Here is a 54,966-nt window from a genome sequence, read left to right as displayed (position 1 = left end):
AGCGACAGGAACCGGTACTCGTAGACCGGGTGCGGGCAGCGTGCCACGTCCCCGGCGACGAAGACGTCGTCGGTGACCAGGCCGTTGACGTCGAACGCCCGGCAGCCCGAGTCGCAGGCCACGCCCCAGACGCCGGCGGCCAGCCCCGAGTCCCGCAGCCACTCGGTGTTGCGCACCCCGCCGAGCGCGACCACCACCACGTCGGCGTCGACCGTGCCGCCGTCGGAGAAGTGGGCGCGGCGCACCCGCCCCCGCTCGTCCCCCTCCAGCCGCGTGACCTTGATGCCGCAGCGCAGATCGACGCCGTGGGCACGCTGGAGGTTCGCGGCGATCGAGCCGATCATGCTTCCGAGCGCTCCCACCAGCGGGGCCTCGGCGACCTCGGCGACGGTCACCGGTATGTCGCGCTCGCGGCACACGGAGGCGATCTCGGAGCCGGCGAAACCGGCCCCGATGACGAGCACTCGGCCGGGTCCGGCGGCCAGCCGCTCCCACAGGCGGCCGGAGTCGTCGCACGTGCGTACCACGAACACGCCGTCCAGGGTGGCCTCGGCCTCGTCGGCCCAAAGTCTGGCGCGCACACCGGTGGCGATCAGCAACTTGTCGAAGGGGATCTCCCGCCCGTCCGCGAGCTCCACTCGCTTGCCCGCGAGGTCCAGCGCGGAGGCGGGCACGCCGAGCAGCCACTCCGCGCCGATCTCGCGACGCCGGGGCAGCGCGGTGCCGTTCGCGGGCACCCAGCCGGTCAGGACCTGCTTGGACAGCGGGGGCCGGTCATAGGGTTCGCACGCCTCGTCCCCGACGAGGGTCAGTGAGCCGGTGAAGCCCTCGTCACGGAGCGCCTCCGCGGCCCGCAGCCCCGCGAGTGAGGCGCCGACGATGACGATGCGGCCGTCGCGCCTGAACGTCTCCTCGCTTCGCTCGCTGGTCACGCCGTCGCCGTTCCGGTCGCGACCGTCGTCCCCGTGCCGGGCGCCGCGGTCGCGGCCGTCGCCGTTCCGGTGGTCATCGCGGGCGGGATCGCGGTCGCGTCCAGCCAGTCGACGAGGATCGCCTGGACCGGGCAGGCCGCCGCCGCGCGCAGGACCCGGTCCCGTTGCGCCTCATCCGGACTGGAGTGGAACATGAGCGCCTCCTCCCCCCGCATCCGGAACGTGTCCGGAGCCAGGAAGGCACACTGCGCATATCCCTGGCATCGCGCCAGGTCGACGACGACCCTCATACGGACCATCCCTTCCGAACCTTCGTACGGCTGAGTGAGACGGAGAGAACCGGGACGGCGAGGTCGATTCCGGCGGGCGGCGGCCCTGGCGTCTGTCCCGGCGGGCGGCTCCGCGTGCGGTCAGGGACGTTTGTGGGGTTCGAAGGGTCCCGAAGCCCTCGAAAGGGCGGGAGACGCGGCGGATACGAAGGACTGGGCGTGCGGTTCCGGGGTGGGCCGATGTCCCCGGCCGATTCCGGAGAACATCAGACACCTCCCCGTGACACCACCTGGTAAGGCGCTGACCTGCCTAAATAAGGCTAACCCGGACATTTGGCCGGTACATCGCCCTTGCGCCAGAGGACGGTCAAGGATTGCGTACGGAGAGAGGGCCGGGCCGTCAAAACCCCCGGGACTTCCCGGGACCTTTCAGAACGAAACCTGGAGCTCGCCCTGGCCGGGATCGTCCCGTACGGAATCGGTGGTGCTCCGCAGGGGAGCGGGTGTGCCGGGTGTGTTGAGGTCGTCGAGATCGTCCTGCGCGGAGTCGGCCGAACCGTCGGCCCCGCTCCGGGCCGCCGGAAGGCCGAGTCGCATGCGCAGGCGGACGCGCGATCCCTCCTCCATCCGCTCGATGGTGAACTCGTCGCACAGTTGGTTCATCAGCCACAGGCCGAACCCTCGTACGGTGCCCGTGGGGCGTTCGCTGGGGACGTGCCAGCGGCTCAGGAGCCCCAGGGTGTCGGTGACGTCGACGGTCAGATAGGTCTCGTCCTGCCAGATGGCCAGCGTGCCCTTGCCCCCGCCGTGCTCCAGGATGTTGATGACCGCCTCGTTCGTGACGAGAAGGAGGTCGTCCAGCCGTTCGCCCCGCATGCCGGCTCGAACGGCATGATATTGGAGACGATCCCGCAGAGCGCTGAGATCCTCGTCGATCGGCCACTGCTGGCCGTGGTCGCCGGTCACGACACCCCCTTGAGGTCGCCTTGTCTGGCAGTCACCGGGGGGCGAGCCGACTTGCTCCAGAATCAGGGCGTTGCTGACGAGTTACACGATGCTAGACACCTGCCCGCTCATTGCCAACTTACGACCGCCCGAGCCAACAGATGTTCGCTCGGTCGTATCCCGGGAAGCGACGGCCGATCGGGGTCCGGGATCCGCTACGACGGCCGGCTCGGCCGCAGCACCTTGAGGGCGTCGGCCACGGTGGGCTGGACTCCGAAGGCCTGGGCGAGACCGGTCAGATGGAAGAGTCTTTCGAGGCGAGGGTGCAGATTGACCAGGATGATGCTGCCACCGCGGTCCTGGACGGTCTGGCGGGTGGTCAGGAAGCTCTGGATTCCCGTGGAGTCGCAGAAGGTCAGATCGGTCAGGTCGATGACGAGATCGCGCCTGCCCTGGCCGATGGCCTCCTGCAGGTCGTGGTAGAACCGCTCGGCGTTGCTGTAGTCGAGCTCGCCGGCCAAGGCCAGAAGAAGCGTCTCCTCCACGGCGGGGTCGGACACGTCGGTCACGCGGACGGCAGCGCTCACGGATATACCTCTGCAGACAGTCGGTGGGAGGAAGACTCGGCCGGGGGGCAGCCGCCGGGCGTGGCGCCCGAACCGGAACCGGAGGGCGGTGACCCGATCACGATCCCCTCGGGACCGAAAGCCGTTCTGGTTACTCTCAGCGTACGATCCCCCCGAATTCCTCTAGAGAACCCTTACGGTACAACTGAGGAGCAATCAGTCGTTATCCCACTGTGGTTACGGTGCCCGGACCCACGCTGAACACCTCTGTCCAGCCGCACAGCTCGACGATCCGCCGCGTGTGCGGACGAAGACCGTCGACGATCAACCTCCGGCCGCCCGCCATCCCGAACGCCGTCTCCGCCAGCACTCTCAGGCCGCCGACGTCGACGAAGCCGACGCGGTGGAGGTCGGCGTACAGATCGCCATCGGTCCGTTCCACCGCCATGGCGAGCGCCCGTACCAGGACGCGCCGCGTGCAGAGGTCGATGTCTCCCTCGCAGTACACACCGGCGGGTCGGTCGGTGAAGAGAATGCGCAGTGAACCGTGGTCGACGTCACCTGTCATCGCGATCACCTTCTGGGTGCGCATGAAGGTCAGTCAACATCTGTCGTGTCGGCACAGATGGGTCGGCTGATCGCCATGGGGCGCCGGCCATGCCGGGCACCTGTTCCCATCATCCTTCAATCGGACGGTTACCGGTACAGTTCACGGCCTGCGAGTTTCGGGCCTCGAGAGCCGGCTACCCAGCGTGTCCGATCGGATGCCTTCTCGCGGCCGAGACCTCCGCTGCCCGCTCCCCGGCGAGGGTTTCCGGCTCGCCGCCCGGTGGGGACACCTGGTGCGGAGCGGGTAGGGGGCCGGGAATGAACGCCGCGCGGGATCGGCTGACCAAGGAACCGCCGTGCGACCGTACGGCGGCCTGGCGAAGGAGGACCTCCATGCAGGCGGACGTCAAGCTCTCCCCCGGCGGTGATTCCTACGTGGCGGAGGTGGACGGCAGGCAGGCGGGGAAACTGGAGCTCATCCGGCGTGACGGGGTCATCGTCTACCCGCACACCAAGGTCCAGCCGGAGTACGAGGGCAGGGGGGTGGGGTCCGCCCTCGTCCGTACGGCACTGGACGCGGCCCGCGCGGAGAACGCGAAGGTCGTCCCGCTCTGCTGGTTCGTGCGGGAGTGGATCGACCGTCATCCTGACTATGCCGATCTCGTCGAGAGCGCCTGACCGCTCCGAGTCTTGAGGCTCCACCCTCCCTGCAGGCTCCACCGGCCCGGCCTGCCGGCCCGGCAGGCCCGGCAGGTTCCAAAAGCTTCATACCGAGCGGGTTTGTGTCATTCGCGCTCCGCGTAATCAAGCCGGAGCCGGCGAATGCGCTGGTCGTGGTCATGGCGGGCGGCACCATTCCCGGCCGGGCGGGGACCGGAACTTCCCGAAGGGTAAAGCGGGAGCGTCACGGGGGTTATCGTGAGAACCAGGACGGTTTCGCGATAAGACTCACGGCGGATTGTGATCGTCGGAACGCGTGCCGTGCGGCATGATACTGAAAATCACCCGGTTGGTGTGGATCGGCCCTGGTGGCTTGTCGTGCAGACCGGATCATGGCCCGATCCCTTGCTAGGCTGCAGGGAACCGTTCGAACCGGGCGTTGTCTCACCCCGGCAGGTGAGACTTCTCAAGAAGTGGGGTCACACCGTGAAGAAGTTGCTCGTTCTGGCGCTTGTCGCCCTCGGGGGGCTGCTGGTCTGGCGCAAGGTGCAGGCCGACCGCGCCGAGCTTGACCTGTGGACCGAAGCCACCGGCAGCGAGAACTGACAGACGCGGCTACCGATTCGGGTGCTTTCATGGTCCTTGCCCAAGATGGAATAACACCCATCAGGCTTGTCTGCCTGGATCTGGCAGGCACCACGATCGGCGATGTCGCCATGGTCGAGCGGGCGTTCGCCGAGGCGATCGCCACGCAGGGCATCGTGCCCGGGACCGGTGCGTACGCTCGCGCCATGGTGCACGTGCACCGGTCCCGGGGATGTTCCACGATCGATGTCTTCCGGGGCATCTTCCCGGACAACGAGGCCCAGGCCCAGGCGGCCAATCTGACCTTCGAGCGCTCCTACGAGGGCGCCATCGCACGCGCGGGCCTGATCCCGCTGCCCGGGGTCGTCGAGGCACTCGACAAGCTCCGCGGTGCCGACATCAAGGTCTGCCTCACCACCGGCTTCAGCCGCACCACGTTCAGCCGCGTGCTGAGCACCCTGAGCTGGTCCGAAAAGATCGATCTCGCCCTGTGCCCCGAAGACGCCGGACATGGTCGCCCCCTGCCCAACATGGTCCTCACCGCGGTCATGCGCCTCGGCGTCGAGGACGTCCGCCAGGTCGCGGTCGCCGGTGACTCCGAGAACGACATGCTCTGCGGCCGCCGCGCGGGCGCCTCGGTGGTGGCCGGCATCCTGACCGGCGTCCACAGCAAGGAGCGTCTCCTCAACGGCGGAGCCACCCACCTTCTCGACTCCGTCACGGACCTCCCCGAACTCCTCCTCGGTGTCACGCCGGTCGCACCCCCCGTCGTTGCCGCCGTCCACTGAAGCCCGCCCCGCCGCGCGGATCCAAGTGGCGTAGGAGCGGTTCCTGTTGCTACCGTGTACGACTGAAGCAGGTCGTGTGCGAGGGTGTCTCCCCAGGCCACCGGCTTGAATCTCGGGGCCTTAGCTCAGTTGGCAGAGCGCCTGCTTTGCAAGCAGGATGTCAGGAGTTCGAATCTCCTAGGCTCCACCTGCGGGAATGCTCAGTCTGTGATCATGAAAATCGGGCTTGAGTGACTAACTGGGTGACTAAGCTCCCCGAGCGCCTCCGAAGAGATCGTCCATCGCCGTCGCGCCCTCCTGCATGACGGGCCGGATCTGGAGCCGGTAGACCGTCTCGGTGACCACGGTGTTGGCGTGGCCGACCAGGCGAGAGATGTGCTCGATGGGGACGCCGGAGTCCGAGAGCAGCGAGACGAAGCTGTGTCGCATCTCCCGAGGCGTCCACTCCGTGTCGACCAGCCCGGCCTCCTTGAGGATCTTCCGGAAGTCCCGCCGGACGTTGCCAGCGCTCAGCGCGGTCCCGTTCTTCGTGCAGAACACCAGCCTGCCCGTTCCGTCATGATCGGTGGTTCCGTCGCTGAGCCCCTCGTGTTTCCAGAGATCCCGCAGCGCTTCGACACACCGTTGTGGCAGCTTGAGGGTCCGGCGGGACTTGACGGTCTTGGTGTCGCCGCTCTGCCGGACCGACCGCCACACGTAGACGGCGTACTCGGTGTGCCCCCACCCCGCCTCCGTGACGGGGACCCATGCCCTGCGCTCGTCGACGAACGCCACCACGTGAGTCCAGGACAGTCCGCGCAGCTCCTCGGTACGAGCTCCCGTGAGCAGCGAGAGGACGACGTACCCGCGCATGCGCGCGTTGGCCTGTTCCGCAGCCGTCATCACAGCTGTGGCCTGGGCCAGCGTGAGCGCCTTGGACTTACGCCCCTGGCGTCCCTCGGGGATCTCGCACAAATCCACGACGTTGCGCTTCACCTTGTCGCGGACCATGGCGTTCTTCGATCTCGCGATCATCCTCGGCGTCCGCACCGGACACCCGGTCATCCACCGCCGCAGCATGTGGCACCGAGGACACACCGCCACCATCTACGGCGCCTCAGCCCGCCTGGAGATCAACTCCTACACCAACGCCGACATGCTCCCCGACTGGGAGACTCCCAAGCGCTTCGACCAGTACCGCAAGCGGCCCGGCTTCTTCTACCAGTCCCTCATCCGCGAGCACGGCCCCATCCGGTGGATGACCCTGACCACCTCCCGCATCGCCTACGAAGACGAACGCACCCGCCTGGGCATGGACTACGCCGAGGCGATCCTGATCATCCGCCGCACCATGGCCCACGCCAACGGCCACCCCATCGAGGTCACCGAGGTCAAAGCCCCCGCCAACCGCTACGAGATCGGCTACAGCGCCGAACTCGCCGACGACACCAGCGCGGTATTCACCCCACAAGAACTCGCTGACGGCATCGCCCTCATGATCTAGAAGTCCTCTGATGATCTACGTACATGTTGATCGTTAAGCTTTTTCATCCTGTCATCGCAGTTGATCGAAGGCGGTTTTGGTTCGGGGGATGCGAGATGCTGTGTGGACAGACCTGATCGTGCAGAACCTTCACATCCTCTCCTCGGTTTCAGCACACCTCCATGCTTGGCTCCGCCCATGAGACAGGAACGGGACATGGGGCGGCGTCTTGAGCCGGTTCCGGTCCGAACAGATACAACGACGGAGGGCAGGGCGGGTTGCATCGCCTTCTTCGTGGTGATGTCGCTACCGGTGCTCGCGTTCGTGAACTGGGCCGTCGCAACCGCTGTCATCCGTGCCATCCAGTGTGAGCAGTATGAGCGGGGAGGGGTCCTGGACTGCGGTGGCTCACCCGCGATGGAGGAAGCCTTCACCACCGGGGTGCTGTCGGCGGTTCCGATGCTGGCCGTGCAGATGTGGCTGATCGGTTTCGCGATGCGGCGGGTTCGAAACGGGTCGCGCCCGCTCGCTCAGAGAAGACGCTCGCACCATGGAAGCCGTTAGCGTGAATGACGGTCTCTGAAGAGGTGCGGAAATACAGGACGAAAAGACTCGTTGGGTGGCTCAGAGTTTCTTTACTGGTTCCAGCGCTTCGCGCCGCCGCACGGCGGGACACGCCCCGCCGTCCCGGCACGGCCAGCGGGCCGGGCGTGCGGCCCTGGCGGCCGGTCCCGGCCCGCGCCAGCCGGGACGGCACGGCGTAAGCCCGCCGCCCACCGCACCGAGCACTCACCGCACCGAACGCACCCGCCGCCCCTGGTACGCGCTGCCGCCTGCCGCTCCGACCGCCGGCCCAACCGCTTCGCGGCCCCTACGGGGTGCCATGCGGCATTGCGCCGGCCGTCTCCACTCGGTGATCATCAGCAACGTCTTCATCGAGATGATCAAGGACTCTGCCGCCCTGCTTTCGGTGCGCGGGCCTGGCGGCCCTGTGCTCCGGGTCAGGTTGCCACCGAATGACACGGTCACCTGCTCATGGCCATTGCCAGCCGGGTGCGGCAACATGACCACGGGAGGTCTGTTGCCGCACTCGACCGGTGATTATTTGATGTCATCGGTTTGCAGCGTGTGTTTTCCGTGACTTCCCTGAGGGCGGTGGTGGCCCTGGAGGCGGGCCATCGCGGCATCGACCAGGCGACCGAGGTTGCCCAGTTCGTACAGCATCCGGTGGCGCTCAGCGTCCTCCCACGCCCTGATGGCCGACCCGATGTCGCCCGACTTGCCGACTGTGACGATGACCTCCTGGCCGTTGGCTCTCTTGGTGGCCGCATCGCCCAAGATGACCCAGCCGTGCACGGTCACGTCCCCCGAGCAGCCACGATCAGGGCAACCACCTGTTCGGGATGCTCGCTTCGCACCGCCTGGAGGTTGGAGCTGTCGCGCAGGGAGACCAGGTAGCTGCCCGAGCGCGGACCCATGGTCACCGTGGCCATGCGCCAGCCCTGCGGACCCTTCACGGTCAGCTCCGGCGGGTGCCGCTCCATCCACGACCGAAGCGGCGGCTGATCGGGCCATGCAGCCGCACTGTTGGCGAACAGCCCCAGGCTGATCGTGTGGTGGCGGTGAGCGCAGATTCCCCGCTCGATGAGAAGCCGCTGAACCACCGCCAGCGCCTTGTCGTGGCTCTCCACCGTCGCCTCGTCGACGACGGGCGGGACGGCTCTACAGTTGTCCATGGGTCGCACCTCCACGTGCGATCAAGGGACCCGTACGGCGTTACCGCGCCTGCGGGTCCCGTTTTTCCTGGTGCTCCCATGACATCGCCGGGTATCCCGCGCCGACAGTGCGAGTAGGGGAGACTGAGGGAGACAGGAGGACCCCAGTCCCCCGAGGTGCACACAATGAATAACGTTCCGGCCTGGGCCGTACGGTTACGCGCCGCGAGGCGTGGCAAGTTGTGGACGCAGCGAGACATGGCCAGGCAGCTTGCCGAAGCCGCCGATCCCCGCACTCGTGCCCGCCTGCCCGAGCGGGATTCCCTGATCCGCATGATCAAGGATTGGGAGGCGGGCAAGCACCAGCCCAAGGATCCGTACCGGCTGCTCTACTGCCGGGTGTTCGGTGCGGAAGAAGCTGAGCTGTTCAGCGAGGAGCCGGAGAGCACGACGCCGGACAGCCCCCACTTCGCCGAGGAGATCGAGGCGTTGGAGCTGGCCCGTCGTGTCGCCGCCAGCGACGTGGGCACCGAAACGCTTGACCGGCTGGAACTGGCCGTCGACGACCTCGCGATGGCCTACCAGGCGACACCACCGGCCGAGCTGCTGGAACGGGTGCGTCAGCACCTGTCGTACGTCTCGCACCTGGTCGACGCCAAGAAGACGTTCGACGAGCACCGTCGCCTTCTCACGGCCGGTGGTTGGTTGTCGCTGCTGGCCTCCACCTGCCACATCGACCTTCGCCAGTTCGAGGCCGCCGGAACATGGCTTCGGACGACCGCCCAGCTGGCCAGGCACGCCGAGCATCCCGAGATCGCCGCGTGGTGTCTGGAGACGGAGGCATGGCAGGCGGTCACCACCGGCGACTACCGCCGCGCCCTGACCTTGACCCAAGGAGCGCAGGCGATCGCACCGCGCACTAGTTCGGCCTACATCCAGGCGACTGCGCAGGAAGGCCGGATCTGGGCTCGGCTCGGGTCCGGTCCGGAGACGCGTGACGCCCTGAACCGCGTTGCCCGGCTGGTCTCGCCGCTGTCGGTGCCCGAGCATCCCGAGCATCACTACCGCTACGACCCTTCCAAGAGCGAGGCGTACGTGGCGACCACGCTGTCATGGCTGGGAGATCCGGCCGCCGAGCCATACGCCCGGCAGGTTCTCGCCCGCCTGGAGTCGGCCGCGGACGGGATGGTTCGTCCGCGTAGGGCAGCCTCCGCGCGCCTTGACCTTGCTCTGGCACTGCTCGCCACCGATCAACCCGACGAGGCCGGTCAGCTTGCCCTCACGACCATGACGAGTGGCGTGCTGGTGCCGTCCAACTACTGGAGGGCCCGCGAGGTGATCGGCGCCATCGAGACGCGCCGCATGCCGGAAGCCGCAGAACTACGCGAGGCGTATCGAGAGCTGAGCGGCCCCGGGTGAGAACCGGGGGAGGCGCGCTCTACCGGCTCGGACAGGCGAATCACTGAGTGACCAACTGGGTGACAACGACCACGGACGAGGCCGGACGTCGATGGATCACCAGGGACCGTAAGCCCAGGTGGGAGCGGGTATCGCCCATGGTCCCGCCCCACCTGGGTTGCTTTGCAAGCAGGATGTCAGGAGTTCGAATCTCCTAGGCTCCACTCCCTCTCGGACAGACAAAAGCCCAGGTCAGGCATGTTGCCCCAACCTGGGCTTTGATCTTCATTCGGCCTTCTTCCGCTCCCGTGCCCGTTGCGTGCCCGATCCCTTCGCCAGTGCCCCACGGGCGAGGCCGTCGAGCTTCCGTGCCACCTCCCGCTGCCGCTCGTCGGTCGAGTGCTGATAGACCATCGCGGCCCTCGTGCTGGAGTGGCCCATGCGCTCCATCAGCTCCCGGATCGACGCCCCGGCGTTCGCGGCGAGGGTGTTACCGGTGTGCCGCAGGTCGTGAAAGTGGATCTTCGGAAGGCCCGCGTTCACGAGTGCCTGAGCCTCGACGCGGCGGTTGAGGTTGGTGTTCCGGAGCGGACCGTCATCCGGTCCCGCGAAGATCAGCCCGTTGTCGCCGTCCTGGGTGAAGTCCTTCACGTGCGCCCGCAGGTCCTCGATGATCAACTCGGGGATCACCGCCGTCCGCTTGCCCGCCGCCGACTTGGGTTCGGTGAAGACGAGACCCTTGCCGGTGAGCTGCATCAACTGACGTTCCACGCGTACGGTCCCGGCGTCCAGGTCGAGGTCTCGGCGCTGAAGGCCGGCCAGCTCACCCCAACGCAAACTGCCGAAAGTCCCCAGCAGCACCAGCGCCCGATAACGCGGCTCGATGGTGTCGGCGAGTTCGTAGACCTGGGCCACCGTGAGCACCGGCCGTTCCGGCGACTTCTCCTGACCGGCGCCCTTGATCCGGCAGGGGTTCCGCTTGATGAGCTGGTCATCCACGGCTGTGGTGAGAATCGCCTTCAGGAGCCGGTACGCCTTCGCCACGGTGACCTCACTGGCCCCCGCGTCCAGCAGCTTCTTCCGCCACCGCCGGACGTGCAGGTCCTTGATCTCGCTCAGCGCCTTCTCTCCGAAGGTGGGGGCGAGGTGGGCGCGGAGGAGATAGCCGTACAGCTCGACCGTACGCAGGCGGAGATTCGGCCGCTCGTCGATCCAGGCCCGCCCGTACTCCCCCAACGTGATCTTTCCTGCGTCAGGATCGATCCACTCGTCGTCGAGGATCTCCGCTTCTTTCCTGGTCAGCCAGACCTCGGCGTCGATCTCGGCGCGGATGGCCTGGACGGGCGGTGGTGTGCGTGCCACGAGCGTAGGTCCTTGCGTAGTGCGAACTTTGGACGGTTCAGCACGGCCACCTACGCTCGTTCCCTTTTACACCGCACCTCGGACGCGACCTCTCCCCACGATTTTGGTGATCTACCGGGCAGGCCGCTTCCGCCGTCTCGGAGGGGCGCGATGTACTCCCGAAACATAAAATCGTCAAGCCGATTGTTTCAGACACATTGCCGTAAGAATATTGACGCTCAGGTCAATGGAGACCTAATGTCCTGGAGCAATGACCGGCATGACGTTCCGAAAGTTTCACTTCAAGAGTGCTGTCAGAAGTCTCCGTAGGTGAAACACCAGGTCGGCATGGCGGTGCTGAACCTGTCCGGCGCTCGCGATCCGGAGCCTGAAGTGGCACGGCACCGTCGCCGTCCTACGCGCGGAGGAGGTGCCCGGCGAGCGCAGCGCATCCTCTCGTCGCCGGGCCGCACATCACATCCCTGATCACAGCAAGCGAAAAGAGGTCGCCGTGAAGTTCCGCAACGTCTCAGCGGTCGTGTTCGCCGCTACCGCGGCCCTCAGCATGGCAGCGTGTTCAGGCTCGTCGTCCGGGACTTCCTCCGGCGGGTCGGACGGCTCGTCGTTCGAGTTCTGGTCGTTCACCGGGATCAACCAGAAGGCGTCCGTCACCGAGTACCAGAAGAAGAAGCCGAACGTGCAGGTGAAGCTGACCGAGGTGGGAAACGCGCAGGAGACGGCGCAGGCGCTCACCACCGCGCTCGCCGGCGGCAAGGTGCCCGACCTGGTGCTGATTCAGGGCGACGACCTGCCCAAGTTCGTCCAGCAACCGCAGAACTTCGTCGACCTGCGCACGATGGGCGCCGACAAGGTCAAGGGTGACTACCTGGACTGGGTGATCAGCCAGCCCACGGCCAAGGACGGCGCGATCATCGGCATCCCGACCGACGTCGGCGGCATGGCCATCGCCTACCGGACCGATCTGTTCAAGGACGCCGGGCTGCCGACGGACCGTGAGGAGGTGGGCAAGCTCTGGCCCACCTGGGACGCCTTCATCGAGACCGGCAAGAAGTACAAGGCGGCCACCGGCAAGGCGTTCATCGACAACGCCGGCGGGAGCGTCTACTCGCAGGTGGTCAACCAGGGGCAGGAGAAGTACTACGACCCCGCGGGCAATCTGGTGTACGAACGGAGCCCTCAGGTCAGGGCCGCCTTCGACCAGGCGCTCAAGGCCGTGGCCGCCGGGATCACCGCCAAACAGAGCTCGTTCACCGAGGGGTGGAGCGCCGCGATGAAGCGGGGGGACTTCGCCGTCGCCGCCGCACCGGTCTGGTTCCTCGGCCAGATCCGCGACAACGCCCCGGACACCAAGGGCAAGTGGGACATTGCCAAGATCCCCGGCGGCTCGGGCAACTGGGGCGGCAGTTTCCTCGCGATCCCCAAGGGCGCCAAGAACCCACAGGCCGCCTGGGACTACATCGCCACCACGCAGTCGCCGCAGGGCCAGCTCGACCACTTCTCCGAGGCCAGGTCGCTGCCCGCGACCCCGTCGGTCTACAAGGACCCGAAGCTCACCTCCGCCAAGGACGAGTTCTTCTCCGGCGCACCGATCGGCACGATCTACACCGACTCGCTGCTCGGCCTCAAGCCGTTCCTCATCGGGCCGGACAGCACCACGATCGGCACGGAGTTCACGAACGCCATCACCAACGTCGAGCAGGGCAAGGGTGATCCCGCGAAGGCGTGGGACGCGGCGGTGACCAACATCAAGACCGCGATCGGCGGCTAGGACCCTTCACGAGCGCCGCCGACGCGGGCCGTTTCGACGGGCCCGCGCCGGCGGCGGGGAAGCGAGCAGACCGTGACGACGAGCATCAGCCCCACCAAGGCGGGCCTGCCCCCCGCCCCGCCGGTGGAGGCGGCGCGGCGCGGTTTCGCCGAGATCGTTGCCCCCTACGCCTACATCACCCCGTTCTTCGTGCTCTTCGCGGTTTTCGGCCTCATCCCGCTGCTGTTCACCTTCTACGTGGCGCTGTTCGACTGGAACCCGATCGGCGAGCACGTGTTCGTCGGCCTGGGCAACTTCGACCGGCTGCTCGGGGACGTGCGGTTCTGGAACGCGGCGCGCAACACCGTGAGCATCTGGCTGCTGTCCACCGTGCCGCAGTTGCTGGTCGCGCTGCTGCTCGCGCACCTGCTCAACCACGCACGGCTGCGCTTCGCCGTGTTCTTCCGCATGACGATGCTCGTGCCGTACATCACCTCGGTGGCCGCCACCGCCATCGTGTTCGTCCAGATGTTCGACCGCGACTACGGGTTGCTGAACTGGCTGCTCAGCCTGGTGGGCGTCGAGCACATCGACTTCACCCAGTCGGTGGCGGGCAGCCATGTGATGATCGCCGTCATGGTGGCCTGGCGGTGGTTCGGCTACACGACACTGCTCTACCTGGCTTCCTTGCAGGCCGTTCCCCGAGCGATCTACGAGGCGGCCGCCGTCGACGGAGCCGGAGGTGTGCGGCAGTTCCTGCACATCTCCCTCCCCGCGTTACGGCCGGTCATCGTGTTCACGATCGTGACCTCGACGATCGGCGGGCTGCAGATCTTCACCGAGCCCCTGCTCGTGAACCGCGGCGCGTCCAGTACCTGCGGGCCGATTCGCCAGTGCCAGACGCTCACTCTCTTCCTGTTCGAGCAGGGGTTCACCCAGTTCAAGTTCGGCTACGCCGCGTCGGTCGGTGTGGCGCTGTTCGTGATGGTCGTCGTGCTCGCCGGCCTCAACTACTTCCTGTCCACCCGGATCCGCCCGGTCAAGGGCTGAGGGGGCGATCATGAGCACGACGAGACCACGCTCCGGCGATCGTGTCCGATGGTGGACCTACGCGCTGCTCGCGCTCGCCGCCTTCTTCTGCTTGTTCCCCCTGTACTGGATGTTCGTCGTCGCCACCACCGACACCGCGACGGCGACAAATCTGCCGCCCGAGATCGTGCCGGGCGACAACTTCTTCCACCTCGCCGGCCTGGTGTTCTCGACCGTGCCGTTCGTCCGGTCGATCGTCAACAGCCTGGTCGTGGCCGGGACGATCGGCGTGGGTCAGGCGGTGCTGTGCGCGCTGGCGGGCTTCGCGTTCGCCAAACTGCGCTTTCGTGGACGCGACGCGCTGTTCCTGGTCGTCGTTCTGACGATGACCGTGCCGACCCAGCTCGCCATCGTCCCCCAATACATGATCATCTCGTCGCTGGGCTGGGTGGACACGCTTCAGGCGCTGATCGTCCCCGGCCTGGCCAACGCCTTCGGTATCTTCTGGATGCGCCAGCACATATCGTCCGCCATCAGCGACGAGATTCTCCAGGCGGCCCGCATCGATGGGGCGTCGACCTGGCAGATCTTCTGGCGCGTCGCGTTCCCGCTGGTACGTCCCGCCGCCTTCGTGCTCGGCCTGCTGGGCTTCGTCACCGCGTGGAACGACTTCCTGTGGCCGTTCGTGGTGCTGAAGTCGCCGGAGATGTACACCGTCCAGATCGCGATCAAGGCGCTGCAGAACAGCTTCAGCATCGACCTCGGACTCGCCATGTCCGGCTCCTTTCTCGCCACCCTCCCGCTGCTCGTCCTGTTCGTCTTCGTCGGACGGCGCATGGTGGCCGGGATCATGAACGGCGCCTTCAAGGGCTGAGGCCACCATCAGGAGCCTGTGGAATGTGAACCCGGGCACAATGACCTTTGAGGGCTAATTGTTCTTAGAGATTGTCGATCCCTTTCTCAGCGCCGGCAGTGTCCCAGTACGTGACCTGACGACCAAGATCCTTCATGGAGTCACAGCACAGAGCACTTCTCGATCGCCCCCGTGGGTGTCGATCCGAGTGCCGGCGCGCACCGGCCGTGTTCAGCGCCCACCGGCGAGCGTGATCGGGCCGTCCTCCGCCGCACCGGGTCCGATGGCCGGAACCGGGTCCGATGGCCGGACGGGAAGCCGGTCGGCTGTCCGGGCCGGAGCGGTGTGGTGGGTCGTCGGCGTTCACACCGATCCGCCGGGGACCGCGAGACCGGTCTCGTAGGCGGCGACCACCGCCTGTACCCGATCGCGCAGCCCGAGTTTGGTGAGCACGTTGCTGACGTGCGTTTTCACCGTGTGCTCGCTGAGCACCATGGCTGCGGCGATCTCCGCGTTGGACAGTCCGCGCGCGATCATCCGAAGTGTCTCCTGCTCGCGAGCCGTGAGTACGGCGAGTCGCTCAGCAGGTGGGGTGACCGGACGGGTGACCGTTCTGGAGGTGAAGTCGGCGATCAGCTTCCTCGTGACGGAAGGCGCGAGCAGTGACTCCCCGGCCGCGACCACCCGTACCGCGTGGACGAGGTCGTCGCGGCGGACGTCCTTGAGCAGGAACCCGCTCGCGCCCGCTCGCAGCGCGTCGTAAACGTAGTCGTCCAGGTCGAACGTGGTCAGCATGAGCACCCGGCAGTCGGTCTCGGCGCACACGATCCTGGCTGCTTCGATGCCGTTCATCGTGGGCATGCGGATGTCGAGGAGGAGCACGTCCGGCTGATGCTCACGGACCGTCGCGACGGCCTCGGCACCGTCGTTCGCCTCGGCGACGACCTCGATGTCGGGCTGGGCGTCGAGGATCATGCTGAACCCGGCGCGCACCAGCTCCTGGTCGTCGGCCACCACGATTCTCAGGGTCATGCCGTCACCGCCTGTGCCAGCGGCAGCCGTACGAGCACCTGGAAACCCGGTCCGTCCGGGCGAGGGCCCATGGTGGCGGAGCCGCCGAAGGCGGCGGCGCGCTCGCGGATGCCGATGAGACCGTTTCCGCCGGCGGGGAAGGACGGCCCGGAGCCGCGGCCGTCGTCGGTGATGATGATCATGAGTGTGTCGTCCTGCCAGAGGAGCCGAATATCGGCACGGGTGGCGCCCGCGTGCTTGACGATGTTGGTGAGGGCTTCCTGGGTCACCCGGTAGGCGGCGACCTCGATGTCGGGAAGCAGCGGCCCGGGCTCACCCGAGGTGGAGTAGGTCACGTCGAGCCCGGCGTCGGAGACCTGGTCGGCCAGCCCGGCAAGGTCGTCGATGGTCGGTCGCGGCGCGCGCGACCCCGTGTCCTCCTTGAGCGCGGTCAGCATGCGGCGGAGCTGGACCATGGCGTCGCGTCCCGCGGAGGCGATCGCGTCGAAGGCGGCCTCGGCGCGGGCCGGGTCGCTTCTGACCACGACGGGACCGGCCTCGGCCTGTACCACCATGAGGCTGACCGCGTGGGCGAGGATGTCGTGCATGTCGCGGGCGATCCGGGCTCGCTCGCGCTCGGCGGCCCGTTCGATCTCGGCCTGACGCTCGTACTTCAGCCGGGATGCTTGCTCCTCCAGGGCGGCGGCGTATGCGCGGGAGGCGGCGGAGGCGCGGCCGATCGCGTACGCGGCGACGAACAGCACGACGCCGCGCAGCGCGGTCTCCGAGGAGCCGACCAGGAGCAGGCCCCCGCCGACCGAGAAGATGAACATGATCACGCGGGGCAGGCGCGAGGAGTAGGCGGCGACCGTGTACATGGCGATGAGCCCGCCGTACCAGATCGGCTGTGAGGGGACCTCGTCCGCGAGGTCGTAGAGGGAGGTCGCGACGAGGGTGCATGTCAGCGCGACCACCGGCGCCCGCCGCCGCCACACCAGCGGCACGGCGGCGACGACCACGACCGCGTATCCCCACCAGTGCCATGGCACGGCATACGGGTTCTCGCGGGAGAGGAACGGCCACAACTGCACGCCCATCACCAGTACGGCGAGCGCTGTGTCCAGCCACGGGGGTGGAAGAGATCTCAACCAGCTGCGAGCTCGGACAAAAAACGGCAAGGCGGACACAGCGTCCAATCTTGCCTCCTCTTTCCGGCCTTCCGGCACAGCGACCATGGGGAACGCGAGGAACGCGAAACGACGGACCGGACGGCCCGCCGGTTGGCGTCCTGTCACGCGACGGCGGGGACGGGCTTGGCGGTACGGGAGACCTGACCGGCGAGAGGGGCGAAGGAGACGAGCAGAAGGATGGCCCCGAGCGGGATGAGGTCCTTGTCGACGAACGGGAGGAGGAGGTCGAGCAGGACCAGGAAGGGCGTCCAGAGCTTGACGCGGCGGACGACGGCGAGCTGGACGACGAGCGCGAGCTGGCCGATGTAGAAGAGGAACGGGCCGCCGTCGTAGACGACGATGGAGACACCGGGGACGGCCTGGATCCGATCGAAGAGGACGCCCATACCGGCGCGGTCGGCGGACAGGAGACCGACCACTATGTCGATGAGGAACTGCGCGGAAAGCGCCAGGGTGCCGACGATTCCGATCGTGGCGCTCACATTGGCGAGGGCATTTCGTCCCGCCATCCGGCGCATCTGCAGGAAGGTGGAGACGAACATGGCCAGGGCCGCGAGGAAGGCGAGGTGGCCGGTGGTCCAGGCGAGGCCGGGACCTCGGCTGCCGTCGAGTCCGTCGAGGATCCGGATCACTCCATAGGCCATGACGAGCAGGGGGGCTGCGACGAATGCGATGCGGGGGTTCATCCGGGAGACTCCTCAGTGGTTTGCCTACGCCTCGATCCTGGATTTCTCCGGCCGGAAAGTAATCGCCGAGGAGAGCGATCCCGGCGCTCCCTCTCGCGAGGGAGTCGTCTCCCTCGTATCGGCGACATCCCGGCCACCAGAGGCAGGTCTCAGGCGCCGTACGGGGGGCTCGCCACTGAATGCCCAGGTGGAGGCGGAGCCCTGTGCGGCAGCGAGGTACGGCGGCAGGGCCGCACAGCACCGCGCGCCGACGGCCGCCATCCCACGCCTGAGCAGGGCGGGGAGCCTCTCAGGTGGTGACCGGCTCCCGTTCGCAAGCAGGATGTCAGGAGTTCGAAATCGCGTCGATTTCGAAATACTCGAAAGCGTCGGACGAATTTACTCATTTCTGCAAATGGTATGTTCCATTACCGGATCGGCCTTGCGTGCCGGTACGGCGTCGACCTCGACCGTCGCGCTGGGAAGCAAGTTCTACGGCGGCTACCCCGACTCGGGTAACTGCAATTACTGGAGGTCCGCGGTCGAGGCGACAGGGGTCAACGTGTCGTCCTGCACGTATTCGACGGCCAACAAGTGGCACTTCACGGCGTGGTGGTAGCAGCCGCGACGGACCCGGCGTAATCGCCGGGCCCCAGATGCGACAGCGGGCCCGGCCCTTGAGAGGTCGGGCCAGAACGAGCGTTTTCGCGTAACGCTGGTGACTCCCGATCGATTCGACTTCAGCCCGTGCTCAAGCCGGTACGTGACCGCATCGGCCACGGTATGGCCGCCCGACGCGATGGCAGGCCGTCTTCGTCGTCGCGGATGATCTCCTTGAGCTCGGCCTTGGCTTCGAGGTGTAAGGATTGCGCTGCAGCCCTTCACCGTGTGGGGCACGAGCGAGAGGACGTTCTCGGATGAGGCGATGGGTCGCCGCGTCGGCCGTAATGCTGGTCATCCCGATGGTGGTCACCGGTCTCGGTTCCACCGCGAACGCCCAGGGCGCTCCGGCCGACCCGATCGACGCGCTCAAGCGCCGGCTCGTCGAGAACCGGGGCGTGAAGATGTCGAAGGTCCTCACCTCCACATACATAACGGATGGGGAGAAGGAACACTTCTGGACCGAGGCCGTCGCCGAGTTCGGCAGGGGCAAGATCACGGCCATCGATATGACCTATGACTCCGACCGGAGAAACTGGACGGACCCCATACGGCAGGTCGTCGTCGAGGGCCGCCAGTACATCCAGGACGACCACTTGCCCAACGGCAAAAGCTGGATCCTCCGGGAGGACAATGAGATCCGGCCGGTATTGGACGCCGGCTGGATCAAGCTCGCCGACCCGGTCATGCTGAAGGCGGTGCTGGCCACCACCAGGGTCAAGCGTCCCGCAGGCGTCTACGACGGCACTCCTACCACGCTCTACCAGGGCACGATCACCGTCGGTCAGCTTTCCAAGGCCTCTCCCGGACTTCCCTTCGGACTCGTGGTGAAGCCCACCGGAGAGGAAATGAAGGCCAAGGTGTCCTGGCGGCTCTGGCTCGGTGAGGACCAGCTGGTGCGCAGGGCCTGGGGTTCGTGGAGCGAACCGTTCTCCAAGAACGGTGATGTCCCCGTCTCGTATGTTGTTGACGCTCGCTTGACCGGCTGGGGCGCCGAAACCGACATCGCCGCTCCTTCCGCCGATGATGTGGTGACGCCCTCGGACTGGTCGATGCCTGAGCCCTCCGTCCCCCTGAATCCTGCCGCCGGATGACGACCGCCGCTCCAAGCGATCAAGCGGTCGTCCCGATATCCGGTGCGCACGAAGGCGCTCCAGCCGGAGGGCCACGATCCACGGCTGGGATGTTGACCTCGCGATCAGCAGGACGCCGATCATGAGGTGACTCGGAGTTTCTTCAACGGTTCAAGATGCCGGCGCTCCGCGCCGCCGCGGGGGCCCTGCGCCTGCCCGCCGGTCGGCGCTCGTACCGGTGAGGTGCCGAGGTCGAGTGCCGGGATCTTCACCCTGTTTCCCGATGAACGGGATCTTCACCCCTGTATCCCGATGAACTCGCGCAGCCAGTGGAAGCTCGCCTTCTCGGTACGGACCTGCGTCTCGTAGTCGACGTGGACGAGCCCGAACCGGGCGGCGTACCCGCGGGCCCACTCGAAGTTGTCCAGCAGCGACCAGCAGAAGTAGCCACGCACGTCCACACCGTCGGTCATCGCGGTGCGGATGGCGGCCAGGTGGTCGCGCAGGAAGTCGACGCGACCGGTGTCGTCGAGGGTCCCGTCGTCGCCGTAGCCGTTCTCGGTGATGAAGATCGGCGGCAGCGCGGGGTAGCGCCGGGTCAGGCCGAGGAGAGTCTGGTGGAGCCCTTGCGGCTCCATCGGCCAGCCCAGCCCGCTGGTCGCCGCGCCGTCCGGGGTGACGCTGCGCACCCCGAGGTCGAAGGCGGAGCGCAGCGCGGGGTCCGCCTGCTCGTACGGCGCCGCGGCGGCGTGGATGCGGTAGTAGTAGTTGACGCCCAGGAAGTCCAGCGGAGCGCCGATGACCTCCAGGTCGCCCTCGCGGCGGAAGGAGAAGTCGCTGATGGCGCCGAAGGTCTCCGCCATGTCGGACGCGTAGGCACCGAGCAGCAGCGGGTCGGTGAACTGCCGGTTGACCAGCAGATCCATCTTGCGCGCCGCGTCGGCGTCGGCCGCCGAACCGGTCGCGGGCACCGTGGGCGACATGTTGAGCGTGATGCCGACCTGCTGCCCCGCCCGCGCCCGCGCACGCAGCCTGGCCACCGCGAGGCCGTGGCCCAGCAGCAGGTGGTGGGCGGCGGCGAGCGCGCCGTGACCCTCGCGTGCGCCGGGTGCGTGGCGGCCTTCCGCGTAGCCGACGATGGAGGAGCAGTACGGCTCGTTCAGCGTGATCCAATGTGACACCGTGTCGCCCAGCGCCTCGTGCGCGATCTCGGCGTAGTCGGCGAAGCGCTCGGCGGTGTCGCGGTCGCGCCAGCCGCCGCGGTCTTCCAGCGCCTGGGGCAGGTCCCAGTGGTAAAGGGTGACGTACGGCTCGATGCCGCGCTCGCGCAGGGTGTCGGCGAGCCGCCGGTAGAAGTCGAGGCCGCGCTGGTTCACCCGGCCGTCGCCGTCGGGCACGATCCTGGGCCAGGCCAGCGAGAAACGGTAGGCGCCGGTGCCGAGCTTGTCCATCAGTTCCACGTCCTCCCGCCAACGGTGGTAGTGGTCGCAGGCGTGCTCGCCGCTCTCGCCCCTGGCCACCGCGCCGGGGACGCGGCAGAACGTGTCCCAGATCGAGGGCCCGCGCCCGTCGGCGTCCACGGCGCCCTCGATCTGGTAGGCGGCGGTGGCCGTCCCCCACACGAATCCGGCGGGAAAGGCGATACGTTCCTGGGTCATCCCTTGATCGCTCCTGACATGATTCCCCCAATGATCTGACGGCCCAGCGCGGCGAAGACCGCCACGATCGGCACGATCGCGAGCACGGTGCCGGTGAGCACGAGTGCGTAGTCGGTGGTGTAGCCGCTGGCCAGGCTGGAGAGCGCGACCTGGACGGTCGGGTTCTCCGGCGTGAGGACGACCAGCGGCCAGAAGAAGTCGTTCCAGGCCTGCATGAAGGTGAACAGGCCGAGCACGGCGGCGGCCGGCCGGGCGGCGGGCAGCACGACGTGCCAGAACAGCCGCAGCGTGCTGCACCCGTCGATGCGACCGGCCTCCAGCAGTTCGTCGGGGATGGCGCTGGAGAGGTACTGGGTCATCAGGAACACGCCGAACGCGGTGACCAGGCCGGGCACGATCACCGCCTCGAGCCTGCCGGTCCAGCCGAGCTCCGCCATGAGGATGTACAGCGGGATGATGCCGAGCTGCTGCGGCACGGTGGTGGTGGCGATGGCCATGACGAGCAGCACGTTGCGCCCGCGGAAGCGCAGCTTGGCGAAGGCGAAGCCGGCCAGCGTGGAGAACAGCACGACCGAGACGGTGACCGAGCCGGACACGAGGAAGGAGTTGAGCATCGCCTGGCCGAACGCGGTGGTGTCGAAGACCCGGGCGATGTTCTCGAACAGGTGGCCGCCGGGGGTGAGGACCGGCGGGACGCTGGCGATGGCGTCGTTGTCGTGGGAGGCCACGATCAGCGACCAGTAGATGGGGAAGAGCGAGCCGAGCAGCACGGCGACGAGCGCGGCGTAGGTCCAGAATCCCGCACCCAGGGGATTCAGGCCGCGCCGGACGGCCCGGCGGTTCAAGCCGCGTCGGACGGCGGTGGCGGTTGCCATGTCAGCTGCTCCTGATCCTGCGCGTGATGGCGAAGTTGACGAGCGCCATGACCACGATGATCATGCAGAGCGTCCAGGCGATCGCCGAGGCGTAGCCGAACTCGTACATGCTGAAGCCCTGCTCGTAGAGGTAGAGGCCGACGGTCTGGAACTGGCGGTCCGAGCCGCCGGTCGGGTTGCCGGTGCCGGCCTGGAACAGCAGCGGCTCGGCGATGATCTGGAAGCCGCCGATGGTCGACACGACGGCGGTGAAGATGATCGTGGGGCGGAGCATCGGCACGGTGATCTTCCGGAACTGGGTGAACTGGCTCGCGCCGTCCAGCCTGGCCGCCTCGTACAGGTCCTCGGGGATGGTCTGCATGGCGGCCAGGTAGATGAGGGCGTTGTAGCCGGTCCACCGCCAGATGACGATCATCGAGATCGCGACGTGCGAGGAGAGCGTGCCTGCCTGCCAGTCGATCGGATCCAGGCCCACCAGGCCGAGGGCCCAGTTGACCATGCCGAAGTCGCGGCCGAAGAGCTGGGCGAAGATGATCGTGACCGCGACGATCGAGGTCACGTTGGGCAGCAGCACGCCCATCCGGAACAGCGTGCGGGCGCGCAGCCTGCGGTTGAGCATGTGCGCGATGAACAGCGCGGCCAGCAGCTGCGGCACGGTGGACAGCAGCCAGATGCTGACGGTGTTGAACAGCGCGTTCCAGAAGTAGTCGTCGGCCAGCAACTCGGCGTAGTTGGCCAGCCCCACCCACTCGCGGGCCGGATCCAGCAGGTTCCAGTCGGTGAGGGAGACGTAGGCGGTGTACAGCAGCGGGAACATGCCCACCAGGCCGAACAGCAGGAAGAACGGGGCGATGTAGAGGTACGGCGAGCCCTTGACGTCGAGCTGGTAGGCCCAGCGGCGCCGGGGCCCTGATCTGACGGAGGTCACGGTCGGGGCTCCTCGGGGGATCCGCAGGTCACGGTCGGCTCCTCGGGGAAGACGGAGGTCACGGTCGGCTCCTCGGGGGAAGGAAGGCGACGGCGGGCCCTGACCGCCCGCCGTCGCCGGCTCTCACGGATCGACGCGCGTCACTTGCTGATGCGCTCGACGTCCTCGAGCATCTGCGTCCACGCCTCGGCGCCGTCCTGCTTGCCCTCCTCCACGCGGTTGATCGAGTCGCGGATGGCGGTCTGGATGTCGCCGGCCCTCGGGCCCTGGTACTGCGGCTTGAGGTTGCGGGCGGCGGTGGTGAAGATCTGCCCGATCGGCGCGTCGTTGAAGAACTCGTGCTTGAGCCCGGTCACCTCGGACTTGTCGTAGGTGGCGACGGTGGAGGGCAGGATGCCGTGCTTGGTGAACACCTCGATCTGCTGTTCGGGCGCCGTCAGCCAGGTGATCAGCTCCACGGCCTCCTTCAGGTGCTTGCTCTGCGCGGGGACGGTCAGGTAGGAGCCGCCCCAGTTGCCGCCGCCGCCGGGGATGGCTGTCACGTCCCACTGCCCGGCGAAGGCCTTGCCCTGGTCCTGGATCTTGGCGAGCATCCAGGCGGGGCAGGCGATGGTGGCGAACTGGCTCTTGGCGAAGCCGGTGTTCCAGGCGGGCGAGCTGCCGACGAGCTTGGCCGACTGGCCGTCGGCGACGGCCTTGAGCACCTCGTCGTAGGCGGAGCGGACGGCCGGGTTGGTGGCGACCACGACGTTGTCCTGGGTGTCGTAGTAGCCGGTCTCGGCCTGGCCGATCATCGCGTTGAACACCTGGGGGCCGCCGTCGAAGAACGCGGCGCCTTCGGGCTTCTTGGCGGTGTAGCGCTTGCCGGTCTCGAAGTAGGACGTCCAGTCGGGCCAGAGCTTGGCGACCTCGTCACGGTCGGTGGGCAGCCCGGCCTTCTTGAACAGGTCGCGGCGGTAGCACATGGCCAGGCCGCCGACGTCGGTGCCGTAGCCGATCTGGGCCCCCGACTTGGCCAGCGAGGCCTCCCACTTCCACGGCAGCCAGCGGTCCTTGAGCTGGTCGGCGCCGTGCTGGCGCAGGTCGGCGAAGTGCTGGGGCTGGTTCCTGAACTGGGCGATGAAGCCGGTGTCGATCGCCTCGATGTCGGCGGTGCCGCTGCGGGTGGCCAGGTGCGCCGCGAGGTTGCGGTGGTGGTCGTTGTACGCCGACGTCCTCTCGACGATCTTGATGTTGGGGTGGGCGGCCTCGTACTTGGCGTAGAGCTCCTTGAAGCCCATGTTCCCGAACAGGTTGAGGGTCAGGGTGATCTTGCCCTCGGCCGGCGTGGAGCCGGTGGAGGTGGAGGGGGAGCCACCGCAACCGGCGGCGAGCATGCCGGCGGCCAGCACTCCGGCGGCGAGACGGATTCGTCCAGCAGACACCTGGGACTCCTTCGAAGGGAGAGGAAGGGTGACTGCGAGATGCGATAAGAAGGCCGAGCCCCGCGGCAACGGTGCGGCATCGGCCTGTTAGTGGGACATTTCACAGATCACCGGCACCCCCTGTCAAGTCACAGAAAAGTCACGCGCCGGAAATCCGCAGGGGTGGGTTGACATGGTGCGGGCTCTCACATAACTTCCATGCAACCGGTTACATGAAACCGGTTTCAGCGAGATGCGATAACGTACGCCCGTGGCAACGATTCGAGAGCTGGCGCGCCTTTGCGGGGTGTCGTCGGCGACTGTCTCCCGCGTGTTCAACAACCCCGAGGTGGTGAACGCCCAGACCCGCGAGCTCATCCTCAGCACCGCGGCACGCATCGGATACCTGCCCAACGAGTCGGCCCGCACCCTGGCCACCAAGAGGTCCCACATGGTCGGCCTGATCTGGGACACCGACCACCGCCGCCCCGGCTGGCGGCACCCGTTCTTCCAGGAAATCCTCATCGGGCTGAAGACCGCGTTGAGCGAGCGCGGCTACCACCTGCTCATGCTCGCCACCAGCGAGGACGGCACGCCCGACAGCTTTCTCCGCGCCGTGCGCAGGCACAACCTCGACGGCGTGGTCTTCATAGACAACGGCAGGGCCGACCCGGCGCTCCAGCCGCTGGCCGCGTCGGAGGTGCCTTGCGTCTCCCTCGACCGGCCCGTCCAGGGGCCGCGGACCACCTACGTGACCTCCGACAACGTGGGCGGGGCGCGCGAGGCGGTCCGCCACCTGCACGCGACCGGACGCCGGGCCATCGCCACCATCACCGGACCGGCCCGCACCAGACCGGGCGCGGAGCGGTTGCGCGGCTACCTGGAGGAGCTGGCCGCGCTCGGCCTGGCGCACCGGCAGGAGCTGGTCGTCGAGGGCGACTTCTACCTGTCGAGCGGTCACGCCGCGATGCGCGCCCTGCTGGAGCTGGAGGAGCCGCCCGACGCGGTGTTCGCCGCGGGCGACGAGATGGCGATCGGCGCGCTGCGGGCCGTGACCGAGGCGGGGTTGAAGGTGCCCGAGGACATCGCGCTGGTCGGGTTCGACGACATCGAGCTGGCCGCGCTGGTGCCGCCGGGGCTGACGACGCTGGCCCAGGACAAGGCGGGCTTCGGTACGGCGGCGGCCGCGGCGGTCATCACGATGATCAACGAAGGTGTCACCCCTCTCCCGCGGATCCTGCCCACCCAGCTGGTCGTCCGCGGCTCCACCGGGTAGACCTGGCCCGCGGTCGGAACCTCGGCTGCTCAGCTTGTTCTCGTCGACCGCTGTCGGAGGAAGCCGGACGGGTTCCCCGGTCGCTGGTTGCCGTCCCTGTACCGTTTGTCGGCCTCGGGGCCAGTAGGTCGTCAGGCCTCATACGTTCGATATACGTTCGATCCAAGGGGCATCGAGGGGTCCGCCCCTGAATCCCCGCTTTTCTCCGTCACCCCTACCTGTCTATCTCCGGTCTCTCCCTCGTCTGTGTTCGCTCCGAGACCAGCACTCTCCAGGTATTGCGCGGCAGGGTGGATTTCAAGGACTTGAATGAGTCACTGTGCGCGAAGATGAGAAACTCCAGCCCGACGTATCGACTCACCGCCTGAAAGACGCTTTTGGTAGCGGGTTGTCCGGGCACCTGTAGCGACCCCACGACACTGGGAGCCACGCGATGCGCCAGCCGAGTCCCCCGGACGGCGAAGTCTGCCACTCTGGGCAGTCTGTTCCGCAGGATGATCAGCAGCTTGGTCGGGCGTCTTGACGACATGGGGAAGCGTTTACGAATGAAGCTGTAAATTGATTTCCAATAGTCGTTGAATGCTTCCAGTAACAGGTCTTCGCTCTCCGAAGTGACAACACCGTCGACCAGATTTGCTCGGAGTGCCCTGGCGTCAGCCCCGAGGGCTCGTAACTCCAGAATGTCCGGTATCCGCAGGAGGGCGAGGGCGTCCAGGCTCGGTCCTTCGACCAACTTCGCGGCATGCTCCAACAGAAGATCGTCGACGGTGACGACCCTCTCCCGATGCCGCGCGGAGCGAAAGAGCCGCTCTGCACTCCGGCTGGGAATCGCCTTCCTCCTATCACTTCCCGACAGATCGATCCCAAAGTGAGCAGAGTAGGCGGCCTCGTCCAGGTATCCCTGCATCATTACGAGGTCGGTGGCTGTTTCTTCGGCCCTCGCAAGCTGAAACACATCGTTGTGTGAGAACCATGGACGATCAACGATCTCTCGATACCTGCTGACGAACTCTGCCGGCAGGCGATTCAGCTCCAATGCCAGAGGCGAGCCGGTCGAGTCGATGCCCTCCCGGATTCGATCTTGAAAATCGGACTTCACTTGGATGTAGTCATACCGGACAGGGCGTCTATCTCCCCGGTTCAACGTCCAATCAAGATCCCTCGCGAGCTCAAGCACGTCCGAGCGGAAGGGCATGTCCGAGCGAACCGAACCCACACCCGGCATTCGTTGGGCTATCCAGGAGCGAACGACATCTTCCAGGGCGCCGCACGACCTGAAATCATCCGGGGTCACAAGCATGCCATCGCGTATGCCGACGTCGACAAGGCCTTCGCTCATCCCCTCGCGGAGCTGATTGAAAAGGTTCGCGCCGGTCATCCCAGCGGCTCGTGCCCTGAATCCTTCAAGAACATGAGGATTGTCAAGAAGCTGGGTGTCGTGCAAGAGGATGGTGTCGCTGAACAGCATGGAGAAGTTGATGAGGGCGAAGAGCTGCTTTTGGGACCATTCGCTTTGCAGTGTCGGTTGCAGTTGCCCCAACTGTAAGGCACTCATCTTCCCCTCCTCCGACTCGTGTTCAGAGTGGACGCGACTCCTCGTTCAAGCGCACACAGCCCATGGGCAGTTGCGTCCACAGCGCCTCGTAGTTCGCGGTCAGACCGGCAAGACCGCTTTCCTCCTCGGGGACGCGCCAGGGCTCCGAGTAAAGGACGCCTTCCATCCGGGCCGCGACGATCAGTTTGGCGCACATGAAGCACGGCTGATAGCTCGTCACGAGAATGCAATTCCGCGTCTTTATGTCGTTGTGCAAGGCTGACAGCAGAACCGATTGCTCAGCGTGCAGGCACAGGCATAAATCGTATCCAACCCCGTGCGCGTAGCGGGAGGCCGTCGCGCATCTCACGCAACCGCCCTGGTCGCAGGGCTGCATTCCCTCGGGTGTGCCATTGGCGCCGGCCACCAACACAGATCCGCCCAGAGAAACCAGTGCGGCTCCGACCTTGCGCTTCAGACAATTCCCAGTGTGACCGACCGCGGATATCGCCTCTTCAATGGAGGTGATGACATCAGACGGCCATGTCCAGGCCTTGCTCAGTCCGTTCGCCACCGCTGTCTCCCGTCTCGTGTTCCACACCCGATCTGGCCCATCATTCCCTTTATTACCTGCGAATCGCTCGGCCTCCACATATGCTCAAGACAACCTCAACAGTCGCAACTCCACCTCTCTCACTCGCTGTCGCGCGATCGCCCGAAAAACTCGGTTTACCCGACCGGCTCTCAAACCAATCTGTGATCGCGGGCGCTATTCCCGCGGTACCAGGTCTCGGTATGGGACACGTACCAGCATCCTGGGATCCAGCCCCAGCGATTCGGCTGTCGACCGCAGCAGCGTCCGCGCCTCCTCTACGTCGCTCGTTTTCACTTCGAGCTCCAGGAAGACGCCCACGCCGGCCACCTGGTCAAGCCCTGCTTCTACCCCTAGGTCATTCACAAAGATCCTGCGTGTCTTGTCGACAACACAGTATTTTACGAAGTCGAGGCGGCTCAGAAGCCGGAAGGCGACGTCCGAATTCCCGGTAACATCTAGATCGATTTCCTCCTTCCAGAACTCGTCCGCGGTTTTCATCTCATCTGTGCTGGGAGGCTTCCAGGTAATCAGCTCCCGGGAGCCTTCCTGTCGAATTCGCAGACACTCCTCTGTCTCGATAAAGTCCTTGTGGCGCGAGGTGAAGTATGTATCGACTTGACGCTCGACCGTACGTTCTTCAAAGCCTGAGTCCGTAAGGCGATGCTCGATGCCCGACTCATCCTCAGGGGCAAGCTGGTAACGGATCTCCACCTCTAGGAGGGACATGTTCATGGGGCGGGATTGTATCATCGGCTTATCTCATTCGTCCCCAGGACTCTGCATAGAATTTGTTGCTCCGTCGAACAGTGCAAACATGTACACACCTTTAACCGTCCGACGCTCATAGAGTGCTCGTCTGCTCGGAATATCCGTTAAGTCGGAAAATTCGCTTCGCGAATAGAATTTGATGCCCGCGTCTTTGAGGAATCGTAGGTAGTACAGATGCCTGACTCTGCCCCAACTACTTTCACACTCGGGGTCCATTACCTCTACCACCAGTGCGCGACGAGCGACTCGAACCGCCTCTCGAACGAGCCTCCCTGCCCTCGTCGGATCGACATGGTGCAGTGCGTTCTTACATAAAGAAGCACCAAAAGTTTCGTCCTCGAACGGCAGTGCCGTTGCGTCGTGATTCGTAAACAATAGAATGCTGCTGCTCGGCGGTCCGACGCGTCGCGTTCGAAGTAGGTCGATGTGCGGCCACGCGACATCGTTGCTGACGATCAGAGTCAGCTTGTCCATCGCGGCCAGTTCTAGACAAAGGCCGTTTTCGCCACACGCGACGTCGAGAAAAGATTCGTTGGCCTCCCTTAACGCATGAGATGCTATCTCTTTCTGTACTTCATCCAGGGAAGTCTCTCCAAAGATTTTGGACGCGATTCGCAGCACCGGCTTGAAGAAACTGTGGTGCATGATGAAGCGCCAACGGTACCGGGTTGCAAGCTCACTCTCCCGATCGTAGGACGGTGCAGGCCGGTCTGCCTTTTCCGCCAGTCGCACAATCGCCTCACGGAGAATTTGGGTGTCGAGTTCCGTCATCGTCATGCGGCTTGCCTCGGTTAAGGCAACGCTGCTTAGCGCGGCCTCCGATGAGCCTTCAAAGGTGCTCGAAGGGATGCGGACTCGTGCCAGAAACGCCACACCAAAGCGTTTCGTCGTAGCGTCGACGGATTCGACGGTCTCCTCAATAAAAGCGAAGGGTTCCACATCCCCTGGATGATTCACGGGATCCACGTGAATTTTCGCGAGGCGCATGGCGGTGGACAGGAAATCGTCTGCGGAAACGTCGTCAACCGATCCGGTCACCAAAGTCCAGAGCTCTTCACATTCTTGAAGCGAGTGCTCAAGAAGAATGGACCCAGAGGGTGCGTACGGCAGGAGAAGCGCGAAGTGTTCTTCTCTGTGACGGGAAGAAAAACATGGTTGGTCTCCGGAGGGCCGTCGGTGTTCGATCACGGGCAGTGTGCTGTACATCATTCGAAGAGCTGCGTACTGCTGGCTGAGCACCGACATGCTCGTCCCTGTCTTTATCCCGCGTTCCCTGTTGGCATCGGAACCTCGCACAGGGCCTCCGATGCGTCAGACCGTATGTCTGGCCTTCCAGCACATGCAGCTCAATCCGGACTCCCTGAGTGATTACGCTACGCCGTTCGCACAACACATGGAAGAGGCTCGGTGTCCATACTAATGAATCGCCATGTAATGCTCGCGTTGCCGTATCGTGTTGTCGGTATTCACAATTTCGGACACGCTTGAATTATCTCGATATTGATCATTCGGCGCCATAACGTGTGAGTGCTATATCGGTCGGTACGAATCGGCCCGGTCGGGTGGGAGCCGTTTGGGCGACGAGAGAGCGACGCCACACATCTCGCATAGAGGTTTCGGGTTCCGCGCCCGATATCCTTCGTGGTTCGCCGCGAACGTGAGTGCGGAGCTTTTCCGCCGGTGTCGGGGCCGGTCCCGAAATTCGCCGGGACGGACGACGCGGGATCGCGTCGAACCGATCCGGACGACCGGGCGGAGATCCTTCGTTTCACGCATGACGGTTCCCGGCCGCGTGTCAGGAGTCCGTCGACGGCTCGGCGTGCCGGTCGGCTTCCCCGGTGAGGCCTGCGGCGCTCCACTGTGGCCGAATCCGCAAGACATGTGTCCTTGCGGCCATGACCGCGCAGGGCCAAGTATGGCGACATGTCACACCGCGTCGTCATCATGCTTTTCGACGGCTTCCAGTTGCTCGATCTCGCCGGCCCGGCCGATGTCTTCTCCGCGGCCGGACTGCTGAATCCGAGTGCCGACTACCGGGTGGAGGTCACGGCTGCCGAGGCGGGGGCCGTGCGCTCCCTGTCCGGCGTCACCGTGGTCGTCGAGACGCCGCTGCGAAACGTGAAAGGCCCGATCGACACGCTGCTGGTCGTCGGCGGTCTCCCGGCCCGTACGGCTGTCGCCGACACGGCGGCACTGGTTCCGGAGGTACGCAGGCTCGCCGGGGAGTCAGGCCGGGTCGGGTCCATCTGCTCGGGCACGTTGCTGCTGGCCGAGGCCGACCTGCTGGAGGGACGGCGGGTGACCACTCACTGGGCGGTGGGGGACATGCTCGCCCGCGAGCATCCGAACGTGCGGGTGGACGCCGACCGTATCTACGTGCGCGACGGCAACGTGTGGACTTCGGCGGGGGTCACCTCGGGAATCGATCTCGCTCTCGCCCTCGTCGCGCACGACCACGGGCACGATCTGGCCAGGGAGATCTCTCGCTGGCTGGTCGTGTACCTGCAGAGACCAGGCGGACAGAGCCAGTTCAGCACGCCGCTGAGCGCGCGGACACCGAAGCGTGAACCTCTGCGCGACCTGCAGGGATGGATCGAGGAGAGCCTGAACGCCGACCTGTCGGTGGAGGTCCTCGCGGGCCACGTGAACATGAGCGTCCGCCACTTCTCGCGTGTGTTCAGGACCGAGGTCGGTGTGCCGCCCGCACGGTATGTCGAGCACGCGCGGGCGGCGGCGGCCAAGCGGCTGCTGGAGAGCACCGATGAGCCGCTCGACCGGATCGCCACCCGGGTCGGACTCGGGACGCCCGAGACCCTCCATCGCGTCTTCCACCGCCACCTCAAGATCTCACCGGGAGAGTACCGGCGCAGATTCCATGACAAGGAGAGCTGACATGGACATCGCCATCCCCCTGTACGCGGGTTACGACGCCATGGACGCCTTGGGACCGTACTTCGTGCTCCGGAACGTTCCCGGTACGACGGTCACCTTCGTGGCCGAGCGGCCGGGCGTCATCGCCGACGAGGGGGTCACGTTGACGGCCACCGCCTCCTTCGCCGACATGCCCAGGCCCGATGTCCTGGTGGTGCCGGGTACCAAGGACGTGAAGCGGAGCACGGCGGATCAGGAGTTGATCCGCTATGTGAAGGCGGCGCACCCGACCACCACATGGACCACCTCGGTGTGCGTGGGCTCGCTCACGCTCGGCGCGGCAGGCCTGCTGGAGGGAGTCAGGGCGACCACTCACTGGGTGGCTCACGACCTGCTCGCGCGGTTCGGGGCGCGGCCGGTCAACGAGCGCTTCGTCAGGGACGGCAAGATCATAACTTCGGCCGGCGTGCTGGCCGGCATCGACATGGCGCTCCACCTCGCGTCCTTGCTGGCGGGCGAGGACGGCGAGGACATGGCCATGGCGATCCAGCTCGGGTTGGAGTACGCGCCGGAGCCACCGTTCGACGCCGGGACGCCGAAGACCGCTCCCGCAGAGATCACTGAGCTGGTGCGCTCCTTCCTGAGGGATGGTTGATCTCATAGGGACAGGTCGGGGTCGTCCAGGTAGCCAGCACGCCCTTCGTCGTCAAGCTCGAAAGGGCCCTCGGGGATGATGCAGAACTCGTTTCCCTCGGGGTCGGCCATGACGAGGAAACCTCCCTCCTCGTATCCCGCCGGCCGTCGTCCGCCCAGCGACTCGACTCGCCGCTGCTCCGCCGGCGGGTCCGCCATCTCGCAATGCTTCCAGATCCGCCCTTCGACACCGCAACAGGGCAAGGATCTACGGAGCGGACCACCAAGCCCTCGGTTCACCCTGGCCGGGTCCCTCGGCGAGCTCACGCCCTTCGACGTGGTCGAGGTCGTCGAGGACGACGCGCCCGCGCACCGGATCGGTTGATCTTGATCTCGGTGAAGGGCGGACTCATCGCACTCACGGCTGATTCGAAGCCCAGCTCAGCCAGTTCCGAAGGGTCGAGCTCGTGGCTTTGAGCACGGCGAAGTCGTGCGGTGGCGCGGGCCAGATCTGCAGGAGATAGTGGTCGACCGCCACGTCCGAGGTGTCCACCTCGTGCGCCTCGTCGATCCCCCGTCCGTGGTATCTCAGGCGGTACGGTCCGAGACCGGCAGGCAGCGGCGGGAGCTGATAGGTCGCCTCGTCGCCCCACTCCACCAGCGAGAACCGGCCGGTCAAGGACTCGAAACTGATCTCCGCCACATCCTCGTAGCCTTTGAGATCCGCTGTTGGATCACGGTCCGCGACGGCCACCGTGAAGTCCACGACGCCCGTGTGGAGGCCGGTGAGCAGACGATGGGTACGGTGCTCTTCGGCATTTTTCGGCATTTTTTGTGACCTGGCCTGCGGGGCGACCCCGGGTTACCATGATCGCGTTGTGCTCCGGGCTTCGACGCGAGCGGCCGTCACCGGACGGTTCCGAAGCCATCCGCATCGAATGACCGCGCTGGAGAGCATGTGCCCGTCTTCGACAGCCCGCGGCGGGCGCCGGTCGTCCTGGCGTACGCGACCTTCGTGCTGGCCGGATTGAACGCCGGTGTGGGCGGAGTGCTGCTGCCCGCGCTGATCGGCGACTACGGCGTCGACATGACGACGATCGGTATCACCTTCTTCGTCTCCTCCGCCGGGTTCATGCTCGCCGGATCCGCCACGGGTCCGCTGCTCGAGCGCCTCGGTACGCGCCTGGCCCTCACCGTCGGCGGCGGCCTGTACGTGGTGGCCACGCTGTACATGGCCACCCGCCCGCCGTTCGTGGCCTTCGTGGCGGTGCAGCTGCTGGTCGGCTATGGCATCGGCGTGCTGGAGTCGGTGCTCAACGCCTACCTCGCGGAGTTGCCCTCGGCCACGACGCTGCTCAACCGCCTGCACGCGTTCTTCGGGGTGGGCGCGCTGCTCGGCCCGTTGACGGCCGCCTGGATGCTGACCTTCCTGCCGTGGACGGCCGTGTGGCTGGTACTGGCGGTGGCGTGCCTGCCGCTGGTGGCCGGTTTCCTGATGGCCTATCCCCGGCGCTCCCCCGCGGGTGCCGGTACGGCCGAGCCCCCCGTGAAGGCGGGACCTCCGTATCCTGACGCCCCGGTGCCTCCCACGGTCCTCGCGGACTCAGAACCGGAACGAGGCGGCCTGCTGACCGCCGTCATGCGCTCGCCCGCGGTGGTGCTGGCCTCGGTGTTCCTCGCCGTGTACGTCGGCCTGGAGATCAGTGTGGGCAACTGGGGGTTCACCTTCCTGGTGGAGGAGCACGCGCAGACCGGCCTGACCGCCGGGTACATCTCCAGCGGTTACTGGCTCGGGCTGACCCTGGGCCGGTTCCTGATCAGTCCGGTCGCCACCCGGATGGGACTGACCGCGGCCGGCATGACCTACGCCTGCCTGGCCGGCGTGACGGCGAGCGCGGTGCTCACCTGGGCGGCGCCGGGAGCGGTCGTGGCCACCGCCGGTTTCTTCCTGCTCGGCTTCTTTCTCGGGCCCATCTTCCCGACGGCCATGGCGGTGGTGCCCGATCTGACCACGACCCGGCTGGTGCCGACGGCCATCGGCATCATGAACGGGGTGTCGGTCATCGGCGGCGCGGCGCTTCCCTGGCTGACCGGTGCCATCGGACAGAGCGTCGGGATCTGGACCCTGATGCCCTCCGCCGTGCTCCTCGCCCTGCTGCAGCTCGCTCTCTGGCGGATGATCGTCGCCCGGATGACTCCGGCCTGACCCGGCGCCGGGCCGGGATCCGCGCGGCCGCCCCCCTCCGCGGACCCCGGCCCGCACCCGGAGGCCGGCGCGGCGGTGCCGCCGGCCGGGTTCGTCCGCCGGCGGGTCGTTACCTCCAGCGTGGTCGCGGTCGTGCCGCCGGAACGCTCCGGCGTAGCCGGAGGCCGGCCAGGGTGAGGACGGCCGTGGCGTAGCCGCAGAGCACGGCGAGCCCGGCCCACCAGGCGAGGGGATAGTAGCCCGCCGACGGAGCGTAATGGGCGACCACCTGCGGATACTCGTGGATGCTCTGCTGGACGGCGAAACCGGCGGCGGGCGTGAGGCGCAGCAGCCACCTGGCCGTGTCGTCGGGCAGGAGCGGCAGGATCGCCAGGAGGTACGGGAGGACGACCGCCGAGATCGCGACGAGGATCGCCGCCCAGGTTCGCCGCAACAGCGCGCCGAGGGCGAGCGCGAGGACGGCGGCGATCGCGAGCAGCGCCGCGGCACCGGCGGCGACCCGCAGTCCCGTGAGGGCCGACGCCGGGATGACACCGAGGCCGTTGGCCCGCAGGACGGCCGGGCCGGCCGTCACCACGACCGCCGCGGAGATCAGTCCGGCCAGGAAGGTGACCGCGCCGATCACGAGGGCCTTCGCCGCCAGCGTCCGGCCGGTGAGTGGCGCGCCGCCGGTCACGCCCGGCCGGTACTCGGCGGTCACGAATCGCACGGCCACCACGAGCACGATGATCAGGCCGACGACGAGGCCGACGAGGCCGCTCTCCACGGGGTGGCCGCCATGGGGGCCGCTCGGCCCGATGTCGCCGGTTCCGGTGACGGTGAACGCGCCGTTCGACTCGACGAGCCCGGCCGCCCGGTGGTACTTCTCCCAGTCGGTGTGTCCCATCTCGCCCACGCTGCCGTGGCTCCATTCGCCGCCGGACGCGCCGCCCTCCACGCTGACGTGGTCGAAGGTGGCGGTGGCCTGGGTGAAGCGCGACTCCGGGAGGCTCGCGCCCAGGGCGACCGGTCTGAGCGTCAGGTCACCCGGGGACGCGACGAAGAACCCGACCCGTACCGTCTCGGGCAGCGCGGCGAGGCGGGCGGTGCCGACCTTCGCCCATCGCGTGCCGTCGGCCGACTCGTGGCCGGTGATGGTGTCGCCGGAGCGGGTCAGGCGCAGCCAGCGCGGCTTCTCCGCCGAGACGCCGCCCGCGCGGCCGGCCGTGTCGTGGACGTAGTCGTGCTGCATCCGTACGCCGTGCGCGCCCGTGAGCATCAGCGCCGCGTAGGGGGAACCCTGCGCGACGCCGTCCTTGATGATGATTCCGGCCTTCGCCCAGGGTACGAGGCCGGGGACGATCTCGTCGTGGTCGGGCGGCGGATAGGTGATGATGCCGGTCATGGACGTCACGCGGACGGTGATGCCGCCGTTCTCGCCCAGGGGCCGGTGCACGAAGTAGAACGTGTCGCTCACCGTCCGGCCGTGCGGCCCGACCGGATCGGTGGGGCAGGGGACCTCCACCGGGCCCTTGCTGCAGTGGGTGCCGCCGCCGAGAGCAATCGCGTGGAGCAATCCGAGCAGGATGGTGACGAGGATCGTGGCCGCCATGGCGATCATCCGGCCCCGGGTGCGGAACCTCGCCCACTCCTGGCGCGCATGTGCGGTCAAGGATGGTTCGGTGGTGTCTTCGTGGTTTTCTCGCATGCGGCCGGTTCTACGGATCCGGCCCTAACATGGCCCGAACCACCCCTGTCACGCCGCTGTTAGGCCGGGCATCCCATCCTGGAGGTCCGCACGCGAACGGGAGAGGCTCGATGAGCAAGCCGCGAGGCTCCGCACCACCGAGGCGGACGGTACGGCAGCGTTTCACCGTTTTGTACGCCGTCCTGTTCCTCCTCTCCGGCCTGGGGCTGCTGGCCCTCACCAACCTGCTGGTCGGCGCGAGCAGCATGACCCAGCCGGTACCCGGCCAGACCCCTCCCGTTCCTCGGCCCGGCCTCGACCGCGCCCAGGAGCGCGTCCACCAGCTCGAAGCTCAGCTCTCGGACATCCAGGCGGTTCAGTCGCACCAGCTCCTGGTGGGCTCGGTGATCGCACTGGTCGTGATGGCGGTGATCTCGTTCCTGCTGGGCAGGGCCGTGGCCGGCCGGGTGCTGCGCCCCCTGCGGACGATCACCGCGGCGACACGGCGGATCTCGGCAGAGAACCTGCACGAGCGGCTGGCAGTGCCGGGCCCCGCCGACGAGGTCAAGGACCTCGCGGACACCATCGACGGGCTGCTGGAACGCCTGGAGGCGTCCTTCGCCGCCCAGCGCCGGTTCGTCGCCAACGCCTCCCACGAGCTGCGGACACCGCTGACGACCATGAGGGCGTCGCTGGACGTGGCCGTGGCCAAGCCGGTGCCGGTACCGGCGCAGACGCTGGCGCTCGCCGACCGGCTGCGCACCGAACTCGACCGGGTCGACAGCCTTCTGGAGGGCTTTCTCGACCTCGCCCGCGCGCAGCACGGCGAGCTCCACGACCGCGTCCCGGTCGCGCTCGGCACCCTGGTGTCCGAATCGCTGGCCGCCCGCGCGGCGGACATCGCGGAGAGGGAGCTGACCGTCGAGGCGCACGTCCAGGACGCCGCGTGGACCCGGGGCAGCCCGCCCCTGCTGTCCCGCATGGTGAACAACGTGATCGACAACGCGGTCGTCCACAACCGGCACGGTGGCTCGATCCGGCTCGCGACCGTGACCGGGGACGACGGGGCCCGGCTGGTCGTGGAGACGGACGGGCCGGTTCTCGACCCGGAGCAGGTCGCCCGGCTCACCGAACCCTTCCGGCGGCTCGCCGCCGACCGGACCGGCTCCGAGACCGGCACCGGCCTCGGCCTGTCGATCGTCGCGGCCGTCGTCGGCGCGCACGACGGTGACCTGGTCCTGCACGCCCGGCCGGAAGGCGGCCTGCGCGTCACCGTGGCGCTGCCGCCGGCGCCCGCACCGGAAGGCGTCGCCACGTGAGGATCCTGGTGGTGGAGGACGCGCGCCCGCTCGCCGAGATCCTGGCCGAGGGGCTACGGGATCAGGGCATGGCCGTCGACGTCGCCCACGACGGCCTGGCCGCCGCGGCGAAGCTCGATCTCAACGCGTACGACGTGGTGGTCCTCGACCGCGACGTGCCCGGGATCCACGGCGACGTCCTCTGCCAGATGATCACCGAACGGGACGACCGCGCGATGGTCCTGATGCTGACCGCGGCCGGCTCTCCGGGTGACCGGGTCAGCGGCCTCACCCTGGGAGCCGACGACTACCTCGCCAAGCCCTTCCACTTTCCCGAACTGGTCCTGCGCCTCCACGCCCTGGCCCGGCGCCGGCCGTTCGCCCGCGCGCGGACACTGCGCGCGGCCGGGATCGAGCTCGACCCGGTACGCCGCACGGCCACCCGCGACAACCGGCAGCTCGACCTCTCGGTCAAGGAGTTCGCGCTCCTCGAAGCCCTGCTGCGCGCCGGCCCCGGCTTCCTGAGCACCGAGGACCTCCTGGAGCAGGTCTGGGACGAGAACGCCGACCCGTTCACCAACACCGTCACCGTGACCATCGGGAGGCTGCGCCGCAAGCTGGGGAGCCCGTCGATCATCACGACGACACCCGGGGTGGGGTACCGCATCGCCGATCCCGCCGCCGAGGCGTAGCACGGGGGGGTCAGGCGCGGCGCACCTCGAACAGGAAGCAGCCGAACTCCACCGCCCGAACGTGTACCAGTGCCACGTCGGGGTCCGCGAACTGCTCCGCCAGGATGGTCTCCGCCGCGGTGGCGTCGCGGCTGGCGTACCCGTCCACCAGCCGTCCGCCGAGGATGTCGCCGTCGGCGTCGTAGGCGCGGAAGACCCGCCGCTCACCGCACATGCCGACGGGGAAGCCCGTCCCGCCGGGCCCCTCGCACGGCTCGGCGTGCACGAACACCGGGCCCAGTTCCTCGTACGGGCCGGGGTCGCCCCCGGTCCGCGCCCCCCACCGGCGCAGCGGCGCGTACGCGAGCAGGGCGAGTCGCTCTCCCGGGAGGCTACGGCGCAGGCAGCATCGCAGCGGGGAGCCCCCCTCGGTGTCGGTGACCATGCGGGGCGGACGCCCGGCGTCGTCGCGGACGCGTAGCTCGGCGGCGACCTCGGCCTCGATGGCGAATGCGCGGAGAGTGCTCATGGATCCATGCTCGGCCGCGCGGTCCCGACGCGCTGGCGGAAATCGGCCCTGGTTGTGGGCGTGGACGATGCCCTCCCCGGTTTCCTCGGGCGCCGGTCCGCGGCGGCCGGGAGCACTCACGGCGACCATCGTGACGGCGGGCTCCTCGGAACGCCGCGGCTCTTCGACGCCGGGCGGGGGTGCCCGGGTACCTGGGGTTCAGGCGAGACGCGCGTAGACGATGACGTTGGCCGTGTAGTGGCCGGTCCGCCGGTCGAAGCCGCCGCCGCAGGTGACCAGGCGCAGGCCCGCGTGGTCGAGCGGGCCGTACACGCGCTGCGAGGGGAAGCGGCTCTTGGGGACCTGTTCCACCGACTGCACCACGAAGGTGGCGACCGAGCCGTCCGCGCGGGTGACGGAGACGGTGTCGCCCCGGCGCATCCGCCCCAGCTCGTGGAAGACGCCCTCGCGTCCCCCGCCGTCGACGTGCCCGAGGATCACGGACGCCCCGCGCTCGCCGGGCATGTAGCCGCGCGCGTACCAGCCGGCCTGCTCGGGCCGGTCCACCGGTGGCACCTGCACGGTGCCGTCGGCGTTGAGACCGAGCCGGGAGAGGGGGACGTGCACACCGATCCTCGGCACGTCCAGGCGGCGCGGTTCGGATCGGGCGAGGGCGGGAGCGGCCGGGGAGAGCGCCCCGGCCCGCGGGAGATCCGCCTCCGGCGTTCGCCCGGGGGACGGACGGCTCGCCTCCGGCACCCGCGACGGGGAGCCGGCCCCCGACGCCTGGACGGAGGGCGGGGCCGGAGGGGCCTTTTGCGGCAGGAGGCCGCCGCCCACGAGCACGGCGCCGGTCACGGTGACGGCGGCGGCCGCCAGGCCGAGAGCCCGGCGGCCGCTCCCTGTCGCACGCGGCATCTCAGGCCTGGGCGTGCTTACGGCGGCGCAGCGCCAGCAGGCCCGTCCCCGCCCCCGCGAGGAGAAGGGCTCCGCCGACCGGTACGAGGCCGGCCGGTACGAGCGCGCTCCCGCCGGGGCCGCCGCCGGTCTCGGGGGCGCCCTCGGGCACCGGGCGGGGCTCCTCCCGGGCGGGATCGGCCTGTGCCGGTGCCTGTGCCTGTGCCGGTGCCTCTGCCGGCGCCGCTTCCTGCGCTGCTTCCGGTGCCTCTGCCGGCGCGGAGCTGGAGCGCGGTGCCGGTACGGGACTGGGTTTCGTGTCCGCCAGGGCCGGCCCGGTGACGTTCAGCATGGCGATGGCGAGTCCCGCCACGGCCAGGGCACTACGAGCGAATCGCATACATCCTCCTAGGGCGGCCGCACCGGAATGCTCCGGCGACGCGCACCGCTCGCGCTCAAGAAGTCTTCGGGGGGAGCGGTACCGATGCTGGCAGCGCGATATCAGCCAGCCATGACCGGAATGTCATGAGTGTGTAATGAATGTCCTCATCGTTAAAGGACGCGCTGACCACGGCGGATACTGGGACGGTGGCCAGAGTGATGCTGATCGAGGACGACCCGTCCGTGCGGGAGGGGCTGCGCCTCTCGCTCAGCCGTCACGGGCACGAGGTGGACGCCGCGGGCACGGGCGAGGAGGGGCTGCGGCGGCTGCGGGTCACGCCCGCGGACATCGTCGTGCTCGACCTGATGCTTCCCGGCCTGGACGGCTTCGAGGTGTGCCGCCGGATCCGGGCGGGGGGTCCCACGCCCATCGTCATGCTCACGGCCCGCGGTGACGATCTCGATGTCGTCAGCGGGCTGGAGGCGGGTGCCGACGACTACGTGGTCAAACCGATACGGCCGCGCGTGCTGGAGGCGCGGATCCGCGCGGTGCTGCGGCGCGGAGGCCCGGCCACGGGGGCGGGGGCAGAGGCCGGAGCCGGGGCCGGGACCGGGCGGGAGGAGCACGGCGACCTGGTGATCGACCGCGGTTCGCTCACCGTGTCCAGGGCCGGTGTCCCGCTCGTGCTGCCGCCGCTGGAACTGCGGCTGCTGCTGGAGCTGTCGTCGGCGGCCGGGCAGGTGTTCAGCCGCCAGCAGCTCCTGGAGTCGGTCTGGGACCTCGACTTCCTGGGCGACTCGCGGCTGGTCGACGCGTGCGTGCAGCGCCTGCGTACGAAGATCGAGGACGTTCCGTCGAAGCCCCGGTACATCCAGACCGTGCGCGGCTTCGGGTACCGGTTCGGCCCTCTGTGACGTCCGCCGCCGGAGAGGGACGGAGGCCGCGGCTGCCGTTCGGGGTGCGCGGGCTCCGGGCCCGGCTGGTGGTCGTCTTCGTGCTGCTCGGCGGGCTGAGCGCGCTGACCGCCGCCGGACTGGTCTACCGCCAGGCGAGCGACCTCATGCTGAAGCGGACGGAATGGTCGGTGGTCAACGAGTTCCGGCTGCGCGTCGCGACCCTCACCGAGAACATGCCGCACCCTCCCGACCGCGCCGCCCTGCAACAGCTCGCCAACGGCGTGGCGCCCGCGTTCCTGGAGGCGACCGGCGCCGCCGTCTACGGGAATTCGGGCCTGATCGCCTCCGGGGACGGCACCGGCCCGATCACGCCCGCGCTGCGCCGCAGCATCGCCGGACGGCACCGGCTGGCCTACCAGCGCGTCGTCTCCGCGGGCACCCCCTATCTCGTCGTGGGTACGCCCGTGCTGCTGGGCCGGCAGCGGACCCCCTCCGGGGTGGAGGCCTACCTCGTGACCCCGCTCGGCAAGGAGGCGGCGGACGAGGACGCGCTGGTCGCCGCCGCGCGGAACGGCGTGCTCCCGGTCGTGGCGCTGGCGGTGCTGTTCGCCCTGCTGGCGGCCGGGGGCGTGCTGCGCCCGGTGCGCGACCTCGACCGGGCCGCGCGCAGGCTCGGAGCGGGCGAGCTGGACACGCGGCTGAAGGTGAGCGGGGGTGACGAGCTGGCCCGGCTGGTGAAGACCTTCAACGCCACGGCCGCCGCCCTGGAGGCCAACGTGTCCGAACTGCGCGAGATGGAGGTGAGGGCCCGCCGGTTCGTCGCCGACGTGTCCCACGAGTTGCGCACCCCGCTGGCGTCCATCCTGGCGATGGCGGACATGTTCGAGGAGGAGGCCGGCCGCCTCGAAGGAGATCTGGCCCAGGCCGCCCGGCTGATGAACCTCGAGGTGGGCAGGCTGGTCCGGCTCGTCGAGGACCTCATGGAGATCTCCCGGTTCGACGCGGGGGCGGCGCGGCTCATCCTGGACGACGTCGACGTGGCGGACGCCGTACGGGCCTGCCTGCGCACCCGTGGCTGGATCGCCCGGGTCGCCCTGGACCTGCCCCCCGGCGTGCGGATCCGGATGGACCCCCGCCGGTTCGATGTGATCACGGCCAACCTCGTCGGCAACGCCCTCCGGCACGGCGCTCCTCCGGTCACCGTACGGCTGCGCGCGGAGGGCCCGCAGGACACGGGCCGCATCGTCATCGAGGTCAGGGACTCGGGCGAGGGGGTGGACCCGGACGTTCTCCCGCACGTCTTCGACCGCTTCTCCAAGGCCGACGCGGCACGTACGAGGTCGGACGGAAGCGGGCTCGGCCTGGCCATCGCCCTGGAGAACGCGCGCCTGCACGGCGGTTCGATCGACGTGGCCAACCCGCCGGGGGGCGGCGCCCTGTTCAGCCTCACCCTTCCCCGCCACCCGGTGCCCTCGCCCGACCGGCCGGGGACGTCCCCGTCACGTCGCCCGGAGCCGGGATGAGCGCGCGGGGGGCGGTGGCGCACGTGGTGGCGTGCAGGATGGCGCATGCGGTGTCGCGGGCGGTGGCGCGCATGATGGTGCGCGCGGTGGCGTGCCTGCTGGCGGTTGCCTCTCTGGTGGCCGGCTGCGGCATCGGCCCGACCGGTGTGATGGACGGGGGCGAACCCGCCGTCGGGTTCCAGCCCAGCACCCGGCTCTACTTCGTGTCGGGCGAACGGCTGCGGGCCGTGAGCCGCCCCCTGCCTTGGCCCCCGCTGAAGGAGACGCTGGAGCTGCTGGTGAAAGGGCCCAGCTCCGCGGAGCAGCGGCGGGGGCTGCGCACCGAGCTCGCTCCCGGCACGGACACGCTGGGCAAGGTCACCTCGGACGCGGCGAAGGTCCACATCTCCCTTACCGCTCCCAGCCCCGTCCCCAGCCCCGCCCCTCCCCAGGAGCCCCAGGAGAGGGCGCCGACCAGGCAGCTCTCCCGGGACCTGTGGCTGGGACAGCTCACCTGCACCGCCGCGAGCGCCCTGGCCGCGCGGTCGAACATCGACCCCGACGCCGTCACCGTCGTCATCCAGCGCGGCAAGGCCGAGCGGTTCGGCTCCTTCCGGTGCTCGGAGTTCCCCCGGGCACCGGGGTGACGCAGCCGGGGTGACGCAGCCGGAGTGACAACGCCGGAGTGACGGGGCCGCTCCGGCGGCCGGGGAGAGGATTTTCTGTCGGTGGGTGTGCCTACCGTGGGCGGGCACAGGATTCCGGCGCGAGCGAGGGAAGACCATGACCACACTCGAGAACCGGCCGCACACCGCGCTCCTCGTCGTCGACGTGCAGAACGGTGTCGTCGAGGGGACCCACCGGCGCGACGTGGTCGTCGCGAACATCGGCGGCCTTGTCGAGAGGGCGCGGCGGGAGCGGGTCCCCGTCGTCTGGGTCCAGCACTCGGACGAGCGGCTCGCCAGGGGGAGCGACGACTGGCGGATCGTCCCCGAGCTGGTTCCGGACGACGCCGAGCCGCTCGTCGAGAAGCACTACAGCGACTCCTTCGAGGACACCACCCTGGAGACCGTGCTGTCGGGCCTCGGCGCCGGGCGGCTCGTCGTCGCCGGCGCGCAGACCGACGAGTGCGTCCGCTCGACGATCCACGGCGCGTTCGTCAGGGGATACGACGTGACCCTCGTCAGCGACGCCCACACGACGGAGGACCAGACGGAGTGGGGGGCGCCGCCGCCGGACCAGGTCATCGCGCACACGAACCTGTACTGGACCTACCACACGGCGCCGGGACGGACGGCCGGGACGGCCGAGGCCAAGGACGTCGACTTCGGCGGCACGTCCTGAGACCTGCGTGACGCGGACGGCGGCACCCGGGGACGTGCACCGGACCCGGGTCGCCGGGCGTGGATCACCGCGGACCGTGCGCGCGGGTGGGAGCGGACACGGCTCGTCGTCCCGCTCCCACCCGCCCCGCCTCGTGCCGAGAGGGCCGGCGGTGGCCGGCCGTAAGAGAACGATCAGTGACGCTCGACGGCCACCACGTTGTACGGAGTGGTCGGGGTGGGGGTCGTGGCGAAGCGGGCGTTGGGGAGATAGAGGCGGTCGCGGAAGGAGGCGACGGTGGTGGGGACGTCGAAGCGGCCGTCCGAGAGCTTGCGGACCACCTTCCCCGAGGTGGCGCCGCGGTCCAGGGAGAGGGACGTCAGGGTGTTCTGGCGGTTCTGCACGACGTGCAGGGTGCGGCCCTCCAGCAGCAGGCCGTCACCGTTGACCAGGGACTCTGTGCCGATGTCCACCAGGGTGGCCACGCCGGTCGAGGGGTCGACGCGGAACAGCCCGCCGGTGTTGGACTGGACGACGAGCAGGGCCCCGCGGTCGGGGGTCTGGGCGATGCCGTTGGCGTTGATGCCGGTCGCGTAGACGATGTCCCCGCTCAGCGGCACCTTCACCGCCTCGTCCGGCAGTGCTCCCCCACGCCCGAACGGCAGCTTGTACAGCACGGGGTTGGTCGAGTCGGTGAAGTACGCCGCGTCGCGGGTGAGCACGACGTCGTTGACGAACGCGGTGCCGGTGGCGAGCCGGTAGCTCGCGAGCACCTTGCCGTTCCGGGTGTCGATCACGCGGGCGTCGCCGCCCGTGCCGCCGGCGACGAACAGCCTGCCGCGCGCGTCGGTCTTGAGGCCGAGCGACGGGGTGCCCGGACCCGGATCGATGATCCGGCCCCTGCCCGTGCGCAGGTCGGCCCGGTAGATCGCGCCGGTCGCGCGCGAGCCGAAGTACGCGGCCGCTCCCGGGCCGATGGCGATCCCCTCCGGCTGGAAACCGTCCGGGAGGGAGAACTCGGTGGGATAGGCCGACTTCTCGGAAGAGGCGGAGGTCGTGGACGCGTCGGCCCTGGATCCGGTCTCGGCCGCCGCGGCCGGGGCCGCCATGAGCACGGTGAGGAACCCTGCCAGGAGAAATGCCACCTTCATTAAGGAACATCCCATCTGTCGCGAGTGCGATGGTCTACCCAAATGCCCGCTTGGGTAATGGATCTAACGTATGACGCCCGGCTGTAGCGCTCCCGTAAAGCGGGCCCGCCCGGGCGACGTCCCTGCCGTCGTTGGATAGCGTCGAGGTCATGCGGCTTCATGTGGGATGCGCGATGTGGTCTCTCGCGTCATGGCAGGGACGTTTCCTGCCCCATCCGCTCCCTCCCGGGGAGCGCCTGCGGTCCTACGCGACCTGGTGCAACGCGGTGGAGGGCAACACGACGTTCTACGCGACACCGGCGAGGAGCACGGTGGAGTCGTGGGCGCGGCAGACCGGCCCCGACTTCCGCCTGGTGGTCAAGCTGCCCAGGACGATCACCCACGAGAGGCGCCTCACCGGCGTCGACGAGGAGGTTCGGTCGTTCCTGGAGGCGATCGAACCGCTCGGGCCGCGAGCCGAGACCCTCTGGATCCAGTTGCCGGGATCATTCGCCCCGGCCGACCTCGGTACCCTGGCCGGCTTTCTCCGCGGGCTTTCCCGCTCGCACAGGTACGCCGTCGAAGTCCGCCACCGCGCGTTCTTCGACGACGCGCGATCCGTACGGCTTCTGGAAGGGGTTCTCGCCGGCGCCGGCGCCGAGTGGGTGCCCTTCGACACCACCACTCTCTTCCGGAGCCCTCCGACCAGCGACGCCGAACGAGAGGCGTGGTCGAAGAAGCCGCGCATGCCGCGCAGGTCGGTCGCTCTCACCGACCGCCCGATCGTCCGCTACCTCGGCCGGGACGACACGGCGAGCACGATCGAGGGCTGGCGGGACTGGGTCGGCACGGTCGCCGGGTGGCTGCGCGAGGGCCGCTCGCCGACCGTGTTCGTCCACACCCCCGACAACGCCGAGGCGCCGGCGCTCGCCCGTCGCTTCCACGACGACGTACGAGCCCTGCTGCCCGAGGTCGAGCCGCTCTCCGAGCCCGTGCCCGTCGAGCCGCTGACCCTCTTCTGACCGCCGGGCCTCCCGCCGCTTCTGACTGCCGGGCCTCCCGCCGCGCGGTGGTGAGCCCGGCCGTCCGCGCCGCGTGTGGCCGGGCCGGCCGCCGCAGTGATCAGGCGGTCTCCGGCCGGGCCGCCGGTGTGACGGGGGTCGCGTCCCGGGCGGTGGTGTCCGGCCTGGGCTGCCGCAGCACGACGAGCGCGACGGTGAAGGCGGCCAGGAGCAGAGCGGCGGCGACGCCGAAGGCGAGGTGGTAGCCGCCGGTCAGTGCGGCCGCCTCGCTCTCTCCCGCGGACAGCAGTTCCCCGGTCCGCCGGGCGGCCAGCGTGGACAGCACCGCGACGCCGACCGCCATGCCGATCTGCTGGGTGGTGTTGAACAACCCGGACGCCAGGCCCGCGTCGTCGGCCCTGGCCCCGGACATGCCGAGCGTGGTCAGGGCCGGGAGCACCAGCCCGCCACCCGCGATGAGCAGCATCACCGGGAGCAGGTCGGTGACGTAGTTCGCGTTCACCGGTACGCGGGTGAGCCAGCCCATCGCCCCGAACAGGAGCACCAGGCCCGCCAGCAGGACGGCACGCTCGCCGAAGCGGGTGTTGAGCCGGGCGGAGAGGAACAGGGACACGCCGCCGATGGCCACCGCCGCGGGAAGCATCGCCAGGCCGGTGTCGAGCGCCCCGTACCCGAGGACCTTCTGCATGTAGAGCGCGACGATGATCTGGAAGGCGAACATGGCCGACAGCGTCAGGATCTGGACCAGGTTGGCGCCCGAGACGTTGCGCGACCGGAGGATCCGCAGGGGCATCAGCGGGGTCCTCGCGGTCGCCTGGCGGATGACGAACGCGGCCAGCAGGGCGAGCGACACCGCACCGAGACCGAGGGTGTGGGCCGCGAGCCAGCCGTACTCCTCGATCTTGACCACGGTGTAGATGCCCAGCATCAGGCCGCCGGTGACCAGCACGGCGCCGATGACGTCGGCCCCGGCGGCGAATCCGATCCCGCGCTCGCCCGGCAGTGCCCGGATCGCCAGCGCGATCGTGGCCAGCCCGATCGGCAGGTTGATGAAGAAGATCCAGTGCCAGCTGAGCGCGTCGGTGAGGACCCCGCCCAGGACCTGGCCGATGGAGGCTCCGGCGGCGCCGGTGAAGCTGAAGACGCCGATCGCCTTCGCGCGCTCCCCGGGCTCGGTGAACAGCGTCACCAGGATGCCCAGCACGACCGCGGAGGCCATCGCGCTGCCGACGCCCTGCAGGAACCGGGCGGTGATCAGCATGCCGGGCCCGGAGGCCACTCCGGCCAGCAGCGACGCGGCGGTGAAGACCACGTTCCCGGCCAGGAACATGGTCTTGCGGCCGATGAGGTCGCCCAGCCGGCCGGCCAGCAGGAGCAGCCCGCCGAAAGCGATCAGGTAGGCGTTGACGGTCCAGCTGAGCCCGGCGGGTGAGAAGCCCAGATCCGCCTGGATGGCCGGCATCGCCACGGTCACGATGCTGCCGTCCAGGATCGTCATCAACATCGCGGCGGACAGCACGGTGAGCGCGAGCCAGCGTGACGGGGACGCGCCGGCGCGGGAGGACCGGGAGGACCGGGAGGGTCGAGGGGGCCGAGGGGAGGGTGCGGTGTGCGGCATGGCCGTCTCCTGTTCGAAGGGGAACAGGAGTGACCGTAGCAGATAGTTTTGTTATAGACGATCCTTTATGGATTCACTTTGTGCGCTGCCGTGCCCGCCTGATCCCCTGCGGCACCTCGGCCGGAGTGGCCAGATGGCCTGTCACCAGGCGGTTCATCGCCCGTACGAGCACCTCGGCCTCGTCCTCGGGCAGCGAGCCCAGTGCCGCCCGGTGCACGCCGTCGACGATTTCCTGGCTCTGCCGCGCGACCTCCGCGCCCTTCTCGGTGACCGCGATGATCCGGGCGCGCCGGTCCGTGCTGGACGGGCGGCGCTCGGCGAGCCCCGCCTTCTCCAGGGCGTCGACCGTGACCACCATCGTGGTCTTGTCCATGTCGCCGAGCTCGGCGAGCTGGATCTGCGTGCGCTCCTCCTCCAGGGCGTGGACCAGCACGCAGTGCATGCGTGCCGTCAGTCCGATCTCGGCGAGCGCCGCCGCCATCCGGGTTCTCAGGACGTGGCCGACGTGGTCCAGCAGGAACGACAGATCCGGCTCGGTGCGGGCGGGTGCCATGGCGGTCATGGCCCTACCATAGCCAACCGGTACCGTTCTGGATTATCTGCAAGCGGAAGCATCTGGCGGAGGTCCAGGCCGTCGACCGGCCGGCCGTCCCCCCAGGCAGGTCGGGTGCGCGTGCTCGCCGGAGACGTCATTCGTAGACGGGCGGGGCGGCCGGCGGGGGCGGCTTCGCGGTTCGGTACCGGGCGGGCGGCTGGCCGGTGACGCGTTTGAAGGCGTTGCTGAAGGCACTTTCCGAGGCGTACCCCCACTCGGAGGCCACCGAGGCGACCGTGCGGTCACCGGCACGCAACGCCTCGGCCGCGGACCGGATGCGCCAGTGCAGCAGATAGTCCAGCGGCGGCAGCCCGACGAGGGTCTTGAAACGCAGGGCGAAGCTGGAGCGGGACATGTCCACCTCGGCGGCGAGGCCGGCGACCGTCCAGCGGCGGGTGGCCTGCTGGTGCATCAGGGTGAGCGCGGCGCCGATCTGCGGGTCGTTCAGCGCCCCCAGCCAGCCGGGGATGTTCCCCTTGCCGGCCAGATGGGCGCGCAGCGCCTGGACGAACATGATCTGGGTCAGATGCTCGATCATCACCGTCGCCCCGAGCGGCTCGGTCGCGGTCTCGTGGGTCAGCATCCCCAGCACGGGGCGAAGGGTCCGGGCCTGGGGGCTGTCGGCGGGGATGCGCACGGCCGGGGGCAGGCAGTCGAGCAGCAGCGTCGCGGTCGTGTCGTCGAGGGTGATGCTGCCGCCGATGATGACGGTCGGCTCCGCGTCCGGGGAGGTGGTGCCGTACCGTACGTTCCTGATGTTGGGAGCATCGAGGTAGACGGCGTGGCCGTCCTCCGCCTCGACGTCCAGGTCGCTGGCGACCTCGTACGGCCGCCCGCCCGTGAGCAGGTAGCAGTCACCCGCCGACAGCCGCAGCGCGGGCGCGCCGTCGATGGTGAGCCAGCAGGCGCCGGACGTGATCGCGCCGATCTTGATGTGCCGGTAGCTCCGGAAGCGCAGCGCCCAGCGGCCGGCGGCCTCGAAGCGCGAGGAGAGGGCGCTGCTGACGTTCAGCAGGGTCAGGACATCGGACAGGGGGTCCACGGTGACTCCGGACGATCTCGCATATATGTCGGACTCTTTCTTATGGATTGTCCAGGTAGACGAGTTATAGCGTTCCAACGCCCCCCTCATCTGGAAGGAGTAGGACGATGAAATACGCACAGCTCGGCACCACCGGAGTCTTCGTCTCCCGCGTCTCGCTGGGAGCGATGAGCTTCGGCGGGCGTGGCTCACAGGTCTGGGAGGCGGTCGGCGCGCTGGATGTGAAGGACACCGACCACCTGGTGGGCACCGCGCTCGATCACGGGGTGAACCTCATCGACACCGCCGACGTGTACGGCGGGGGCGAGTCGGAGGAGCTCCTCGGCCAGGTGCTCGGGGCACGCCGCCGCGACGTGGTGCTCGCCACCAAGATGACCGCGCGGATGGCCTCCGGCCCCAACGACGTCGGCCAGTCCCGGCTGCACATCATGCGGTCGCTGGAGGACAGCCTGCGCAGGCTCCGTACCGACCACATCGACCTCTACCAGATCCACAACATCGACCCGATCACGCCCTTCGAGGAGTCCCTGTCCGCCCTCGACGACGCGGTGCGCCAGGGGAAGATCCGCTACATCGGCGCCTCCAACCTGACCGCCTGGCAGACGATGAAGGCCCTGGGCGTCTCCGAGCGGCGAGGATGGGCGCGGTTCGCCTCCCTGCAGGCCCAGTACTCGCTCGCGGCGCGCGACATCGAACGCGAGATCCTCCCCCTGCTCCAGGACCAGAGGCTCGGCCTGCTGGTCTGGAGCCCGCTGGCCGCCGGACTGCTGTCCGGGAAGTTCGACCGCACCGGCACGAGTGACGGCGGGGCACGCCGCAACCAGTTCCAGTTCCCGCCGGTGAACCTGGAGCGCGCGTACGACGTCATCGACGTCCTGCGCGAGGTGGCGGCCCGCCACGAGGTCGGCGTGGCCCGCGTCGCGCTCGCCTGGGTGCTCTCGCGCCCCGGTGTGAGCAGCGTCATCATCGGCGCCAAGCGCCCGGAGCAGCTCACCGAGAATCTCGCCGCCGTCGAGCTTGAGCTCACCGAGCGGGATCTCACCGAGCTGGACGCCGCCAGCGCGCTCCCGGTCGAATACCCCGGCTGGATCCAGGCCGACCACTCCGACCGCTTCCCCGGGCAGGGTGCGTGGGAGTTCACCCCGCAGAGTTGACCCTGACACGCCGGCAGGGCGTATAAAAGGATCATGAGCGACACCCTCGCCGACCGTCTCGCCCTCGGCATGGAGCAGGGCCGGCTGCCCGACCTCCACGCCGTGGTCGCCCTCCGCCGTGACAGGGTGATCCTTGAGTACTACGGCGAGGGCGAGGATTTCCGGCTGAACGAGCCGCTCGGCCGGGTGCGCTTCACGCCCGACACGCTCCACGACGTCCGCTCGATCACCAAGAGCGTCGTCGGCCTCCTGTACGGCATCGCCCTCGCCGACGGCCGGGTGCCGGAGCCGCGCGAGTCGCTGTTACGGCACTTCCCCGAGTATCCGGACCTCGCCGAGGATCCCCGGCGAGCCGCGCTCACGGTCGAGCACGCGCTCACCATGACGCTCGGCCTGGAATGGGACGAGAGCGCCCCCTACACGAGCGCGGCCAACAGCGAGATCGCGATGGAGCTGGCCCCCGACCGTTTCCGCTACATCCTGGAGCGGCGGATCGTGGACGAGCCGGGCAACCAACGGTCCTACTGCGGAGGCGCTTCTGCGCTGGTGGCGCGGCTCATCGAGAAGGGCACCGGCCAGGCGGTGCAGGACTACGCGCGTGCCAGGCTGTTCGAGCCGCTGGGGATCACGCGCTTCGAGTGGTCGACCGGCGAGGACGGGGTGGCCCTGGCCGCCTCCGGGCTGCGGCTGACCCCTCGCGACCTTCTCGCGATCGGGCGGCTCGTGCGCGACGGGGGCGGCGGCGTCGTCCCGTCGTCCTGGCTGGAGACGGCGCTGCGCCCGCACGTGCGGATCGACGAGGGGTCCCACTACGGCTACCACTGGTACGTGGGCGACACGTGGACGGGCGGGTTCGGCAACGGCGGCCAGCGGATCCACGTGGCGCCCGCACTGGACCTGGTGGTCGCCATCACCGCGGGACAGTACAACGGGCCTGACCAGTCGACCGCCTCGGTCGTGCTCGACGAGGTGATCCTGGCGGGCATCGGGCGCTGACCGGCGCGACCGGCGCGACCGGCCGTACGGTTACGGGTTCTTCGCCCGTGCGCGCTGCGTGATCGTGTTCCTCACGATCCACAGGACGCTCTGGTGGATCGCCACCCCGGCGGCGACGTTGAGCACTCCCAGCGCGGCCGCCATCACCAGTGAACCGTCGAGTCCGATCGCGTCGCCGGCCAGGAGCACGGCGGGCCAGAACACCGCGGCGGCAAGGAGGGAGACCCGCCACCATCGCCCGAAGACCAGGCCGAACAGGATCATGGTTGGTATCACGATTCACGCCCTTCGCAATGATCTGCCGACATTTTCATCATGACCTCGCGGCACCGGTTCTAAGCCCGCGAGATCGGTTCGATCGCCGTACCGGCCGGGATTTCTCGCCGCGAAGGCCACTTCCCGGCTCAAGCTCGCCCGCGCGGTTCACCGGCGGCTTCCACCGTCACGTCCCGTCTGATGCCCGGTGGAGCGCCCGGGGCGCGAGGAGTGCCGGTACGAGCGGTGCGGAGCCTTGGGAGGCCGTGCCTTGGGGATCCGGGAGCGTTGTTCCCCGCGAGCCTTCGGGCGGCGCTCGGCGGGCGCCTCCGAGCGGCGGACGTATACGGGAACGCCCGGCTGGAGGAACCGGTAGAGGTCGAGGGCGTTGTGCAGCGGGACCCGGACACATCCGTGGGACGCGGGGTAGCGGGGGACGAGGGTGGAGCCGTGGATGGCGATGCCGCCGTTGAAGTAGACGGGGTAGAACATCGACCCCAGGATCCCGGTGGACCAGCCGGGAACCCGCGCTCCCACCCGGTAGTCGCCGAGCGGGGTCGCGGCGAACCCGCAGTGGCCCTTCTCGCAGTACGACCTGCGGGCACCGGTCGAGATGTGGGTCACCAGCACGGGTTTCCCGCCTCTCCACGCCGTGAGGAGCTGGCGCCGTAGATCGATCTCGGTCCTTGCCGGCTCCCCGTACGACACCAGGGGCCTGACACGACGGGGGTGCAGGAGGGCCTGCCAGGTCGGCTGGTCGATCCTGTCGACGGGTTTCAACCCGTTCGCCTTCTGAAAGGCCCATACGGTCATGCGCAGAGCGGGGTCATACGTGGGGCTGAGATTTCCCGGGGGGAACCCCAAATCTTTAAGCCTTTTCTTTGCGTTGTGCACCTCTATTCCCCTGCTGCCTGCTTTGAGGGTCGTGAATTGATCCGGCAGGGGGACGTGCTGGGAATCGGGGGCGGGGTCGGCCACGGCGTGCGTGACGCTGAAGGGGAGGGTTGTGACCAGGGCGAAGACGGTGCTGGTGATCAGGGAGCGTTGAACTGTGCTTCGCATATGTGACGTCTATCCGCCGACAGGTGCGATCAACCCTGTAATGCTACTTGCCGGGGAGTAAGACTTATACATCCGCGTGCGGTTCAAGGATTATCTCGGGAGAATTTTCCCCAGAAAATATGTATATATTTCCGGGCGGCGTTATATGGCGATATTCACTAAATACTTCTGAAACCGTTGGACGTGCTCGGCGGGACCCGGCGGGGGTCAGCGGGGACGCGAGTAGCGGGCCGTCCGGTCGCGGGTGCGGAAGCCCAGTGCCTCGTACAGCCGAGCGGGCACCGGATACCCCGCGTCCCCCCGCACCGCGTATTCTCGCGCCGCTTCTCGCCGCCGCGCGAAGCGATTGATTCACGTGAAACCTTCGCCGATGTCCTGGGAAGACCACCCCGCTCTCGTGACGCACGTCGCGGGAACGGCCGCGCGGAGCGCGGGTGAGCGCAGGCCGATCAGCTCAGCCGGATGACGCCCTTGGAGACCTTGATCTTCTTACGGGCCAGCGGCCGCTTGGCGGGGCCCCTGGCCACCGAGCCGTCGGCGATCCGGAACTTGCTGCCGTGGCAGGGGCAGTTGATGGTCCCGCCGCGGATGGTCGAGACCGGGCAGCCCTGGTGCGTGCACTTCGCGCTGAAGGCGCGGAAGGTGCCCTTTTTCGGCTGGGTGACCACCCAGGTGCCCTTGATGATCCGGCCGCCGCCGACCGGAATGCTGCTGGTCTTGGCGAGGATGGGACCGGCGGTCTCCTCGGTGTCCTCGGAAGCCTCGGCGGGACGGACCCATGCGGTGGCCGACGCGATCGCGGCGGCGGCGCCGCCCGCGAGAGCACGGAAGATCATTAAGCGACGGGTGGGGGCGGGCATGGCGGGCCTCCTGGGGAGTGAAGGGGTCCGTGATAGATCACGTGTGTGGTTCATATCACAGGAAAGCGGGCCTGAAGCCACGCTCCTCGATCTTTCCCCGCGACACGCAGGTTGCCGCCGTGCCGTACCGCGATGTCCCTGGCGATGGCCAGGCCGAGACCCGCACCTCCCGCGTCCCTGTCCCTGGCCTCGTCCAGCCGGGTGAACCGGTCGAAGACCGCCTCGTGATGCTCGGCGGGAATGCCCGGTCCGTCGTCGAGCACGTCGAGCACCGCCTCGCCGCCGTCCGTGGCCAGCCGGACGGTGACCGCGGAACTCGCGTGGCGCACGGCGTTGTCCACCAGATTGGCCACCAGACGGCGCAGCTGCCCGGCGGAGCCGAGGATCACGGTGTCGGCCGCCACCTCCAGCGTGACCTCGATCTCCGGCCTGGGACGCGACCTGGCCGCCTCCTCGGCGGTCACCTGGCCGAGGTCCACCTCCTCGTGACAGATGGGCTCCCCGGCGTCCAGGCGGGCGAGCAGGAGGAGATCGGAGGTGAGGGCCTGGATCCGCTCCACGTCGGTGAGCGCCTCGGCCGCCAGCGGTCCCGGCCGGGCCAGCTCCAGGCGGGTCCGCAGGATGGCCAGCGGGCTGCGGAGTTCGTGGGCCGCATCGGCGACGAAGCGCTTGTGCCGGCTGACCGCCAGTTCGAGGCGGTCGAGCGTACGGTTCATGGTCTCGGCGAGGCGGGCGATCTCGTCACGCGACCTGGGGACGGGGACTCGCCGGTGCAGGTCGCTGGCGGTGATGTCGGCCATCTCGGCGCGGATGGCCGAGACCGGCGCCAGCGCCCGGCCGACGGCGAGCCAGGTGAGGGCGGCGACCAGCAGGAGCAACGCGGGAATACCGGGAAGCAGCAGGCCACGCAGGGTCGTCAGGGCGTCGGCGGTGGGTTCGAGTGAGGCCCTGGCCTGGACGAACAGCGTGCCGTTGGCGGTGTCCACGGGCATCGTGGCCAGGGCGAAGGACTCGCCGGGCGCCCATCGGGCCACCTCGGCGGGCCGGAGCGCGGCTCCGCCCGCGGTGTTCTGGACAGCTGCCGGGGGTGGCGCGGTCCTCCCGCCGGACGACCGGACGGCGGCCGGGCCGGAGAGTGTCGGGACAGCAGGCGCGGGGGCCGTGAAGATCTTGATGTCGGGGTCCAGGAGAGCAGGCTCCGAGTGCCAGGCGGCCCCGGTCCGCGCTCTGGTGACGGTCACCACGGTGGCCGACGGAGCATCGATCGTCCACGCGGGAGACGCCGGGGCGCCGGCCGACGTGGCGTCGATCGCCGAGGCGTCGAGCATCACCGTGCCGCCGGCGAGAACGTCCGCGGTGGCGCCGGCGCGGCGGGCGGCCTCGTCGGAGGCGCTCCGGGTCAGGCTCCCCGTCAGCACGCCGACGAGCACCGACGCCGCCACACCCAGCGCGACCGCGACGATGGCGGTCGCCGCGAGGGTCGCCCGGAGCCGTACCGACAGGCGCGACGCCATCTCAGGCCTCCAGCCGGTAGCCGGCGCCGCGTACGGTCACCAGCGACGAGCGGCCGAACGGAGAGTCGATCTTGCGGCGGAGCGCGCTGACGTAGACCTCGACGATGTTCGGGTCGCCGTCGTAGGCGAAGTCCCACGCCTGGGCCAGCAACTCGCCCTTGGAGACCACCTCGCCCTGCCTGCGCGCCAGGCCGTGCAGGACCGCGAACTCCTTGGGCGTGAGGGAGATCTCCACCTCGCCGCGGCGGCAGCGAAGCCCCGCCGGATCGACGGTCAGGTCGCCGACCGCGATGGACACCGGCCTCGCCCTGCCGCCCCTGCGTACCAGCGCGCGCAACCGGGCGAGCAGCACCACGTAGGAGAACGGTT

The 54,966-nt window shown here is 68.4% G+C and carries 59 protein-coding genes and 1 tRNA gene (2 of these 60 cut by a window edge); 25 read left to right on the top strand and 35 right to left on the bottom strand.

Translation table 11 applies throughout. The features are described from left to right. The 5 genes from ACTOQ2_RS20120 to ACTOQ2_RS20100 form a co-directional block, all read right to left on the bottom strand. Positions 1-932 carry the 5' portion of an NAD(P)/FAD-dependent oxidoreductase gene (locus ACTOQ2_RS20120; protein WP_440101277.1) on the bottom strand. The gene continues 460 nt to the left of window position 1, outside the view, so only the first 932 of its 1,392 coding nucleotides appear in the window; the start codon lies at positions 930-932; its stop codon lies off the left edge, out of view. Further along, complete coding sequence (locus ACTOQ2_RS20115) at positions 929-1,222, bottom strand: ferredoxin (RefSeq protein ID WP_440101276.1); 294 nt, start codon at positions 1,220-1,222, stop codon at positions 929-931. The genes ACTOQ2_RS20120 and ACTOQ2_RS20115 overlap by 4 nt, the downstream gene beginning before the upstream one ends. Positions 1,223-1,630: 408 nt before the next feature. Further along, positions 1,631-2,167 (bottom strand): ATP-binding protein, encoded by a 537-nt coding sequence (locus tag ACTOQ2_RS20110; protein WP_440101274.1) that lies wholly within the window; start codon positions 2,165-2,167, stop codon positions 1,631-1,633. Between the two features lie 194 nt (positions 2,168-2,361). Then, a complete protein-coding gene (locus tag ACTOQ2_RS20105; protein ID WP_440070705.1) occupies positions 2,362-2,733 on the bottom strand; it encodes an STAS domain-containing protein in 372 nt (123 codons plus the stop codon). Positions 2,734-2,935: 202 nt separating this feature from the next. Continuing rightward, the gene (locus ACTOQ2_RS20100) at positions 2,936-3,304 is read right to left on the bottom strand and encodes an STAS domain-containing protein (protein ID WP_440101272.1); all 369 of its coding nucleotides are present in this window, start codon (positions 3,302-3,304) and stop codon (positions 2,936-2,938) included. A gap of 350 nt (positions 3,305-3,654) precedes the next feature. Here ACTOQ2_RS20100 and ACTOQ2_RS20095 point away from each other — a divergent pair, with 350 nt between their 5' ends. The 4 genes from ACTOQ2_RS20095 (at position 3,655) to ACTOQ2_RS20080 (ending at position 5,481) form a co-directional block, all read left to right on the top strand. Continuing rightward, entirely contained in the window at positions 3,655-3,939 is a 285-nt protein-coding gene (locus ACTOQ2_RS20095) for a GNAT family N-acetyltransferase (protein WP_440101270.1), read from the top strand. A 438-nt stretch (positions 3,940-4,377) separates the two neighbouring features. Further along, the gene (locus tag ACTOQ2_RS20090) at positions 4,378-4,527 is read left to right on the top strand and encodes a DLW-39 family protein (protein ID WP_425580427.1); all 150 of its coding nucleotides are present in this window, start codon (positions 4,378-4,380) and stop codon (positions 4,525-4,527) included. Between the two features lie 29 nt (positions 4,528-4,556). Continuing rightward, positions 4,557-5,294, top strand: a complete 738-nt coding sequence (locus tag ACTOQ2_RS20085) for an HAD family hydrolase (protein ID WP_440101269.1) — start codon at positions 4,557-4,559, stop codon at positions 5,292-5,294. Between the two features lie 114 nt (positions 5,295-5,408). After that, positions 5,409-5,481 (top strand) — tRNA-Ala (locus ACTOQ2_RS20080). A 59-nt stretch (positions 5,482-5,540) separates the two neighbouring features. On the opposite strand, the gene ACTOQ2_RS20075 is transcribed toward ACTOQ2_RS20080, so the two are convergent. After that, positions 5,541-6,308, bottom strand: coding sequence for a site-specific integrase (locus tag ACTOQ2_RS20075; RefSeq protein WP_440101267.1), 768 nt, complete (start codon positions 6,306-6,308; stop codon positions 5,541-5,543). Between ACTOQ2_RS20075 and ACTOQ2_RS20070 the strand changes: the two genes are divergently transcribed. Further along, a complete protein-coding gene (locus tag ACTOQ2_RS20070; protein ID WP_440101266.1) occupies positions 6,283-6,777 on the top strand; it encodes a hypothetical protein in 495 nt (164 codons plus the stop codon). The two genes, ACTOQ2_RS20075 and ACTOQ2_RS20070, sit on opposite strands and share 26 nt — an antisense overlap. A gap of 195 nt (positions 6,778-6,972) precedes the next feature. After that, positions 6,973-7,320: a hypothetical protein gene (locus tag ACTOQ2_RS20065; RefSeq protein ID WP_440101265.1), complete on the top strand. Its 348-nt coding sequence runs from the start codon at positions 6,973-6,975 to the stop codon at positions 7,318-7,320. A 537-nt stretch (positions 7,321-7,857) separates the two neighbouring features. Here ACTOQ2_RS20065 and ACTOQ2_RS20060 read toward each other — a convergent pair. Both ACTOQ2_RS20060 and ACTOQ2_RS20055 read right to left on the bottom strand, forming a co-directional pair. Next, positions 7,858-8,112 (bottom strand): hypothetical protein, encoded by a 255-nt coding sequence (locus tag ACTOQ2_RS20060; RefSeq protein ID WP_440101263.1) that lies wholly within the window; start codon positions 8,110-8,112, stop codon positions 7,858-7,860. Positions 8,113-8,114: 2 nt separating this feature from the next. Further along, a complete protein-coding gene (locus ACTOQ2_RS20055; RefSeq protein ID WP_440101261.1) occupies positions 8,115-8,492 on the bottom strand; it encodes a hypothetical protein in 378 nt (125 codons plus the stop codon). Between the two features lie 237 nt (positions 8,493-8,729). On the opposite strand from ACTOQ2_RS20055, the gene ACTOQ2_RS20050 reads away from it, so the two are divergent. Next, a complete protein-coding gene (locus ACTOQ2_RS20050) occupies positions 8,730-9,890 on the top strand; it encodes a hypothetical protein (protein ID WP_440101260.1) in 1,161 nt (386 codons plus the stop codon). Positions 9,891-10,154: 264 nt separating this feature from the next. On the opposite strand, the gene ACTOQ2_RS20045 is transcribed toward ACTOQ2_RS20050, so the two are convergent. Further along, positions 10,155-11,231, bottom strand: a complete 1,077-nt coding sequence (locus tag ACTOQ2_RS20045) for a tyrosine-type recombinase/integrase (protein ID WP_440101258.1) — start codon at positions 11,229-11,231, stop codon at positions 10,155-10,157. A 490-nt stretch (positions 11,232-11,721) separates the two neighbouring features. On the opposite strand from ACTOQ2_RS20045, the gene ACTOQ2_RS20040 reads away from it, so the two are divergent. The 3 genes from ACTOQ2_RS20040 to ACTOQ2_RS20030 all read left to right on the top strand — a co-directional run bounded on the left by ACTOQ2_RS20040 (position 11,722) and on the right by ACTOQ2_RS20030 (position 14,881). Beyond that, positions 11,722-12,999: an ABC transporter substrate-binding protein gene (locus tag ACTOQ2_RS20040; RefSeq protein WP_440101256.1), complete on the top strand. Its 1,278-nt coding sequence runs from the start codon at positions 11,722-11,724 to the stop codon at positions 12,997-12,999. A 72-nt stretch (positions 13,000-13,071) separates the two neighbouring features. Beyond that, positions 13,072-14,028, top strand: coding sequence for a carbohydrate ABC transporter permease (locus ACTOQ2_RS20035; RefSeq protein WP_440101255.1), 957 nt, complete (start codon positions 13,072-13,074; stop codon positions 14,026-14,028). A 10-nt stretch (positions 14,029-14,038) separates the two neighbouring features. Then, on the top strand, positions 14,039-14,881 hold the full coding sequence (locus ACTOQ2_RS20030) for a carbohydrate ABC transporter permease (RefSeq protein ID WP_440101253.1): 843 nt from the start codon (positions 14,039-14,041) through the stop codon (positions 14,879-14,881). Positions 14,882-15,223: 342 nt separating this feature from the next. Here ACTOQ2_RS20030 and ACTOQ2_RS20025 read toward each other — a convergent pair whose 3' ends face one another. From ACTOQ2_RS20025 to ACTOQ2_RS20015, 3 genes are all read right to left on the bottom strand, one after another. Further along, positions 15,224-15,892, bottom strand: coding sequence for a response regulator (locus tag ACTOQ2_RS20025; RefSeq protein WP_440101250.1), 669 nt, complete (start codon positions 15,890-15,892; stop codon positions 15,224-15,226). Then, positions 15,889-17,019, bottom strand: coding sequence for a sensor histidine kinase (locus ACTOQ2_RS20020; protein ID WP_440101248.1), 1,131 nt, complete (start codon positions 17,017-17,019; stop codon positions 15,889-15,891). Before ACTOQ2_RS20020 ends, ACTOQ2_RS20025 begins: the two co-directional genes overlap by 4 nt. A gap of 143 nt (positions 17,020-17,162) precedes the next feature. Continuing rightward, positions 17,163-17,747: a hypothetical protein gene (locus tag ACTOQ2_RS20015; RefSeq protein ID WP_440101246.1), complete on the bottom strand. Its 585-nt coding sequence runs from the start codon at positions 17,745-17,747 to the stop codon at positions 17,163-17,165. Between the two features lie 421 nt (positions 17,748-18,168). Between ACTOQ2_RS20015 and ACTOQ2_RS20010 the strand changes: the two genes are divergently transcribed. Next, positions 18,169-18,345, top strand: coding sequence for a hypothetical protein (locus ACTOQ2_RS20010; RefSeq protein WP_440101245.1), 177 nt, complete (start codon positions 18,169-18,171; stop codon positions 18,343-18,345). Between the two features lie 298 nt (positions 18,346-18,643). Next, positions 18,644-19,480, top strand: coding sequence for a hypothetical protein (locus tag ACTOQ2_RS20005; RefSeq protein WP_440101243.1), 837 nt, complete (start codon positions 18,644-18,646; stop codon positions 19,478-19,480). A 275-nt stretch (positions 19,481-19,755) separates the two neighbouring features. Here ACTOQ2_RS20005 and ACTOQ2_RS20000 read toward each other — a convergent pair whose 3' ends face one another. The 4 genes from ACTOQ2_RS20000 to ACTOQ2_RS19985 all read right to left on the bottom strand — a co-directional run bounded on the left by ACTOQ2_RS20000 (position 19,756) and on the right by ACTOQ2_RS19985 (position 24,344). Next, positions 19,756-21,117: a GH1 family beta-glucosidase gene (locus ACTOQ2_RS20000; RefSeq protein ID WP_440101241.1), complete on the bottom strand. Its 1,362-nt coding sequence runs from the start codon at positions 21,115-21,117 to the stop codon at positions 19,756-19,758. Then, the gene (locus ACTOQ2_RS19995; RefSeq protein WP_440069747.1) at positions 21,114-21,992 is read right to left on the bottom strand and encodes a carbohydrate ABC transporter permease; all 879 of its coding nucleotides are present in this window, start codon (positions 21,990-21,992) and stop codon (positions 21,114-21,116) included. The genes ACTOQ2_RS20000 and ACTOQ2_RS19995 overlap by 4 nt, the downstream gene beginning before the upstream one ends. 1 nt (position 21,993) lies before the next feature. After that, positions 21,994-22,920: a carbohydrate ABC transporter permease gene (locus tag ACTOQ2_RS19990; protein ID WP_440069745.1), complete on the bottom strand. Its 927-nt coding sequence runs from the start codon at positions 22,918-22,920 to the stop codon at positions 21,994-21,996. Positions 22,921-23,060: 140 nt separating this feature from the next. Next, a complete protein-coding gene (locus tag ACTOQ2_RS19985; RefSeq protein ID WP_440101239.1) occupies positions 23,061-24,344 on the bottom strand; it encodes an ABC transporter substrate-binding protein in 1,284 nt (427 codons plus the stop codon). A gap of 250 nt (positions 24,345-24,594) precedes the next feature. Between ACTOQ2_RS19985 and ACTOQ2_RS19980 the strand changes: the two genes are divergently transcribed. Further along, positions 24,595-25,599 (top strand): LacI family DNA-binding transcriptional regulator, encoded by a 1,005-nt coding sequence (locus ACTOQ2_RS19980; RefSeq protein WP_440101238.1) that lies wholly within the window; start codon positions 24,595-24,597, stop codon positions 25,597-25,599. Positions 25,600-25,813: 214 nt separating this feature from the next. On the opposite strand, the gene ACTOQ2_RS19975 is transcribed toward ACTOQ2_RS19980, so the two are convergent. The 4 genes from ACTOQ2_RS19975 to ACTOQ2_RS19960 all read right to left on the bottom strand — a co-directional run bounded on the left by ACTOQ2_RS19975 (position 25,814) and on the right by ACTOQ2_RS19960 (position 29,741). Next, positions 25,814-27,154: a hypothetical protein gene (locus ACTOQ2_RS19975; RefSeq protein WP_440101236.1), complete on the bottom strand. Its 1,341-nt coding sequence runs from the start codon at positions 27,152-27,154 to the stop codon at positions 25,814-25,816. 22 nt (positions 27,155-27,176) lie between these two features. Beyond that, positions 27,177-27,707, bottom strand: a complete 531-nt coding sequence (locus tag ACTOQ2_RS19970) for a deoxycytidylate deaminase (protein WP_440069737.1) — start codon at positions 27,705-27,707, stop codon at positions 27,177-27,179. Positions 27,708-27,902: 195 nt separating this feature from the next. Next, positions 27,903-28,460, bottom strand: coding sequence for a class IV adenylate cyclase (gene cyaB / locus ACTOQ2_RS19965; protein ID WP_440069735.1), 558 nt, complete (start codon positions 28,458-28,460; stop codon positions 27,903-27,905). 27 nt (positions 28,461-28,487) lie between these two features. Further along, on the bottom strand, positions 28,488-29,741 hold the full coding sequence (locus tag ACTOQ2_RS19960) for a class I SAM-dependent methyltransferase (RefSeq protein ID WP_440101234.1): 1,254 nt from the start codon (positions 29,739-29,741) through the stop codon (positions 28,488-28,490). Positions 29,742-30,419: 678 nt separating this feature from the next. On the opposite strand from ACTOQ2_RS19960, the gene ACTOQ2_RS19955 reads away from it, so the two are divergent. After that, positions 30,420-31,388, top strand: coding sequence for a GlxA family transcriptional regulator (locus ACTOQ2_RS19955; RefSeq protein ID WP_440101232.1), 969 nt, complete (start codon positions 30,420-30,422; stop codon positions 31,386-31,388). Position 31,389: 1 nt separating this feature from the next. Then, complete coding sequence (locus ACTOQ2_RS19950) at positions 31,390-32,022, top strand: DJ-1/PfpI family protein (RefSeq protein ID WP_440101231.1); 633 nt, start codon at positions 31,390-31,392, stop codon at positions 32,020-32,022. A 2-nt stretch (positions 32,023-32,024) separates the two neighbouring features. Here the strand turns inward: ACTOQ2_RS19950 and ACTOQ2_RS19945 are convergent, their stop codons facing one another. Further along, on the bottom strand, positions 32,025-32,219 hold the full coding sequence (locus ACTOQ2_RS19945) for a VOC family protein (protein ID WP_440101229.1): 195 nt from the start codon (positions 32,217-32,219) through the stop codon (positions 32,025-32,027). Positions 32,220-32,418: 199 nt separating this feature from the next. After that, entirely contained in the window at positions 32,419-32,829 is a 411-nt protein-coding gene (locus ACTOQ2_RS19940) for a hypothetical protein (RefSeq protein WP_440101227.1), read from the bottom strand. A gap of 129 nt (positions 32,830-32,958) precedes the next feature. On the opposite strand from ACTOQ2_RS19940, the gene ACTOQ2_RS19935 reads away from it, so the two are divergent. After that, on the top strand, positions 32,959-34,206 hold the full coding sequence (locus ACTOQ2_RS19935; RefSeq protein WP_440101226.1) for an MFS transporter: 1,248 nt from the start codon (positions 32,959-32,961) through the stop codon (positions 34,204-34,206). A 109-nt stretch (positions 34,207-34,315) separates the two neighbouring features. Here the strand turns inward: ACTOQ2_RS19935 and ACTOQ2_RS19930 are convergent, their stop codons facing one another. Next, positions 34,316-35,857: a hypothetical protein gene (locus ACTOQ2_RS19930; protein WP_440101224.1), complete on the bottom strand. Its 1,542-nt coding sequence runs from the start codon at positions 35,855-35,857 to the stop codon at positions 34,316-34,318. 146 nt (positions 35,858-36,003) lie between these two features. On the opposite strand from ACTOQ2_RS19930, the gene ACTOQ2_RS19925 reads away from it, so the two are divergent. Together ACTOQ2_RS19925 and ACTOQ2_RS19920 are read left to right on the top strand one after the other, a co-directional pair. Further along, positions 36,004-37,191 carry a sensor histidine kinase gene (locus ACTOQ2_RS19925; RefSeq protein ID WP_440101222.1) on the top strand — a complete coding sequence of 396 codons (1,188 nt, stop codon included), beginning with the start codon at positions 36,004-36,006 and terminating at the stop codon, positions 37,189-37,191. Continuing rightward, complete coding sequence (locus ACTOQ2_RS19920; RefSeq protein WP_440101220.1) at positions 37,188-37,862, top strand: response regulator transcription factor; 675 nt, start codon at positions 37,188-37,190, stop codon at positions 37,860-37,862. The genes ACTOQ2_RS19925 and ACTOQ2_RS19920 overlap by 4 nt, the downstream gene beginning before the upstream one ends. Positions 37,863-37,872: 10 nt before the next feature. Here ACTOQ2_RS19920 and ACTOQ2_RS19915 read toward each other — a convergent pair whose 3' ends face one another. The 3 genes from ACTOQ2_RS19915 to ACTOQ2_RS19905 all read right to left on the bottom strand — a co-directional run bounded on the left by ACTOQ2_RS19915 (position 37,873) and on the right by ACTOQ2_RS19905 (position 39,646). After that, positions 37,873-38,370, bottom strand: coding sequence for a DUF1203 domain-containing protein (locus ACTOQ2_RS19915; protein WP_440101219.1), 498 nt, complete (start codon positions 38,368-38,370; stop codon positions 37,873-37,875). 198 nt (positions 38,371-38,568) lie between these two features. Then, positions 38,569-39,267: a class F sortase gene (locus ACTOQ2_RS19910; protein WP_440101218.1), complete on the bottom strand. Its 699-nt coding sequence runs from the start codon at positions 39,265-39,267 to the stop codon at positions 38,569-38,571. A 1-nt stretch (position 39,268) separates the two neighbouring features. Then, a complete protein-coding gene (locus ACTOQ2_RS19905) occupies positions 39,269-39,646 on the bottom strand; it encodes a hypothetical protein (RefSeq protein ID WP_440101216.1) in 378 nt (125 codons plus the stop codon). Positions 39,647-39,834: 188 nt separating this feature from the next. Here ACTOQ2_RS19905 and ACTOQ2_RS19900 point away from each other — a divergent pair, with 188 nt between their 5' ends. From ACTOQ2_RS19900 to ACTOQ2_RS19885, 4 genes are all read left to right on the top strand, one after another. Next, a complete protein-coding gene (locus ACTOQ2_RS19900) occupies positions 39,835-40,542 on the top strand; it encodes a response regulator (protein ID WP_440101506.1) in 708 nt (235 codons plus the stop codon). After that, a complete protein-coding gene (locus ACTOQ2_RS19895; RefSeq protein ID WP_440101215.1) occupies positions 40,539-42,047 on the top strand; it encodes an ATP-binding protein in 1,509 nt (502 codons plus the stop codon). The genes ACTOQ2_RS19900 and ACTOQ2_RS19895 overlap by 4 nt, the downstream gene beginning before the upstream one ends. Continuing rightward, positions 42,044-42,673, top strand: coding sequence for a hypothetical protein (locus tag ACTOQ2_RS19890; RefSeq protein ID WP_440101214.1), 630 nt, complete (start codon positions 42,044-42,046; stop codon positions 42,671-42,673). The genes ACTOQ2_RS19895 and ACTOQ2_RS19890 overlap by 4 nt, the downstream gene beginning before the upstream one ends. Positions 42,674-42,809: 136 nt before the next feature. Beyond that, the gene (locus tag ACTOQ2_RS19885; RefSeq protein ID WP_440101212.1) at positions 42,810-43,370 is read left to right on the top strand and encodes a cysteine hydrolase family protein; all 561 of its coding nucleotides are present in this window, start codon (positions 42,810-42,812) and stop codon (positions 43,368-43,370) included. A gap of 173 nt (positions 43,371-43,543) precedes the next feature. Here ACTOQ2_RS19885 and ACTOQ2_RS19880 read toward each other — a convergent pair whose 3' ends face one another. Then, on the bottom strand, positions 43,544-44,494 hold the full coding sequence (locus ACTOQ2_RS19880) for a superoxide dismutase (RefSeq protein ID WP_440101210.1): 951 nt from the start codon (positions 44,492-44,494) through the stop codon (positions 43,544-43,546). A gap of 155 nt (positions 44,495-44,649) precedes the next feature. Between ACTOQ2_RS19880 and ACTOQ2_RS19875 the strand changes: the two genes are divergently transcribed. Next, the gene (locus tag ACTOQ2_RS19875; RefSeq protein WP_440101208.1) at positions 44,650-45,501 is read left to right on the top strand and encodes a DUF72 domain-containing protein; all 852 of its coding nucleotides are present in this window, start codon (positions 44,650-44,652) and stop codon (positions 45,499-45,501) included. Between the two features lie 100 nt (positions 45,502-45,601). On the opposite strand, the gene ACTOQ2_RS19870 is transcribed toward ACTOQ2_RS19875, so the two are convergent. The 3 genes from ACTOQ2_RS19870 to ACTOQ2_RS19860 all read right to left on the bottom strand — a co-directional run bounded on the left by ACTOQ2_RS19870 (position 45,602) and on the right by ACTOQ2_RS19860 (position 48,756). Further along, a complete protein-coding gene (locus ACTOQ2_RS19870; RefSeq protein WP_440101206.1) occupies positions 45,602-47,119 on the bottom strand; it encodes a DHA2 family efflux MFS transporter permease subunit in 1,518 nt (505 codons plus the stop codon). Positions 47,120-47,192: 73 nt separating this feature from the next. Continuing rightward, positions 47,193-47,681: a MarR family winged helix-turn-helix transcriptional regulator gene (locus ACTOQ2_RS19865; protein ID WP_440101205.1), complete on the bottom strand. Its 489-nt coding sequence runs from the start codon at positions 47,679-47,681 to the stop codon at positions 47,193-47,195. 127 nt (positions 47,682-47,808) lie between these two features. Next, complete coding sequence (locus ACTOQ2_RS19860; RefSeq protein WP_440101203.1) at positions 47,809-48,756, bottom strand: AraC family transcriptional regulator; 948 nt, start codon at positions 48,754-48,756, stop codon at positions 47,809-47,811. Positions 48,757-48,863: 107 nt separating this feature from the next. On the opposite strand from ACTOQ2_RS19860, the gene ACTOQ2_RS19855 reads away from it, so the two are divergent. Both ACTOQ2_RS19855 and ACTOQ2_RS19850 read left to right on the top strand, forming a co-directional pair. Continuing rightward, the gene (locus tag ACTOQ2_RS19855; RefSeq protein ID WP_440101201.1) at positions 48,864-49,910 is read left to right on the top strand and encodes an aldo/keto reductase; all 1,047 of its coding nucleotides are present in this window, start codon (positions 48,864-48,866) and stop codon (positions 49,908-49,910) included. Positions 49,911-49,943: 33 nt separating this feature from the next. Further along, a complete protein-coding gene (locus ACTOQ2_RS19850) occupies positions 49,944-50,906 on the top strand; it encodes a serine hydrolase domain-containing protein (protein WP_440101199.1) in 963 nt (320 codons plus the stop codon). A 30-nt stretch (positions 50,907-50,936) separates the two neighbouring features. Here ACTOQ2_RS19850 and ACTOQ2_RS19845 read toward each other — a convergent pair whose 3' ends face one another. The 5 genes from ACTOQ2_RS19845 to ACTOQ2_RS19825 all read right to left on the bottom strand — a co-directional run. Then, positions 50,937-51,182 carry a hypothetical protein gene (locus ACTOQ2_RS19845; RefSeq protein WP_362842578.1) on the bottom strand — a complete coding sequence of 82 codons (246 nt, stop codon included), beginning with the start codon at positions 51,180-51,182 and terminating at the stop codon, positions 50,937-50,939. A gap of 147 nt (positions 51,183-51,329) precedes the next feature. Continuing rightward, positions 51,330-52,223, bottom strand: a complete 894-nt coding sequence (locus ACTOQ2_RS19840) for a L,D-transpeptidase family protein (protein ID WP_440101197.1) — start codon at positions 52,221-52,223, stop codon at positions 51,330-51,332. A gap of 449 nt (positions 52,224-52,672) precedes the next feature. Beyond that, positions 52,673-53,083: a Rieske (2Fe-2S) protein gene (locus ACTOQ2_RS19835; RefSeq protein ID WP_440101195.1), complete on the bottom strand. Its 411-nt coding sequence runs from the start codon at positions 53,081-53,083 to the stop codon at positions 52,673-52,675. A 50-nt stretch (positions 53,084-53,133) separates the two neighbouring features. Continuing rightward, a complete protein-coding gene (locus ACTOQ2_RS19830; protein WP_440101193.1) occupies positions 53,134-54,597 on the bottom strand; it encodes an ATP-binding protein in 1,464 nt (487 codons plus the stop codon). A gap of 1 nt (position 54,598) precedes the next feature. Further along, positions 54,599-54,966: the 3' portion of a response regulator transcription factor gene (locus ACTOQ2_RS19825; protein ID WP_440101191.1), read on the bottom strand. Its footprint extends 301 nt past the window's final position; 368 of the gene's 669 nt are visible here — the last part of the coding sequence; the start codon falls outside the window, past its right edge — the gene reads right to left on this strand; the stop codon is at positions 54,599-54,601.

The sequence above is a fragment of the Streptosporangium sp. H16 genome (assembly GCF_051918855.1).
GTDB lineage: Bacteria > Actinomycetota > Actinomycetes > Streptosporangiales > Streptosporangiaceae > Streptosporangium.
This window is presented reverse-complemented; position numbering and strand designations above follow the sequence as displayed.

Bases quoted from the DNA above. Each gene is read 5' to 3' on its own strand.
- ACTOQ2_RS20115 (WP_440101276.1), bottom strand. From the start codon at position 1,222: ATGAGGGTCGTCGTCGACCTGGCGCGATGCCAGGGATATGCGCAGTGT.
- ACTOQ2_RS20100 (WP_440101272.1), bottom strand. From the start codon at position 3,304: ATGCGCACCCAGAAGGTGATCGCGATGACAGGTGACGTCGACCACGGT.
- ACTOQ2_RS20095 (WP_440101270.1), top strand. From the start codon at position 3,655: ATGCAGGCGGACGTCAAGCTCTCCCCCGGCGGTGATTCCTACGTGGCG.
- ACTOQ2_RS20085 (WP_440101269.1), top strand. From the start codon at position 4,557: ATGGTCCTTGCCCAAGATGGAATAACACCCATCAGGCTTGTCTGCCTG.
- ACTOQ2_RS20070 (WP_440101266.1), top strand. From the start codon at position 6,283: ATGGCGTTCTTCGATCTCGCGATCATCCTCGGCGTCCGCACCGGACAC.
- ACTOQ2_RS20075 (WP_440101267.1), bottom strand. From the start codon at position 6,308: ATGATCGCGAGATCGAAGAACGCCATGGTCCGCGACAAGGTGAAGCGC.
- ACTOQ2_RS20065 (WP_440101265.1), top strand. From the start codon at position 6,973: ATGGGGCGGCGTCTTGAGCCGGTTCCGGTCCGAACAGATACAACGACG.
- ACTOQ2_RS20055 (WP_440101261.1), bottom strand. From the start codon at position 8,492: ATGGACAACTGTAGAGCCGTCCCGCCCGTCGTCGACGAGGCGACGGTG.
- ACTOQ2_RS20050 (WP_440101260.1), top strand. From the start codon at position 8,730: ATGGCCAGGCAGCTTGCCGAAGCCGCCGATCCCCGCACTCGTGCCCGC.
- ACTOQ2_RS20030 (WP_440101253.1), top strand. From the start codon at position 14,039: ATGAGCACGACGAGACCACGCTCCGGCGATCGTGTCCGATGGTGGACC.
- ACTOQ2_RS20025 (WP_440101250.1), bottom strand. From the start codon at position 15,892: ATGACCCTGAGAATCGTGGTGGCCGACGACCAGGAGCTGGTGCGCGCC.
- ACTOQ2_RS20015 (WP_440101246.1), bottom strand. From the start codon at position 17,747: ATGAACCCCCGCATCGCATTCGTCGCAGCCCCCCTGCTCGTCATGGCC.
- ACTOQ2_RS20005 (WP_440101243.1), top strand. From the start codon at position 18,644: ATGAGGCGATGGGTCGCCGCGTCGGCCGTAATGCTGGTCATCCCGATG.
- ACTOQ2_RS20000 (WP_440101241.1), bottom strand. From the start codon at position 21,117: ATGACCCAGGAACGTATCGCCTTTCCCGCCGGATTCGTGTGGGGGACG.
- ACTOQ2_RS19995 (WP_440069747.1), bottom strand. From the start codon at position 21,992: ATGGCAACCGCCACCGCCGTCCGACGCGGCTTGAACCGCCGGGCCGTC.
- ACTOQ2_RS19975 (WP_440101236.1), bottom strand. From the start codon at position 27,154: ATGAGTGCCTTACAGTTGGGGCAACTGCAACCGACACTGCAAAGCGAA.
- cyaB (WP_440069735.1), bottom strand. From the start codon at position 28,460: ATGAACATGTCCCTCCTAGAGGTGGAGATCCGTTACCAGCTTGCCCCT.
- ACTOQ2_RS19960 (WP_440101234.1), bottom strand. From the start codon at position 29,741: ATGTCGGTGCTCAGCCAGCAGTACGCAGCTCTTCGAATGATGTACAGC.
- ACTOQ2_RS19955 (WP_440101232.1), top strand. From the start codon at position 30,420: ATGTCACACCGCGTCGTCATCATGCTTTTCGACGGCTTCCAGTTGCTC.
- ACTOQ2_RS19950 (WP_440101231.1), top strand. From the start codon at position 31,390: ATGGACATCGCCATCCCCCTGTACGCGGGTTACGACGCCATGGACGCC.
- ACTOQ2_RS19945 (WP_440101229.1), bottom strand. From the start codon at position 32,219: ATGGCGGACCCGCCGGCGGAGCAGCGGCGAGTCGAGTCGCTGGGCGGA.
- ACTOQ2_RS19940 (WP_440101227.1), bottom strand. From the start codon at position 32,829: ATGCCGAAAAATGCCGAAGAGCACCGTACCCATCGTCTGCTCACCGGC.
- ACTOQ2_RS19925 (WP_440101222.1), top strand. From the start codon at position 36,004: ATGAGCAAGCCGCGAGGCTCCGCACCACCGAGGCGGACGGTACGGCAG.
- ACTOQ2_RS19915 (WP_440101219.1), bottom strand. From the start codon at position 38,370: ATGAGCACTCTCCGCGCATTCGCCATCGAGGCCGAGGTCGCCGCCGAG.
- ACTOQ2_RS19910 (WP_440101218.1), bottom strand. From the start codon at position 39,267: ATGCCGCGTGCGACAGGGAGCGGCCGCCGGGCTCTCGGCCTGGCGGCC.
- ACTOQ2_RS19905 (WP_440101216.1), bottom strand. From the start codon at position 39,646: ATGCGATTCGCTCGTAGTGCCCTGGCCGTGGCGGGACTCGCCATCGCC.
- ACTOQ2_RS19890 (WP_440101214.1), top strand. From the start codon at position 42,044: ATGAGCGCGCGGGGGGCGGTGGCGCACGTGGTGGCGTGCAGGATGGCG.
- ACTOQ2_RS19885 (WP_440101212.1), top strand. From the start codon at position 42,810: ATGACCACACTCGAGAACCGGCCGCACACCGCGCTCCTCGTCGTCGAC.
- ACTOQ2_RS19875 (WP_440101208.1), top strand. From the start codon at position 44,650: ATGCGGCTTCATGTGGGATGCGCGATGTGGTCTCTCGCGTCATGGCAG.
- ACTOQ2_RS19870 (WP_440101206.1), bottom strand. From the start codon at position 47,119: ATGCCGCACACCGCACCCTCCCCTCGGCCCCCTCGACCCTCCCGGTCC.
- ACTOQ2_RS19865 (WP_440101205.1), bottom strand. From the start codon at position 47,681: ATGACCGCCATGGCACCCGCCCGCACCGAGCCGGATCTGTCGTTCCTG.
- ACTOQ2_RS19855 (WP_440101201.1), top strand. From the start codon at position 48,864: ATGAAATACGCACAGCTCGGCACCACCGGAGTCTTCGTCTCCCGCGTC.
- ACTOQ2_RS19850 (WP_440101199.1), top strand. From the start codon at position 49,944: ATGAGCGACACCCTCGCCGACCGTCTCGCCCTCGGCATGGAGCAGGGC.
- ACTOQ2_RS19840 (WP_440101197.1), bottom strand. From the start codon at position 52,223: ATGCGAAGCACAGTTCAACGCTCCCTGATCACCAGCACCGTCTTCGCC.
- ACTOQ2_RS19835 (WP_440101195.1), bottom strand. From the start codon at position 53,083: ATGCCCGCCCCCACCCGTCGCTTAATGATCTTCCGTGCTCTCGCGGGC.
- ACTOQ2_RS19830 (WP_440101193.1), bottom strand. From the start codon at position 54,597: ATGGCGTCGCGCCTGTCGGTACGGCTCCGGGCGACCCTCGCGGCGACC.